We start from the raw sequence: 53,330 nt of genomic DNA, 5'->3' as shown, positions 1-53,330 counted from the left end.
ATCGGCCAACCGCCGCACGGCCTGGCACAAGCGCGTGAGGGACTTGCGGTCAGGACGCCGCGTTGTCGGCGGCGGCCTCGATCCGGCCGCAGCCGACCGCGACCCAGCGCCGGTCCGGCTCGGCGCCCGGAATGCGGAGGAGATAATGGGTCGCCGGCGCGCCACTGCGCGCGATCAGCGCATAGGCCTTGCCGGGCTCGGTGGCGACGGTCCCGGGATTGGACGGATTGGCCAGCGAGGCCAGCGCCGGACAGCGCGCCTCGGCGATGAAGCGGCCGGTCACGGGCGTCTGCGCGGCAACCGGAAAGGCTGCGAGAAGAAGGAGGATGGCGAGAACCGTGCGTGTCATGATCCCGGCGATAGAGCGGAACCGCGGCGGGCGAAAGGCGAAACCCGCATCGTCGCCCGGCATCGCCCGCGCGCAACGGACAGGCCGCCCATTCTGCCCCCATTCCGCGCCCGAGCGCCGTGCGCGACCCGGCGAATCCGGCTATCGTCCGGCATTGAGACGCGGAGACACGACATGTTCGACGGCAGCTACACACTCGACACCAAGACCGGCGCCGCGCTCCATGTCCATCATGCGCAGGCAACGGACCCTGCCCGCGCCATCGTGCTCGTCCATCACGGCCTGTCCGAACACGCCGGACGCTACGGCGAATTCGCCGCGGCGCTCGCCGCGAAGGGCTTCCACGTCTTTGCCCATGATCATCGCGGTCATGGCTCGACCACGGCGGCGGATGCGCCGCTGCGCCGTTTCGCCCGCCGCAACGGCGCCGAGAAGGTGCTGACCGACTGCCGCGCCGTGCATCTGGACGCCATCGCCCGCCATCCGGGCCTGCCGGTGATCGTCTTCGGCCATTCGATGGGCGGCCTCATCGCCCTCAATTACGCCGAGCGCCATGGCCGCGATCTGGGCGGCGTCGCCGTCTGGAACGCCAATTTCACCGCCGGGCTGGAGGAGCGCGTCGGCCGGCTGGCGCTCAAGGTGGAGAAGGCGCTGAAGGGTTCCGACGTGCCCAGCGGCATCCTGCAGCGCGCCACCTTCGAGGCCTGGGGCAAGGCGATCTCGCCCCGCCGCACCATGCAGGACTGGCTGTCCCACGATCCGGCGGCGGTCGACGCCTTCATCGCCGATCCGCTCTGCGGCTTCGCGCCGACCCTGTCGATGATGGAGGACGTCATGGCGCTGATCTTCCAGGGCGGTTCGGACGCGGGCCTGGCGATGCTGCCGGCCGAGCTCCCCGTCCACTGCCTCGGCGGCACAGCCGACCCGGCGACGGACAAGGGCGAAGCAGTCACGGTGCTGGCCGGACGGCTGCGCCTCGCCGGCGTCAGGGACGTCACCCTTCAGATCGTCGAGGGGGCCCGCCACGAGACGCTGAACGAGGTGCCGCTCTATCGCGAGCCGGCCCTGGCGGGGCTTTTCGCCTGGCTCGACCAGATCGTGCCGGCCGGCGACACCGCGGCCCGCCCCGCCTGAACGCACGCCGTCCGCGCGCTGCCCCTTGCCGGCGCGCATGCCCGTCGCATTCTCCTCTGCATGTAGGAATTTGTCACGCGACCTCCTGTCCGGCTTGCGCCGGCCGAGTCGCGACAGCGGGGAGGATGCCATGACCGATCTCTTCAACGAGCCGGCCCTTCGGGAAATCATTCAACAGACCGCGCGGCTCTTCGCGGCGGCACTCCTCGGGGGCATCGTCGGCTACGAGCGCGAGAGCGGCGAACATGCCGCGGGCCTGCGCACCCACATGCTGGTGGCAATCGGCGCCTGCCTCTTCACCCTTTTGATGGTCGTGCTGATCGACCGCTTCGACAGCGACTCGACCCGGGCCGACCCGATCCGCATCGTCGAGGCGGTGACCAGCGGCATCGCCTTCCTGGCGGCCGGGGTCATCATCCAGGCGCGCGGCCGGGTGAAGGGGCTGACCACCGGTGCCTCGCTCTGGCTGGCCGGCGCCGTGGGGCTGGCCTGCGGCCTCGGCGAATATCTGCTCGCGGTGATCGCCGTCGTCCTGACGCTGATCATCCTGCGGGTCGTCAAGCACCTGGAATAGAGGCTCGCAAACGCGCCTCAGGCGACGTGCCGCAGAGCCCCCCTGGCGACCGCTTCCTTGGGCAGCGCCACCACTACCCGGCAGCCGTCCTGATAGGCCGCATCGATGCTGATCCGGCCCTGATGCAGGCCGACGACACGGCGGCAGAGCGCCAGGCCGATGCCGGTGCCGCCCTCGGCGCGCTCGCCCTGCTCGAACTCCTCGAACACGCTCTCCATCTCGCCGGGCGCGATGCCGATGCCGTTGTCCTCCACCGAGATGAGGTGCTCGGCCGCGATCTCCTCGTGCCGCACGATCACCATGGGCGGCCGGTCGCCGTGGTGGGCGAGCGCGTTCTCGATGAGGTTCTGCAGCAATTGCCGGAAGAGGTGCGGCTCGACGTCGAGATTGGGCAGGCGGGCGCTGTGCAGTGTCGCGCCGACGCCCTGCAGCCGCGAGGAGAGGTTGAAATGGATCTCGTTCATCAGGAGGTTCAGGTCGGTCTCGCGGGTCGCCAGCTCCGCCCGGTTCTCCGCCTTGGCCGATTCCAGCAGCGAGGTGACCTGCCGGGCCAGGCCGTGGCCGCTCTTCATCATCAGGTCGACATAACTTTCGGCGCGCGGGCTGAGCGTGGTGTCCCGGTCGTGCCGGATCATGTCCAGCGCGCTGACGATGCTGCTGATCGGCGAGCGCAGGTCATGCGCCGCGAAGGCCGAGAACTTGGCCAGCCGGTCGTTGGCGTCGGCCAGATGCCGCTCGCGCTCGGCCAGTTCGGTGATGTCGGTGGAGATCGCCAGAAGCCGCGGCGCGCCGGACAGGCAGGTAAAGCCGATCTTGCGGGTCAGAAGCACGCGCTTGCGCCCGGTGTAGTCGCTCACGTCCTCGACGATCTCGCTGCGGCCGAGTGCCATGGCGCGGCGGTCCTCGGCGAGGAACAGCGCCGCCTCGTCGGGCTGGAAATCCTCGATGGTAGTGGTGCCGATGATGCCGTCCCGTTTTTCCGGGGGGAAGACTTCGAGAAAGGCGCGGTTCGCGTAGAGAATGACGCTGTTCTCGTCCTTCACGAAGACGAGGTTGGGGTCGTGGTCCATGACCAGCGCAAAGAACTCAGAATCCATGCGTGCTCCAACCGCCGTTTTCGTTTCGCGAATCACTGAATTCGAGAATTAACGGTTTGTTCACCGAATGCGAAGCGCAAACAGCAGCTTCCGCTGCATGTAACGGTTGCAGATTCATCAGGTTAGCTGAGCGAAGACGCCGCAGCGTCAGCCGGAACCGTCCGGTGCGGCCGGGTCCGCCGCGCCGTCACCCGCCGCCGACAGCGTCGGAACCGGCAAGGCCGGCGGCGCCGGCGGGCCGATGAAGCTGGCGTCGTCGGGGAACGGACGCACCATGCGAAAGGCGATCAGCTCGTCCCGCGTCAGCACGTAGAGGCTGTCCGCCGGGGTCTGCATCGCCTTGATCCATACCGCCGGATCGACGCCCATCGCCACCAGCAGTTCCTGGCACCGGGCAATGGTCTCCTGAACCCCGGCGATCGACCGGTCGATGTCGCGCGACACGTCCGAGAGCGGCAGCGCATAGACCTGGTGGACGCCCACCCAGGCACCCTGCCCCGCCTTGCGGGTCAGGCCACCGGCCAGCACCAGCGGACAGGCCGAGGCGCAATAGCCGTCGGCCGGCACCATGGTGGACAGGCGCCGCTCGCGCAGCTCGCGCGCCATGAGGATCGCGTCGTCCACCGCGCCGCCCGGCGAATGCAGGTAGAGGGTGCGGGCTCCGGCCGCCTCGGGGCTCGCCAGGAAATCGCGGAAATCGCCCGCGGTGCCGATCTCGATCCGCCCGATCGCGCTGATCGCACCGTCCGGCCCGGCGACGAATCGCATGCGCTCGGCCATCGCCTCGCCGTCCACCGGACCGTCCCAGCCCGGCAGGCTCGGCACGCCCCGGTCGGGCGCCACAGGGATCGTCTTCGGCAGATAGGGGCGCACCTGGTCGCCCGGCTCGGGACGCGCCAGCGGCATCGGTTCGGTGCGGCTGATGCGCTCGCGGTCGGCCGATGCCTCGGCCAGTTGCCGGTAGTCGAGGAAGGCGATCGAGCCGGCGATGACGAGCAGCGCCACGAAGACGCCGCGCAGGACCGCGCCCTCGGGGATCGCCCGGATCAGCCGTTCGACGCGTCCCGGTGATGCCTCCTCGCCGATCATCGCGGTTCAGCGCACCACGGTCTTGGGAAACGGCGTCGGCCCGCCGGCGGTGTTGGCCTGGACGATGTCGTCGTCCGGGACGTCCCGCGGGTCGTGGGTCGCCATGTCGGCGCGCGCCGCCGCCGGCAGCGTCTCGTCGGTTTCGGCCGTGCGCAGCTTCTTCTGGATGCGGATCGCCCGCATCAGTTCCGCCGCGCTCATGTCGCCGGTCTCCATCTCCTCGCCGTCCTCGCGGCGGATCACGTCCTGGACGATGCACAGGATGAAGATCAGCACCGCCGGCAACAGATCGATGGAGATCGCGCCGGCCCAGGACGGCAGGAAGTCGCGGGCATAGCGGATGACGGCTTCGGGCGAGGACAGCGGCGTGAAGCGCACCGGCACCACCACCGGCCGCGCGAGAATCTCGTCGGCGGCGGCCGCCAGGGCCTGGCTCTGGGCCTGCACGGCGGTCTCGACCCGGCCCACGACCTCGCTCTGGCGGGTGCGCAGATCGTCGTCGGCGCCGTCGGCGATCGGCGCGATGAAGGTGCGGCCGAGATCCTCCGCCGCGCGGCGCACGGTCGGCGCCACGGAGGTCTGCTGCAGGGCGGTGATCAGCCCCGACAGGGCCACCGCCTGCTCGGCATAGGCATTGGCACGGTCGGCGATCGGCCCCTGCGAGGACACGAGCTGGCGCATCGCCGACAGGCGCTCGCCGCCCTCCCCGAACAGCGTCTTGACGTCTTCGCGCGAGGCGGTGATCTCGCCCTGAAGCCCCGTGAGCTGGTTCGACATCTGGCGCAGCAGCTGCACCACCGTGCCCGAGCCCGACGTGCCGGTGAGAACGCCCGAGCGGGCCTCCTGCTCGGAGAGCCGGGCGAAGCGCTGCGAGGCGAGCTGGATGTCGGGCAGAAGGCTCTGGGCCGCCAGCGCGTTCTCATGCGCCTCGTTCAGCTTGCCCTGATATTCCTCGGTGGTGACCGCCAGATGCTGCTCCAGCGCCGCCGCACCCGCCAGCGCCGCGGCATTCAGCCAGGACGACATGGCGATGATCATCGCCGCGCCGAGGCCCATCGCGACATAGAGCATCCGCCGGCTGCCCGGCTGGCGCACATGCGGCATGAACCGCATCAGATAGGACCAGAAGGCGTAGATCGCGACGGAGACCGCCGAGGAATAGACGATGGCACCCAGGAACACCGTCGTCGCCGTGCCGTCGAGCAGCTCGCGCACGCCGAGATAGGTGTAGACGCCGCTGGCCAGCGCCAGCACCGCCAGCGTGATGCGGGTTGTCGTGTCGAGGCGGGTCAACTGCCCGCGCAGCGTATAGGATTGCGATGCGCTCATCGGCCCCTGGCCCTTCAGACATTCGTCGATGCGGGTCGAGCCGCTCACCGTTGTTAACCCGACATTAGGGCTATCGCATGTTGGCGGGTAGCCGGGTGCCGCCGAAAGCTGCGCATGCGGTTAACCGCCGCGCCGGGCTCCATCGGTTTTGCCGATCGGTCGATCGGGTTTTGCTATGACGATCAAGCACAGGCGCCGCGTCTAGTCATGCGTCAAGCGCATGGCTCACATACCGAATTGGGCGTGGTGCCGAATCCGCCGATGGCTATGTTCCACTGCAGTCAGCCGCCGACGGCACCTCCTCCCGCCGTTTGGCACTGGCTGTTTCCTCCCAAGGGTTTTTCGGAATCCTTCCTAATTCAGCCGGGTTCTCGCGAACCCGGCTTTTTTTTCTGTCCGGGCTTTGCCCGCGCCTGCGCGTCCGACCACCGCCCACGAAAAAAGGCGGCCCCGGGGAGCCGCCTTTCGTCACGCAATCATGTCTCGGATTGTCAGGCCTTGAGGCTGGCGCAGAATCGCTGGATCCGCTTGCAGGCTTCCTCAAGCGCCTCTTCCGACGTCGCATAGGAGATGCGGAAGTTCGGCCCGAGGCCGAAGGCCGAGCCATGCACCACCGCCACGCCCTCGGCCTGCAGCAGTTCGGAGACGAAGGTCTCGTCGCTGTCGATCACCGTGCCGGCTTCGGTCTTGCGGCCGATCAGGCCCTGGCAGGACGGATAGACGTAGAAGGCGCCTTCCGGCGTCGGGCAGTCGATGCCGTTGGCCTGGTTCAGCATCGACACGACGAGGTCGCGCCGGCCCTGGAAGATCGCCCGGTTGGTGTCGATGAAGTCCTGCGGACCGTTCAGCGCCTCGACCGCCGCCCATTGCGAGATCGAGCAGGCACCGGAGGTCTGCTGGCCCTGGATCATGTCCATGGCCTTGATCAGCTGCACCGGGCCGCCGGCATAGCCGATGCGCCAGCCGGTCATGGCATAGGCCTTCGACACGCCGTTCATGGTCAGCGTGCGCTCGTAGAGCGCCGGCTCGACCTGGGCGGGCGTGGTGAAGGTGAAGTCGCCATAGACCAGGTGCTCGTACATGTCGTCGGTCAGCACCCAGACATGCTCGTGGCGCAGCAGGACATCGGTCAGCGCCTTCAGCTCGTCGCGCGTATAGGCGGCGCCCGACGGGTTGGACGGCGAGTTGAACAGGAACCACTTGGTCTGCGGCGTGATCGCCGCTTCCAGCGCCTCCGGCGTCAGCTTGAAATTGGTCTCGATGCCGGCCGGCACGAAGACCGGCGTGCCGCCGCAGATCGCCACCATCTCCGGATAGCTGACCCAGTAGGGCGCCGGGATGATCACCTCGTCGCCGGGGTTCATCGTCGCCATGAAGGCGTTGAACAGGATCTGCTTGCCGCCGGTGCCGACGATCACCTGCTCCGGCTTGTAGTCGAGGCCGTTCTCGCGCTTGAACTTGGCGGCGATCGCCTGGCGCAGCTCGGGAATGCCCGAGACCGGCGTGTACTTGGTCTCGCCGCGGTTGATCGCCTCGATGGCCGCCTGCTTGATGTTGTCCGGCGTGTCGAAGTCCGGCTCGCCGGCGCCCAGGCCGATGACGTCACGCCCCTGCGCTTTCAGCTCGCGCGCCTTCTGGGTGACGGCGATGGTCGCTGACGGCTTTACGCGGTCGAGGGCGGCGGCAAGAAATGCCATGGGTGCTGAACTCCGATCGTAGCTGCGGGAAGGCCCCTGCGGGCGCGCGGACCCTAATGCCAGCCGCGGCGGGCTGCAAGCCGGGCCCCGCGCAAGCCCGTCGCTATTCACCGGCCACCACTGCCGCCGCGACGATGGCGGCGAGACCGCCCGCCGCCCGGCCTTCGCCGGCCGCACCGCGCCGATCCGGGACGCCATGGCTGCGGAATATTTTCCGATGCCTCGCTATAAGCGCTTATTTTTAAGGCGTTTTAAATCTCGTCGGCGCAATAATAAGACAGCCCTATAGTTCATGCATTGGCGCTCGATGAAACCCTCCGCCTTTCGGTCCAGATTCCTGCGCGCCAGAGCCGGCAGCATCCCCGTCATGACGGCGCTGATGCTGGTGCCGATGATCGTCATCTCCGGCGGCGCCATCGACCTCATCGCCCATGAGCGGCTGCGCTCGGTGCTGCAGGACGGTCTCGATCGCGGCGTCCTGGCGGCGGCCTCCCTCACACAAACGCGTCCGCCGCGCGAGACCATCGAGAGCTTCCTCAAGGCGGCCGTGACGAAGGGCAGCTACGCCCTCGACGTGAAGGCCGACGAGCTCAGCAACGCCAAGCGGGTCGAGGCCAGTGCCACCGCCGTCACCGACACGGCCTTCCTGCGGCTGATCGGCATCGACCAGCTCACGGTGGTGGCCCATGCGGAGGCCGAGGAGAAGCGCAAGAACATCGAGATCTCGCTGCTGCTCGACATGTCCGGCTCCATGCGCTTCGACAAGTCCGGCAGCTATCCCGGCCCCAGCGGCGCCATGCGCATCAACTATCTGCGCCCGGCGGCCAAATCCTTCATGGACATGGTGCTGGCCGACGGCGCCGAGGACTACACCACGGTCAGCATCGTGCCCTATGCCGGCCAGGTCAGCATCGGCCCGGTGCTGTTCGACGCCCTGACCCGCAACCGCCGCCAGCACGACCGCTCGTCCTGCTTCCAGTTCGGCCGCAACGACTTCACCCTCGGCGTGCCGGATTTCGCCAATCTTCCCCAGACCCAGCACTTCACCCAGTCGAACCACCACGACGCGCTGAAGAAGGCCGGCGAGGCGCAGATCACCGAACCCTGGTGGTGCCCGGACGATCCCCACGATCCGCGGCCGGGCACGACGCACGATTTCGTCGCGGGCGAAGGCAAGGACACCGACCGGACCAGCGTCTCGTTCCTCTCCAACGACCGCGAATATCTCAAGCGGCAGATCGACAATTACAAGCTCTATGACGGCACCGGCACGCCGATCGCGCTGAAATGGGGGCTGCTGCTGCTCGATCCGGCGATCCAGCCGATGCTGCGCGAGGCGGCGCGCTACCGGGCCCTGTCCGACGAACTCGATATCGACGCGCGCTTCAGCAACCGGCCGGCCAGCTTCACCGATCCCGACACGATGAAGTTCCTCGTGCTGATGACCGACGGCGCGATCAGCAGCCAGCGCATTCCCAAGGATGCGAGCAAGCCGGTCCAGTACTACAACAATGGCAGCCTCAACACCGACCTCTATACCGTCGGCGACGCCGAACGCTTCGCCGCGGCCCTGTGCACCGCGGCCAAGCAGAAGAACGTCATCGTCTTCACCATCGGCTTCGACGTGAACGACACAGCGGCCAAGCAGATGTCGAACTGCGCCAGCGGCGCGGAGCGCTTCTACCGGGTCAACGCCCTCGACATCCAGGACGCGTTCAAGTCGATCGCCACGGCGATCCAGAAGATCAAGCTGATCGGATGACACTCCCCCTGCCGATCCTGAAGGCTTCGCTGCGCCTTGCCCGCGACCGGCGCGGCGCGACCGCCGTCGAGTTCGCGCTGGTGGTGCCGCTGTTCCTTGCCATGGTCTTCTCGATCTTCGAGGCCGGCTGGCTGATGACCCAGACGATCATGCAGGACGGCGCGCTGAACCGGATCGTGCGGCAGCTGCGCATCGCCGACAATGCAGCGATCTCGGCCGACGATCTCAAGCAACGGATCTGCGCCCAGGCGATGGTCTTCACCGATTGCGCGGCGAACACCACGGTCGAGCTGATCGCCCTCAGCAATGCCTCCGACACGATCCCGGAGACCGTCGCGCGCTGCGTCCATCGCGGCACGGTGCCGGCCTATCGGCCGGGCGAGCGCTCGGAGCTGATGTTCGTGCGGGTCTGCACCTCGGTGCGGCCGATGACGCCGATGCTCGGCCTCGCCGTGGCGCTGCCCGACGGCGACACCGGCGCCTATGGCATCAATTCCTACGCCGCCTTCGTCAACGAGCCGCAATGATGGCCGCTCCCGCCCCCATGGATGCCGCAACGCCGCCCGCTCGCCATCGCCGCCTCCTCGGCGACCGGTCCGGCGTCGCGGCGGTCGAGTTCGCGCTGATCGCGCCGCTGCTCGTCCTCGTCCTGCTCGGCACCGTCACGCTCTTCGACTTCTACCGGGAGAGCCTGGCGCTCGAACGCGCCACCGCCTCGATGAGCGACTACATGTCCCGCCAGACCGAACTGCCGAAATCGGTGCTCGACAACCGCATCATCGCCACGCTGAAGGCGCTGGTGCCGCAGCCCGACGGCGCGCTCGAGGTCCGGATTTCCAGCCTGACCCGCTCCTCGCGCGGCTTCGACACCGACTGGAGTTACCCGCCCGACGCCTCGCCCGCCTTCGCGGACCGCCCCATCCCCGAAGACCTCCTGCCGTCGGTCGCCATCGGCGACTCGATCCTCGTCACCGAGACGATGATCCCCCAGAACGCCATGTTCGACGTGGTCCGGCTGAAGGGCATGACCCACAGTTCGGTCGCAGCCGTCCGCCCCCGCTTCACCAAGCGCATCGCCGGGCCGAACTGAGCCCACTCGACCCGACGGGTCGATACGCCCGGCCCGCGCTCGACGGTCCGCGCCGCACCTTCATTGCCGGCGGCGGCCGATGCTATGCTGCGCCTTCAGGCAAGCGGCGCGGAAGGCACGCGATGTTGACGATCCACGGCATGGCCGATTCCGGCAATTGCTACAAACCCCGGCTGCTGATGGCGCTGCTCGGCCGTCCGTTTCGCCATGTCGCGGTGAGCACGCTCGACGGCGGCACCAGGCAGCCCGCCTTCCTCGCCGCCAATCCCAACGGCAAGGTGCCGCTGCTCGAACTGGACGACGGCCGCACCCTGCCGGAATCCAACGCCATCCTCTGCTATCTCGGCGACGGTACCCGCTTCGTGCCGGACGACCGCTTCGCGCGCGCCGAAATGCTTGGCTGGATGTTCTTCGAGCAATACAGCCACGAGCCGCACATCGCCGTGCGGCGCTCGCTGCTGGTCGCTCCGCAGCTGCGCCAGGCCGCGACGCCGCAGCGGCTGGCCGACACGCTGGCCGGCGGCCACAAGGCCCTGGCGGTGATGGAGCAGCGCCTCGGTGCGGCGCAATGGCTGGTGGGCGACGCGCCGAGCCTCGCCGACATCGCGCTCTATGCCTATACCCACCGGGCCGGCGAAGGTGGGTTCGAGCTGACGGATTATCCCGGCATCCGGGCATGGCTGGCGCGGATCGAAGCGCTTCCCGACTACCGGCCGATCGGCTGGCTGCCCGGCGCCTGAGCGCCGGACACGGTTTTCATCGGCTGCCGGCCATCGCCGGCAACCTGTTCTGTCAGCGGGCGGCTTACTGGCCCGAATAGACGACGCCGCAGGCAATGCGGTCGCCGGCGTCGCCCGAGGGCTGCGAGGAATAATCGTCGGTGCCGCCATGCACGACGATTGCCGAGCCGTCGGCATCGTTCAGCGGCGCCTCGCCGCCGGTCAGCGTCAGCGCCGGCGCGAAGCTCTCGAAGCTTGCCGAGCCGTCGGTGGTGGTGAAGTTCGGCAGGTCGCCGGCATGATGGCCGCCCTCGACCTTGTAGCCATGCTCCTTGTCGGTCGGGTTGTAATGGCCGCCGGCCGAGGAGAAATCGCCTTCGCAGACGCCGGTCTCGTGGACGTGGAAGGCATGGTCGCCATCGGCGAGATTGGCGAGATCGGCCGACAGCAGGAGGCCGTGCGGGGTCGGGGTCACCGTGACCGTGCCGGCCGAGCCGCCATCGGCGCCCTTCATCTCGACGGTGATCGGCTCCATATCGTTCTGCATGCCGGCATTCATGCCGTCGGACGGCGCGTTGGCCGGCTTGTCGGTCGGGGTCGGCGTCGAATCCTGCGCCATCGCCGGAACGGCGAACAGGGCGGAGGTGGCAAGAGCGAGTGTCGCGATGCGAAGCATGGGACGGTTCCTTCCGGTTGCGCAGGCCCGCGCCAGGTTTGGTCCGCAGGCCTTAGTGTCGTCCCCCCGCAACGACCGCCCGGCGGCGATCGTTCCGCTCTGATCAGCCAGGCGTGACCGCCCCGGCTGCCCGCAGGCATTGGTACGGAAAGGCAAGGCATGGCCCATCTTCTCGAGGCGCTCTGGACACGGCTGGGCGGGCCCGCCGACCAGGGACCGGTCGATCTTGCGAAGCTGACGCGGCGCTCCGTGCCGAACGACAGCGTCGCGGCGTCGCCCGGCGCCACCGCGGCCCGGGTCGATGTCGCCCTCCCCGTCTTCGCAATCCCGCCGCAGGCGCTGCTCGCCCGGCTCGACGCGGCCCTCGCCGAGGACGGCGACGTCATGCGGGTCGATCATGGCCAGACGCCGAACTACCGCCGCTATGTGGCGCGCAGCGCCGTCCTGCGCTTTCCCGACACGATCGACGTGGATGCCTTCGGCGCGCCGGGGGGCACGCTGATGCGGATCTATGGGCGCGCGCTGCTCGGCCGGTCCGATCTCGGCGCCAACGCCAGGCGGCTGAGCCGCTGGGCGGAGCTCCTGGCAAACGCCGCCCGCTGACCCCGCCCGCGCTGACCGCCGCTGCGGGCGCAGCGGGCCTGCCTTGCCTCGCCCCACCGGCTCCGATAGTCAGCAAGGCGATCGGTTCGCGGCGCTCCATCGGCCCTCGCGAACCTCTCTCCCATCCTGTCTCCGGTCGCCATGACACGCCTTCGCGCCAATTGCCTGCTGCTTCTCGCCGGTGCCGTCTGGGGCATGGGCTTCGTCGCCCAGTCGACGGCGATGGCCGCGGTCGGCCCGTGGACCTTCACCGCGGCGAAGTTCGGCATCGCGGCGCTGACCCTCGTGCCCTTCGCCATCGCCGAAGGCCGCCGCGCGGCCGCGCCGGTGCCGCCCGGCACAAGGATCGGCTTCGTCGGCATCGGCGCGCTGCTGTTTCTCGCCGCCATCACCCAGCAGATCGGCATGGTCACCACCACCGTGACCAATGCCGGCTTCCTGACCGGGCTCTATGTGGTGCTGACGCCGATCCTCGGCCTCGCGCTGCTGCGCAGCCGGCCGCACTGGGTGGTCTGGCCGGCGGCGCTCACCGCGCTGACCGGCATCGCCCTTCTGGGCGGCGGCAGCCTGGCGGCACTGAATGTCGGGGATATGTGGATGCTGGTCTGCGCCGTGTTCTGGGCGCTGCAAATCGTCTTCGTCGGGCTGTTCGCCGGCCCGAGCGGCCGGCCCTACACGCTGTCCTTCGTGCAGTTCGCCGTCACCGCGATCCTCGCCGGCCTCGGCACGCTGGCCTTCGAGGCCCCGACCCTTGCCGGCCTGTGGCAGGCCTGGCCGGAAATCGTCTATGGCGGCGTCCTGTCGACAGGGCTCGCCTTCACCCTGCAGATCATCGGCCAGCGGCACACGACGGCGGCGCAGGCGGCGATCTTCCTGTCGTCGGAATCGCTGTTCGCGGCGCTATTCGGCGCGATCATCCTCGGCGAGCGCATCGCGGCCATCGGCCTCGTCGGCTGCGCCCTGATCTTCACCGCCATGCTGGCGGTCGAACTGGTGCCGATGCGGCGCTGGGGCAAAGCGCGGCACGCCGAAGCCTGAGGGCATACAGCTTGGCATCGCGCGGCGTCGTCTCAGCCGCGCTGTTCCGCCCGGCGCCAGTCGGCGCCGGTGTCGATCCTGCCTACTCGATCATGCCGCGATGGTTGCGACGATACTCGTCGCGCATGCGGCGGGCATCCTCGATGACCGCGGCGGCCTCGACGAAGAAGCCGGCAACGCGCTGGTGGAAGCGGCGGGGACGGCTGGGAGAAGTCTGAGGGGCCATGATGGGTCTCCGGTCTGTTTCATGTTGCAATGCAACAGATAGGCCGCTCCGAGGTCGCGTGGCACCGGGCCGCTTGCAAGGCAGCCATGCAGGATTGCCGCGATCGGCGCGCCGCACCGCCTCGGCGCCGCTGCCGCCTCCGCCCGCTTCACGTTTTCGGGATCGGATCGCAGCGTGCCGCGTTGGCGCTGGACGCGTCCTCTTCACCGCTCCCTCACGGCCCCCGATCCGGAACTCTCGCCATGATCCTTCTCTCGCTTCTCGGCGCGGCCCTCGTCGCCTGGACCATCATCGAAATCGGCCTGACCACCCTGACGGCCCGCGGTGCCGGCCCGCTCACCGCCTGGTCCATGCAGGGGGCGTGGCGGCTGGCGCTCCGGGTTTCCGGTGGCGGCGCGCGCGGCCATCGGCTGCTGTCGGCGGCCGGCCCGCTCATTCTCGCCGGCTCGGCGCTGGCCTGGTTCGTCGGCCTGTGGCTCGGCTGGTGGCTGATCTTCCTCGGCGGCGGCGACGGCATCGTCAACGCCCAGACCAAGGCGCCGGCCGACGCGGTGGAAATGCTCTATGTCGCCGGCTACACGCTGACGACCCTCGGCCTCGGCGATTTCCAGCCGTCGGGCGCGCTGTGGCAGCTGCTCACCGCGCTCTGCGCCGCCAACGGCCTTCTCGCCCTCACCCTGTCGGTCACCTATCTCGTGCCGGTGATTTCGGCGGCAGTCGCCAAGCGCCAGCTGGCGATCACCATTCACGGCCTCGGCAGCACGCCGGACGGCATTCTGAGCCAGAGCCGGGACGGCGACGGCTATGGGCGGCTCGCCAGCATCCTCGATACGCTGTCTCCGAACATCATCACCCTCGGCCAGCAGCATCTGGCCTATCCGGCGCTGCATTATTTCCATTCGGGCGAAGCGGCGGCGGCGCTGCCGCTGCGCCTCGCCGCGCTCAGCGAAGCCGTCGACAGCATCGCCGCCACCGTGCCCGCCGACCGCCAGCCCGACCGGCTGTCGATGATCCGCTGCCAGTCGGCGATCACCTCGTTCCTCTGGTCGCTGCGCTCGGGCCACATCAAGCTGGCGGGCGAGGAGCCGCCGCGGCTGCATGGCGACGATGCCGCCCGCCCAGCACCGGCCGGCGGCATGGACGGAGTGCCCGCCGGCCACGCCGGATCGGTCGATCGCCGGCTGCTCCTGTCGCTGGTCCAGAGCGATGGCTGGTCCTGGCAGGCGATCAATCGCTGCGACAGCGACGACGACGCCCTGGAGCGCCAGACCCGTCCAAACACCGACTGACGATCACTGGCCGCGCGGATGGGCCGGCCGCAGATCGGCGAGCTCCGGCCGGAAGAACAGCCCGGCCTTCAGGCTGTCGGCGATCCGCTCGGCCTTCTCGTGAAACACCGCGGCCGTTTCCGCCGGAAACCGCCGGCTGGTGGTCTCGCGCCACAGGCCCAACCAGCGATCGAACATGGCGAGATCGATCTCGCCGCGATGGCGGTGGTGGACGGCGAAGGGATTGCCCTTGTAGCGGCCCGAGGTGAGCATCACCGACGACCAGAAGCCGGTCAGCCGCTCCAGATGCGCCGGCCAGTCCGTCACCGCCCCCTCGAAGACCGGCCCCAGCACCGGGTCGGCCCGAACCCGGTCGTAAAAATCGGCGACCAGCAGGCGCAGCGAATCCTCGTCGACGATCGGCGAAACAATGCGGTCCTCGGACATGGGGCGACCTCGCGGCAGGCCGGCGGACGACGCCGCTGGCTAAATATGTATTTCTGATATATGTTTTATCGGCACAGCGAAAGGGAGCCCGGCGCATGCGCCTTACCCGCTACACCGACTATGCGCTGCGCGTCGTGATCTACCTCGCCGCGCGGCCCGACGGCCTGTCCTCGGTGGCCGACATTTCCGCGGCCTACGGGATTTCGCGCAACCATCTGACCAAGGTGGTCCACGAGCTCGGCAAGGCCGGCTATGTCACGACCCTGCGCGGACGGTCCGGCGGCATCCGCCTCGCCCGGCCCGCGTCGCAGATTTCCGTCGGCGAGCTGGTGCGGGCGACCGAGGACGGGTTCGACCTTGCCGATTGCGGCCGCTGCATCATCCAGCCGGCCTGCGGCATGAGCGGCGTCCTCGCCGAAGCCGTCACCGCCTTCCTCGCCGTCCTCGACCGCTACAGCTTTGCCGACCTGCCGAAGCGCGAGATCGATATCCTGTCGCTGTTCCCGCTGGCCGAGCCCGGCAATGCGTCCCGCGTGGCGGCGCGCGCCTGATGGCCGATCACGCTCCCCAGGACGACAGCGGCGATGTCGAGGTCGACAGCACGGCGGTGGCCGCCGCCTTCGGCCTGCCGGTCGCTTTCTTCCGGACCGAGCTGCGCCGCGGCAATGTCCGCGGCACGGTCGAGCGCGGCGTCGGCGCCGATGCCGGGCGCCACCGGCTGGTCTTCCGCTATCGCGGCCAGCGCCGGGTGCTGATCCGCCAGCCCGACGGACATCTGGTCCCGGAAGAACCGGAGAGCGGCGCCCCGCCGTGCCAGAGCTGATCGCGGCCGAACGCCGCCGAAGGTCAGGCAAGCCGCCCCCGCACTCGTGCCCCCGCGCGATCCGTCCGTCACCGCTGCCAAGTCCTGCCGCGTCTGCTATGCCATTCGGGCCAATGAGGAGACGCGCGATGGACGAGACCGACGAACAGCCCCGGGGCGAGCTGACCATCCGGCTGCCGGCCATGCCGGCCGACGCCAATGCCAATGGCGACATCTTCGGCGGCTGGGTGATGTCGCAGATGGATCTGGCGGCCGGTATCCGCGCGGCCGAGCGGGCCCGCGGCCGGGTCGCGACCATCGCGGTCAACACGCTGATCTTCAAGAAGCCGGTGAAGATCGGCGACACGCTCTGCGTCTATTCCACCATCGACAAGGTCGGCCGCACCTCGATCACCCTGTCCATCGAGGCCTGGGCCAAGGGCCGTGCCCGCCACGAGCGCACCAAGGTCACCGAGGGCACCTTCGTCATGGTGGCGATCGACGACGAGGGCCGCCCCACCGCCGTGCCGGCCGAGACCATCGCCGACTGAGATTCGGCCCACTGATCTCGCATAACGCCAACACCCTAAATCTTAGGATTGACGGCAGGTTGGCGGCATGTCGATTTACTATATGAATATCGCGTTAACCGAACCGGCTCTTTGGAAGTGCGTTCGGAAAATATGTGTGGAGTGAAAATATGATCAGCCCACAGAAAGAATTATACAATGCGGGATTTCGAGAAATTGAAAAAATCGAAAAGGACGCAGGCAACCTAGCCGTATCTTCTCCTGAGAATTTCACCGTTGAACATCGACTAATCGAGCTTCTTCTATCGATTGGAGTGAAGCGCGAAGAGATTGAGCGGATCGTATTCCATGACAGAGGCGAAGGAACAGATCATTTCTCTGGAAAAACACTTAGCCGGACAGAGTCTGATCGGCTAAACAGGATTTCTCATATAGTACAAATAGCCGAAAGGGTCTTCGGCTCCCATGAGAAAGCATTTTTCTGGCTCCGAATGCCGAATATTGATCTGAATAACCAAAACCCGATGAAGGCTATCGAAACTGAAACTGGTGCTAGGATTGTAGATGAAATACTAGCTCGGATCGATTATGGCATCGCCGCATGATATCATAGAAATCATCGATGATAGAAGAGAGATATTTGCATGGAGGCTATCTAACTACGAGACGATTGACGGGGTTGGAGGATTAAGGGCGTCAGGCCGGTGGCATACAAAACCAAAGCCGATCGTGTACTGCGCAGACGCCCTCGAAAATGCTATATTGGAGATGGAGCGGCGGCTTCCCAGATATTTGTTTCCTGCCACGTATAAGGCAATAAAGATCCGAATACCCTCAACTTTCACGCTCGCGACGGTAAGAAGCGATAAGTTGCCGATCAACTGGCATGATGATTGGAAAATTACACAGCCGGTCGGCGATTATTGGCTGAGCTCTCTGCTTTCCCCAGTCCTTCTCGTGCCTTCCGTAGCTCATAGCGGCAAAAACATACTACTGAACCCCGTGGATCGGAAATCGGACTTTTTAGATATCGTTGAGGTCCGCAGCCTATAATCAGGCGCCGCGCGGCGCCCACAGGATGATCGCCGCGCCGACGAGGCAGAGCCCGGCGCCGGCCATGTCCCAGCGGTCCGGCCGGCTGCCCTCCACCAGCCACAGCCAGCCGAGTGAGGCGGCGATATAGACGCCGCCATAGGCCGCATAGGCCCGTCCCGCCGCCTCCACCGGCACCAGCGTCAGGAGGAAGGCGAACAGCGCCAGGCTGGCAAGCCCCGGCACCAGCCAGAGCCCCGAGGCGCCCGAGCGCAGCCACGACCACATGGCGAAGCAGCCGGCGATCTCGGCCAGCGCGGCCGCGACATAGGTGATGGCGGTGAGTGCGGGCGTCATCGGATCTCCCCTGGCGCGGTCCGGTTCGGCGCAGCGCGACCCAGCCGCATTGCACCAGCGGCAAGCCGCCCGCAACCGCGACGGCTGCAACGACGGCAAGGATGTCACCACCGCGTCGGCCGGCGAGCCGCATGCCCTGCACGGCGCAGCATCACCCGGATAAGCCGGTGGCCTATTCCCGGCGGTCGGACGCGGCGCAAGGGTCCACCGCCCGGTTGCCTTGTCCTATCAGGGACCGTTATGCCGTCCCGGCAGGGATCGGCTCGCCGGCCACCGCAGAGAGGGCAAGGCTGCGGGTGTCGCCCCGCCGTCGCCACCGCACAGACGCCACGCATTCCGAAGGTCCAACATGTTGCAAATTCTCGTTCGCGACTTCGGCTACATCCATCTCGGTATCGGCCTCGTCGGCAATCTCCTCTTCGTCATCGGCTCGGTGCTGTTCTTCAAGGCCTTCGAGGAGTGGTACACCCTGGCGGTCTGGATGTTCGTCGCCGGCTCCACCGGCATGTTCCTCGGCTCCCTCGGCGAACTCGCCAAGACGATCTACGAGGGCAGGGAAAAGCGCCGCGACAAGCGCGCAGCGGACGCAGGCTAGCCCGAGGCGCACTCACCGCCAGACCGGCCTGCCGCAGCCGTCCGCCGCCCGATCACCCCTTGCGTGTCTTCCCGTCGATCAGCACCGCCTGCTGCCACGGGCTCGGCGCCTTGTCCGTGCGGTGGATGCAGCCGGCCCAGCAGCAGGGCCGTTTCTTGCCCTCGCGCAATTCGCCGATGGTGCGTTCGATGCGCCGCTGACGCGTCTTCGCCTGCTTGGCATCCTCGACCCAGCAGATGAACTCGTTGCGCCCGAGCGGCGTCAGCTTCCGCCAGAGATCCAGCACTTCCGGCTCCGCCGTCAGCGCCGCCTGCAGGTCCTCGCCGGCCCGATGGACCGTCCCCTGCGCAAAATCGTCGCCCATGATGCCTCCCGGCATGTCTCGTCCGGTTGCAGGTCCATAAAGTCAGGCAACCCTACGATCCGGGGCGACGCCGCAGCAACCCGTCCCGGCGCCTATTTGCAAACGACGCGGCGGCGGTTCTTGGCGTCGAGATGCAGATGGTCGCGGTGGTCGTAATTGTAGCCCGGCCCCAGCACCGTGCCAAAATAGCGGCAGGCCGAATGCCGCACGGCCTTCTGGAAACCCTTCTCGCGGAAGGAGAAGAAACCCTTCTTCTCCACCGCCACCACCGAGCCGTCGGAAAAGGCGAAGCCGCGCACGTCGAGGGCATTGCCCTTGGCATGCTCGGACACGGTGCGCGAGCCGGCAATGCGCGAGCAGCGATAGGACGAGGCGTTGAGCACCGCCGTCGGCCGCTTCCACAATTTCCAGCGCGCGGCGGACTTCACCTCGTCCTCGACCCATTGCGAGATCCGCGCGGCGGCGGCGCAGTTCATCGTCGCGGCCGGCTTCATCGCCACGCCCTTGGCGATCGCGGTGATCTTCACCGGATGGGCGATGCCGCAGGACTTGCCGCTGCTGACCGGATCGATGTCGACGAAGCTCACGCCCATCTTGCGCAGCGCAGTCCGGCACATGGCTTCCGAGCGCGGCATGGTGCGGTAGCCGCTCGGCGTCTGGTTCTCCAGCGCGCCGCGGCCCGGCACCGGGCTCTGGGGTGCCGGCTTGCGCGCCTCCCCCAGAGAGGCGACGACGCTGCGCTGCGGCACGATCTTCGGGGTTGCGGGCGCGTCGCGGCGCGGTGGCGGCGGCGCGGCGGTCACCGCCTTCAGGCCGGTCCAGGGATCGGCGGCCGGCGCGGCAGCGCTCGTCTCGCCGCCGACGCTGCGCGGCGCGTCCAGTGGCGGCAGGGCGCCATTGCCGGCCGGCTGCAGCGGCACGGCGGCGGGCACGCTGGCGCGGCGGCCGAGAAGATCCGGGTCGAGCGAGCTCGTCGTCGCGGCCGACGACGCGGCGGCGGCTGGGGCTGCCGGTGCGGCGGGTGCGGCGCGGACGATCGGCTGGGTCGCGGCAAGCGGTTCGGGGGCCGCCGGCGGCGCGGCGGCGATGCCATCCGGGCGGGCGACGCTCGGCCGGTAGCCCTCGCCGACTGAGGGAACGTGGCCGCCCCAGACCATGCCGCCCGATTGCGGAATGTCGCCGGGCGGGACCGGGGGCGCGAAGCCTGTCTGGGCGGCGGCATGCTGCGAGGAAAGGCTCGCCGTCACGATACAGGCGACGGCGAGCGCAGCGAAGCGCCATTCGCGAATACGCGATACCATGCGATGGCCTTTCGTCTTCCGCGAAACTCGAGCGGACAGCCGAAAGCTAGCCGGGTTTGGTAAGCGAAGAATGAACAGGCGGCGCTTTGTGCCGGGATGGAACAGCGTTCCCCGCCCGCAAGCGACCGACGCGCAGCGTCAGGCGCGGCCGTCGTCGCGCAGCGCGGTGGCCAGCCAGCCGGCTTCGGCCTGGCGCAGCCGCCGGGCAGCGCGGGCCATGGGCGGTTCGACGGAGAGCGGCCCGGGCACGTCGCCGGCCGCCGCGCAGCGCTCGCCGAAGGGCGGCGCGACCGGCCGGCCCGGGCCGGTCCGCGATGGGCGCAGCGACCGGCGGTCTGGAGCCGAAGCGGGGCGATGACGAATGGTGATCATGGCCGCCAGCATGGTGGCCGGCGGCTGAACCTCGGCTGAACGGCGCGTTGCCGGCCGGTCATTTGCAGGTCAATGCGAACCGGCGCCCTATATGAGGGGGAACGCAGCGCCCGACGGGCGCGCGCGGCGTCCAACCAACGGAGCTGACGTATGTCTTCCCTGAATTTCGATCTGCCCGCCGATTTCTTCTGGGCCAAGTCGGCGCGCCGCGTCAGCCCGCGCGGCGGCGTCTCGCACAAGCGCTTCGACACGCTGGCCGAGGCGATCTGCAGCGCGATGGAAGACCAGGACACGCCCCGCTACAGCGTCTCGATCGACACCGACGAGACCTCCCTGACCATGGACGAGGTCGACGCGCTGTATCGCAGCGACGATTTCGCTGCCTATCGCAAGCGCTACAGCGCCGCCTGACGCCCGCATCGCCGGCCGCGGGCGCCGCCGAGCCGGCGTCCACGCGGCGGGGGCGGAGCCGATCCCCCTCCCCGATGCCTGACATTCATCCGGCCGCGCCGCCGCGGCCGGCATGCCTCATGCCCGCTCGCGGTTGCGCATGATCCAGGTCAGGAACAGGGCGGTCGGCAGCGCCACGGCCACGATCTTCGCCGTGCCGCGCCGCCGGTGCAGGAAGTCTTCCAGTTCCTCGCGCCGGGTCGGCAGGTCCGGCTCCTCCAGCGACACCGACGCCCGGCCGACCGTGTCGGCCATGGTGGCGCCGCGCGAGCCCAGCGGCTGCGCCGGCGCGCGGGTCGTGTCGCGGGCGGTCTGGTGCTCCATCTCGGCATTCACCTCGCCGCCGACGATCAGGATCGTGGTGGAGATCCAGATCCAAGTCATGAAGCCGATCAGCGCGCCCAGCGAGCCGTAGGTGGCGTTGTAGGAGCCGAAATTGGCGACGTACCAGGAGAACAGCAGCGAGACGACGACGATCACCACCACCGTCAGCACGGTACCCGGGGTGATCCAGCGCCATTTGGCGCGGGTGCGGCTCGGGCCCCAATGGTACAGCGCCGCGATGCCGAAGGAGACCAGCAGGAAGATGGCGGCATAGCTGGCGATGCTGACCAGCCATTTGGTGTCGGTGCCGATGCCCAGGAGGTCGAGCGCCAGCGGCAGGCCGACGACGAGGCCGATGAACAGGATCGCCGCGACGATCGCCCCCAGCGTGAAGACGAAGGAGGTCAGGGTCAGCGTGACGAAGCTGCGCTTTTCCGCCTCGTCATAGGCGACGTTCATCGCCTCGAACAGCGCCTTCATGCCGGCATTGGCGCTCCACAGGGCGATGGCCAGCGAGATGACGAAGGTGAAGCCCAGCGTGGTGTTGCCCTGCGAGGCCAGCCGCGTCAGCTGTTCGTTGATGATCTCCATGCCACCGCCGGGGATCAGCGCCTGCAGCATCGCGGCGTGCTCCTGCACCGTGGCGGGATCGGCAAACAGGCCGTAGACCGAAACGAGCGCCGACAGCGCCGGAACGAAGGCCAGCAGCAGGTAATAGGTCACGCCGGCCGCCACGAGCATCACCCGGTCGTCGCTGATCTCGGCAAAGACCCGCCAGGCCACGTCCTTCCAGCCCGCGGCCGGGATCTGCGACGGCCGCACGGCCCCGCGTCCCCTGCCCGCCTGGTCGGCCCGCCCCGCCGCGTTCCGGGTATCACTCGTCATCAATTGCGCTCCTTGGTCCGTCCATTCGCAGGACAAACGACCCGAACGCCATTCCGTTGCCACATTGCGGGGTGGTGGGGTGGTGGGGGCGCCGCGTGCCGGGGCGTCCGTTGATCTGTCCGGTGTTGCCGGCGATGTAGGGGCCCTGGCGTTCTGCTGCTATGCTAGCGAATAAGCGCAGAGAGCGTGCATTCGGAAATCCAAGCATTTGCTCGAAAAACCATGCGGAACGGCCGCTTCGCGTCCATTGCGGTCGTTCCTTTGTCCATCCTCGGCTCTGATGAGCGGGCATTCCTAGCGCCAGTGTATTCGGGTCCCGCCGTGAACAACAGAGCCAAGAATCCTACAGCCGGATTCTCCAATACGGGTAACATCCCAGAGATAACGGACCTAGGGCTGCTCGTAGTGAAGTCGGCTCGAGCGTCCGCATCATCCGACGACGGCTCTTTCAGCACTCTAATGCCACCTGCGGCAGTCCCGTCAGACGTGCAGGCTCTGGCTTAGATAGTCCCTCACCTGGAACAGATTGATCGAGAAATTCGACGCGTCGTCGGGCCTGACGACGATGGTCAGTCTGTTTGAGAAGACGGTCTCTTGCGACGCATCTGCGAAGGACTGCGCGATTCTCTCGATCACCTTCTTTCGCGGCAGTTTCACCCGGCCCCGCCCTGTACCCATGATTGGCATGTATATATCGCCGTATTCCGCCTTCTGCGCCATATTCTTCCACAGGTTCTCAAGAGCCTCGTCGAGCATTCTGACGTCCGAATAGGCTGTTCCTTGAGCATTGAGATGAGCCATAGCCACGAGATAAAAGTTTTTTCCATGAGCGTTGATCTTGGCAACTGTGCCCAGCGGGTACTCACTCTTCTTGCCCGGTCGATCATTGTTTGGAGTGAACGGCACGCCTTTGAGCGAGGCGGCAATTTGCCTGTCAATCTCGTCGGTTTGTCCATTGAAGAATCGGGTTGCGAGTTGCCCCTGGAGGCTTTCAGCAGCGATCAGTCCACTTGCCATGTCGGTATCAAAGGTCGTGCTCGTACTGATAATGATCTCGCCGGCCTGGTATAGCAGGTCACCGATTTCGACCGCGAAGGTTAGGTCCTTCCCCGGTGACTTGTACCGGACCCGGCTCACGGGCCGGCGCGTCGTCAGCACGTAAAGGATCGACAGCACCAGCATGACGATCAGACCATACCCGCTGTATTTGTCTTTTGAATAGATTTGGAAGGTGTCGAGCATCTCCACCAGGAGGTAAAGGCCGCCCATGCAGGCCAATATCTTAGCGGCCGCCTCCTTCGAGAAGAGGGCGTAGCGCCAGTACGAGATCGTCGACACCGAGTCCCAAAAATGTTTCAAAGACCAAACTCTGAATACACGCGGTCAAAATAGTATCGACTACCGGAGACGCCGTCGCGTTTATGTTGATTATATGAATCAGGCCAATTAGCCATAGCGTATTCAATGATCTTCGGGTTGAACGTAACGAAAATCGCAAGTTCATTTCGCAGAATCGCAGGGCAGCGTTCGTCGCTTCGACGTGAGCTATTGAGGTTCACTGCGATAATCGGCAATCCGAGGCTGAGCGCGACCTCGATTTCCCATCGGACGAATTTGTGTAGATTCTTTGTGTTTTCCCCGATCAGTATAATGAATAGTTTCGAGTTCGAGAACCGCTCTCTGAGCTGTTTCTTGATGCTTTGTTCAAGACTCGTGTCTCGGGCGCTGTTGAGGTCGTGTGCGTTGTGAAAGTTGAAGGAATTTCCATCGTGTGATTTCCATGCCGTCATGAGCCTGTAGTAGTGCATGTCTTTATCGCCATCAAAGGCGATATAAGTTTTGTTGCGGTAGCTCATAGGAGTCTCTCAATCTCTAAACAATGCTACCGCTATGGCAGTCGAGTCGCCGAGCGGGAGAGGAAGTCCGAACGAAAAATCTTCCGACGCCGAAGTCCCCATGCAAACAAGCGCCGTGCCTGTCGAGGGGCTACAATCTGTAGCTGTCGGGGAACATCCTTGACAAGGGCAAGGCAGAGTGGACGATCGGTAGCTATATCGATGATGCCTGCATGTCCGCAAGCTGAATGGCAGATGTCAGCCTATCGTGTCCGACCTGCAATTGGCTTGGGCCAGCGCAGTGCGAACCTACAGAAGGGTAGCGGTGAACTGTCCGATGAACGGAGATGATTAATGGCGGGTGCGCACTATGACGGCATCGAAGCAATCTTCCGGATCGCGAAGAAGGGTGAAATCCTGGACACCTTTGCGATCGAGGTTCTGACGTTTCATGCCGCAGTCGAGTATGAATTGGAGGTTGTGCTCCGGAAGCTGTTGCCGCACCCTGACAAACTTTTTGGCAAAGGCCCAAAACTCAGCTTCCCTCATAAGGCCCGTCTGCTCTGCGCCATGTGGAAGAAAGATCCGGCAGACGCGGACAAGCTGAACTCAGTATTGAAGGCGCTTGAGGACTTGCGCAACGAAGTCGCCCACCAAGGCGAAAATCCCCTGAAAACCTATAAGGCGAAGCTGACCAAAGCGTTCAGGCAGATTGAGCCGAGTGCTGGTGATGACCCGTCTATATTGGAAATTGCCCAAGGCATCAGCATGTTTATCGCCGATGACGCAGGCACTTTGTCAGACTTTCGTGAAACGCTGGTGGCGTTCGATATCCTAGTGAACGGAAAAATGCCGGCGGCGCTTGGTGCGGCAACAGCAAAAAAGCCTTAGGAATGGTTTTGCTCATGTATGCCCGTAATGGGTCGAGAACCGAAGGTCAGTTTTCGCTGTCAGTTGTCCGGAAGCTCTCTGTCCGCTATCGGCCGGCCAGAAGCGGACAGCGCATATCGTATCGCTGAACGACAATATCGTCCGAAGCCGCCCAAGTTGACGGCTGTTGGTCCCGCTTGCCGCTTCGCACACAAAAACAGGCCCGGCCTTCCGACCGGACCCGTCTGTCTCAATGTCGAAGTGTCGTCTCTTAACGGAAGAGCGACAGCAGCGACTGCGAGGAATTGTTGGCAATGGACAGCGCCTGGACGCCCAGCTGCTGCTGGGTCTGCAGGGCCTTCAGGCGGGTCGATTCCTCGGTCATGTCCGCATCCACCAGCGTTCCGACGCCCTTCTCGATGGAATCGCGCAGATTGGAGACGAACTCCGACTGGATGTCCATGCGGCTCTTGGCGGCGCCGAGGTTGGAGGCGGCGGTGGTCATCTTGCCGAGCGCAGTCTCGACATTGGTGATCATCTTGCTGAGCACGTCGTCGACCGAGAGGTAGTTGGGCTGGCCGGCGACGGCCTCGCCCGTGGCGGCGTTCACCTTCGCCTGGTTCAGCGCCGTGGTCGAGATATCCAGGCCGGAGACGTTGAGGATCAGCTGATCTCCCAACGTCGCTTCATTGCCGTCATTGTCCAGGATCGTCGTGCCCAGGGTGCGGACGTCGAGGATGCCGTTCTTGTAGAGGGTCGCCGGGACGGCACTCGAATTGTCACCGAAGAGCTTGAGGCCTGACGTGTCGATGTCGATGGTGCCGACGCTGACGGCACCGGCCGACGAGCGGTTGAAGGAGGCGACGACGCTCTTCGACGTGCCTTCCACGTCGTTGAAGCTCAGCCAGTTCTCGCCGGAGAAGGAGGCCGAGGTGGCGATCGACGCCAGCTGCTTCTGCAACTCGCCGATCTCCGACTGGATCTTGTTGCGGTCGACGCCGGGCTCCTTGGCCGCGACCAGCTTGACCTTGATCTCGTCGACCACGTCGATGGCGGCGTTCATGCCCGTATAGGCGGTGTCGACCTTCGCCTGGCCGAGGCCGAGGGCATCCTCGACGGCGCCCAGCGCCTTGTTGTCGGACCGCATCGTGGTCGCGATCGACCAGTAGGCCGCATTGTCGGAGGCCGCGCCGACGCGGTAGCCGGTCGAGATCCGGTTCTGGGTCTGGTCGAGGTTGCTGTTGATCATTGACAGGCTCTGCAGCGCCGTCATGGCCGATGTATTGGTATTGATCGAGGTCATCTGTTCGAAGTCCCATACGCATAACAGGTTTGAAGGGACATTCCGGCTCCCCGGAAAGACAGGACGACATCATGTCTGCGAGACGACTTTCTCTCCCGCCCTGTCTTGAACTATAAGTGCGCCTTAGATTATATCCGACGTGCTAATTTTCATGGTTACCAAGACCTTATATAACTTAGCCGTGCACCGATCGCGCATTGCAACCCGGTGCTCGTGAGGCCGCCTCGCGCGCGGCGCCACGCCGGTTGCCGCCCCGGTCGGATTCCGGCGGACAACCCGTCAGACGGACCGCGTGATGCCACCGTCGACGCGCAGATTCTGGCCGGTGATGTAGCCGCCGCCATCCGAGACGAGGAACGCCACCGTCGCGGCAATCTCGGCGCTGGTGCCGTAGCGGCCCATCGGCACGCGCTGGCGGCGCGCGTCGGTCTCCGGCAGGCTGTCGATGAAGCCCGGCAGGACGTTGTTCATGCGCACATTGTCGGCGGCGTAGCGATCGGCGAAGAGCTTGGCGAAACCGGCCAGCCCGGCGCGGAAGACGCCGGAGGTCGGGAACACCGGATCCGGCTCGAAGGCCGCGAAGGTCGAGATGTTGACGATGGCGCCGGCCTTCTGGGCGACCATGATCGGCGTCACCAGCCGGATCGGCCGGACCGCGCCGAGGAAATACACCTCCATGCCCTCGTGCCAGTCGTCGTCGGTGAGATCCAGCACCGGCCCGCGCGGGCCGTGGCCGGCGCTGTTGACCAGCGCGTCGATGCGGCCCCAGCGTTCCATCGTCCCGTCGACCAGCCGCTGCAGATCGTCCGGCGAGCGGTTCGACCCGGTCACGCCGAAGCCGCCGAGTTCCTCGGCCAGCGCCGCGCCCTTGCCGGAGGACGACAGGATCGCGACGCGAAAACCATCCGCCGCCAGGCGTCGCGCCGTCGCCGCACCCATGCCGCTGCCACCGGCCGTGACGATCGCTACCTTCTGGGTCATCTGGATGCCTTTCCGTTCGGCCCGCGCCGGGCGGCGGGGCTTCGATCGGGCAATTCTGGCACCGCCCTCCGATCGGGACTATGCAGAAGTTCGGCTGTCACACCGCAGGAAATCTACTGGATGCACGGACGCTCTCCCCGCCTGCCACCGCTGAACGGCCTGCGCGCCTTCGCGGTCGCCGCGCGTCACGGCAATTTCCGGCTGGCGGCCGAGGAGCTCGGCGTCTCGCAGGGCGCCGTCGCCCAGCAGGTGCGCGGGCTGGAAGCCGAACTCGGCCTGTCACTGTTCGACCGGCTGCCGCGCGGCCTGGCGCTGACCGACCAGGGCCGGGCCTATGCCGCCCAGCTCGGGCGGGCCTTCGAGCTGATGGCCGATGCGACGGCCGCCCTCAAATCGGCGCCGCGCCATCTGACCATCAGCGTCACGCCGACCTTCGCGGCGAAATGGCTGATCCCGCGCCTGCCGGATTTCGCCGTCGCCCATCCCGACATCGAGTTGCGGATTTCCGCCTCGGACCGCCTCGCGAACTTCCAGTCCGACGGCGTCGATCTCGCCGTGCGGCAGGGGCGCCCGCCCTTCGGGCCGGGCCTGCGCGCCGATCCGCTGTTCGCCCAGGAGATCGTCGCGGTCTGTGCGCCGGCGTTGGCGACGGCTCTGGCCGCGTCTTCCGGCGCCGTACCGTTCGACGGGGTCGTGCTGCTCGACGACGCCCATGATCTCTGGCCGCAATTCGCCGAAACGATCCTGCAAACCCGCCTGCCCGACACCACCCGGCACCTGCGCTTCAACCAGACCGCCCTGGCCATCGACGCCGCCATCGCCGGACAGGGCGTCGCCCTCGCCAGCCGCTTCCTGGTGGCGCAGGATCTGACCGCCGGGCGCCTCGTCCTCGCCGTGCCGCAATCGCTGCGCGGCGACAGCGATTTCCACGCCGTCACGCCGCGGGCCCGCCAGCCGGCGGCGGTCGAAGAGGTCCGCGCCTGGCTGCTGCGGCAGCGCGCCGTGTAGGGGCCGGCACGCCGCCGCAATTTGCCCCGTTCGCCCGGCTTCCAACCCCGGGGGCCGGTCCCTATATGTTCCGCCATGGCTTCCAGATCCCGCACCACCCGCTCGCGTCCTGCCTCCGACACCGCCGAGGACGAGGCGCCCTTCGATCCGGGCGCGCCGGCGCGGCGCGGCGGCTTCGCGGAAGCCCCGCAGGCCGATTTCGAGGCGGCGCAGGAATTTGCCGGGCCGGTCTCCGGCTGGGCCGACGAGATCGCCCAGGGGCTGGAGACCACGGCCGAGCATGTCGCCGACGGCGAAGCCCCCGCCGAGCCCGAGCCCGCGAAAGCCAAGGCCAAGCCCGCCGCCAAGTCCGGGAAGGCGGCCGCCAACGCTGGCGCCCGGCCCGGCAAGACGTCGCGCGGCACCTCGATGGGCGGCACCAGCGATCCCAAGCAGCGCGCCGCCGCCGGGCTCAATCCGGTCGCCGGCATGGATCTCAGCCTCGAGGACGCCAAGGGCCTGCCCGAGGGCGGCGTCACCGCCACGGTCGACGCCCTCACCAAGCTGATCTCCGAGGGCAATCCGCTCCTGAAGAACGGCGAGATCTGGGTGCCCCACCGCCCGGCCCGCCCGGACAAGTCCGAGGGCGGCGTGCCGTTCCGCATCGCCTCGGACTACACGCCCCAGGGCGACCAGCCGACGGCCATCGCCGACCTCGTCTCCGGCATTACCGACCAGGACCAGACCCAGGTGCTGCTCGGCGTCACCGGCTCGGGCAAGACCTTCAGCGTCGCCAATGTCATCGAGAAGACCCAGCGCCCGGCGCTGATCCTCGCCCCCAACAAGACCCTGGCGGCGCAGCTCTACGGCGAGTTCAAGGCGTTCTTCCCGGACAATGCCGTCGAGTATTTCGTCTCCTATTACGATTATTACCAGCCGGAAGCCTACGTGCCGCGCTCCGACACCTTCATCGAGAAGGAATCCTCGATCAACGAGCAGATCGACCGGATGCGCCACGCCGCCACCCGGGCGCTGCTGGAGCGCGACGACGTCATCATCGTCGCCTCGGTCTCCTGCATCTACGGCATCGGCTCGGTCGAGACCTACACGGCGATGACCTTCCAGATGTCGATCGGCGACCGGCTCGACCAGCGCCAGCTCCTCGCCGACCTCGTCGCCCAGCAATACAAGCGCCGCGACATGGATTTCCAGCGCGGCTCCTTCCGGGTGCGCGGCGACACGATCGAGATCTTCCCGGCCCATCTGGAAGACCGGGCCTGGCGCATCTCGCTGTTCGGCGACGAGATCGAGTCGATCCAGGAGTTCGACCCGCTGACCGGCCAGAAGACCGACGACCTCAAGTCGGTGAAGATCTACGCCAACTCCCACTATGTCACGCCGCGCCCGACGCTGAACCAGGCCGTGCGCCTCATCAAGGAGGAGCTGCGCCACCGCCTCGTCGAGCTGGAAAAGGCCGGGCGCCTTCTGGAAGCCCAGCGGCTGGAGCAGCGCACCCGCTTCGACATCGAGATGATCGAGGCCACCGGCTCGTGCCCCGGCATCGAGAACTATTCGCGCTACCTCACCGGCCGCCAGCCCGGCCACCCGCCGCCGACGCTGTTCGAATACCTGCCCGACAACGCCCTGGTCTTCATCGACGAGAGCCACGTCACCGTGCCGCAGATCGGCGCCATGTATCGCGGCGACTTTCGCCGCAAGGCGACGCTGGCCGAATACGGTTTCCGCCTGCCCTCCTGCATGGACAACCGCCCCCTGCGCTTCGAGGAGTGGAACGCCATGCGGCCGCAGACCGTCGCGGTCTCGGCCACCCCCGGCTCCTGGGAAATGGAGGAGGCCGGCGGCGTCTTCGCCGAACAGGTCATCCGCCCCACCGGCCTGATCGACCCGCCGGTGGAGATCCGCCCGGCCCGCAGCCAGGTCGACGACCTCGTCGGCGAGATCCGCGATACCGTCGACAAGGGCTACCGCGTCCTCGCCACGGTGCTGACCAAGCGCATGGCCGAGGACCTCACCGAATATCTGCACGAGCAGGGCATCCGCGTCCGCTACATGCATTCGGACATCGACACGCTGGAGCGCATCGAGATCATCCGCGATCTCCGCCTCGGCGCCTTCGACGTCTTGGTCGGCATCAACCTCCTGCGCGAGGGCCTCGACATTCCCGAATGCGGCCTCGTCGCCATTCTCGACGCCGACAAGGAAGGGTTCCTCCGCTCCGAGACCTCGCTGATCCAGACCATCGGCCGCGCCGCCCGCAATGTCGACGGCAAGGTCGTGCTCTATGCCGACCGCACCACCGGCTCGATGGAGCGGGCCATCGCCGAGACCAACCGGCGCCGCGAGAAGCAGGAGGCCTACAATGCCGAGCACGGCATCACGCCGGCCTCGGTGAAGGCGCAGATCGCCGACATTCTCGACAGCTATTACGAGAAGGACCATGTGCGGGTTGATGTCGGGCCCGGCGCCAAGGAAGGCGCCATGGTCGGCAACAATCTCAAGAGCCATCTCGAGCATCTGGAAAAGCAGATGCGCGACGCCGCCGCCGATCTCGACTTCGAGACCGCCGCCCGGCTGCGCGACGAGATCAAGCGGCTGCAGGCCAAGGAGCTGGAATTCGGCGGCCTGCCCGGCGGCGATTCCGGCTCCGGGGGCAAGAAGGCCAAGGGCGGCGGCAATGTCATCGACGCCGCCGATCCCATGGCGATCGCCGCCGAGCTGGAGGAGGAGGCGATCTCCCCGGTCACCGGCCGCTCCAAATACGGCCGCAAGACCAAGCGCGACCGCCAGCCCGCCGGCGGCGAACGCTTCGGCCCGCGCGGCGAACCGCTGAAACCCCGCGGCGAGGGCTCCGACCGCCGCCCCGCGCCGCTGGCCCGCCCGCCCAAGCCCGGCGACGCCGCCGCCTCCCCCGCCGGCAACGACGCCAGCGCGCCGACCGACGGCCCGTCGACCCAGCCGGGCGGCGACACGACTGCCGGCTCCTATTTCCAGAAGCCGTCCCTCGACGACATGGGCCCGGGCACCGACACGGCGCGCCCCGACCGGCCGGGCCTGTTCCGCAAGAACTCGCTGGACGAAATGACCGTCGGCCGCACCGAAAAGCCGGTCGGCAAGCCCGCCCCGAAAAAGCCCGCGACCCGCAAGCCCGCGGACACCGCCTCAACCCCGGCGGGCACGGGCTCCGGCACGGGCACAGGCCCTAGCCCAAGCACCAACGCCCCTCATGGTGAGCCTGTCGAACCACGCACCACCGCGGACGACGCCGCCCCCATCCGCCGCGAACGCATCGGCCGCGGCTCCTACGAGGACCCCGCCGACCAGAAGCGCAAGCGCCGGCCCGGCAAGACCGGCCGCCCGGGGCGGTAGGGGCCGACGGGGCCACTGCCCCTGATCCCTCATCCTGAGCCTGTCGAAGGATCGGGGATCAGGCCAGGCGAAGCGCCAAGCGCCCCTCGCCCTTCGACAGGCTCAGGATGAGGGGCTACGGCAACGCGCTACTCACGCTCCACGGCGACCGCCACGCCGACACCGCCCGGCGTCGCAGAACGCCCCCGCACCCCGCCACCGCGTCATCCTCGGGCTTGCCCCGAGGACCCATGCCGCCGCGCTGCCATAGCCGCTCCGGTGCAGAACCAGCCCGCGCCCCCTGATCCCTCATCCTGAGCTTGTCGAAGGATCGGGGATCACGGCTCCAGCCAGTCGAAATGCCAAGCGCCCTCGCTCTTCGACAGGCTCAGGATGAGGGGCGACGGCAACGCCGCGACTGACGATGCGCGGCCACCGCCACACCAACACGCCCAATGTCGCAGAACGCCCCCGCACCCCGCCACCGCGTCAGCCTCGGGCTCGGGCTCGACCCGAGGACCCATGCCTCCGCGCTGCCACAACCGCTCCGGTACAGAACCAGTACGCGCCACGCCCCCTGAGCCTGTCGAAGGATCAGGGCTCCAACCGGGCAGAATGCCAAGCGCCCCTCGCCCTTCGATAGGATCAGGATGAGGGGCTGTCGCGACACGCTGCCTTCAGTTCGAGACGGCCGGCGTTATCACAGCTTCCCTCATGGTGAGCCTGTCGAACCACGCACGCCCTCAGACGCCGCCCCCATCCGCCGCGAACGCATCGGCCGCAACTCTAAGAGGCCCCCGCCAACCAGAAGCGCCAGCGCCGGCCGGGCAAGAGGGGATGCCCGGGGCGGTAGGGCGCGACGGGGCCGCTTTCCCCTGATCGCTCCGAGCTTGTCGAAGGATCGGGATCAGGGCTCCCGCGGGGCGGAACGCCGTTCGACCTTCACGTTCTGCACAATCGAAAGCAATCCTCAGCTATTACAAATATTATATATCACTTGAAATCACCTATGCAGATAGAACTGCTCGACTCATTCAAGAAGTCTTCGGTACATAGAATGCAGCTTCCCCTCGATTTCATCATCTCTCATCTCTGCCTTGGCTCTCAGCATGTAAATCAGATCATCATCTGTCAGAACGATTATGTACCCCCTTGATCTCGATGATGCATCTTTACACCTCTCGCGCAAAATCTTTTCATCATCGATAGATCTACAGGTGAGTATACCAAATCTACCTCGATTTTCATCGAATCTACCGAGCAACTGATCGATTTCTTGGTTTGCAATATCTTTTGAATAATTTTTACACTCAACGATTATGGAGTTCGCGTTAACTTTGTGGTCCGATCTTCGCTGTGCAAAGAACCCTGTATCAGCCGCATTCGTGAAGACGATATCAATACGCTTTCGCCCGCTATTTATCTTCCACTCTAGATGCGGTTGAATCAACTTTGGGTAGAATAAAGTAGTCAAGACACCCATTACGAGCCGGTGATAGCGATCAGCGTCATTTCGGCCCGGATCAATCTTCAAAAGCGCCGCAGAAAGACTACTGCACACCGAGTGAATACTCGGAATTCCATCCCGTATGGTTAATAATGCCCCCTGCTTGCTTGCAATATCTTTGTAGAGATCCAAGAGGTCAGGATGTGCTCGAACCATGTCGGCGATCATAGATTTCGATTTTGGGTTCTCCTCTCGAACTGCGGTTTTGTATACGACCCTTTTGCCTTTAATAGTTTGCACTAGGGAGCTGTTCGCTTTCATGTTTTCTGCGACTAGAAAATCTGTGATCTGCTTGTTGTAAAACTCTTGACTATTTAACGATAGGTTTTTTCGAACAATATACTTTGGGACCAACATGACCGGAGCCCCCTGTATGTAGGGTAGCTGAACCAGCCTTGATTCCCAGTTCTGCGCTTGGCAATTCCAGAATGCCGGACCGTTGTAATCATCGGTATCGATTCCATACAACTCACACTGTTCTTGCGTGTACTCGACCAGTAGATCTCTTATTATATTCGTCGTGAGATCTGATATTTTATCGCGGTCGATTCCCTCAACATAGAGGGCCATTTCTGAGAGATCTGACAAAAGCCCCGACTGGAAGGCCTTGCTACCGCGCATTGCTGTGATCAGCTGTCGCGCTTGCCCCCTTCCCACCCCCCGACCCTTCGGTTCTCCGCGCGAGACGCCGAGAAATGTTTCTTTAGGCTCCGTCAGGTGCGACATTAGCCCCTCGGCCCGCGCTAGATCGCCATCACGGAGTGAATCAAGAACCTCTTTAAAGAACACGCGGATGCTCTCCGAAGCCGCCTGACTCCAGTTATCATTCTTAATTTCTATGGCGTACGGATCCACATATACGGACGTGTCCTCCTCGTTGCTAATATCTACAAAATCTAGTTCATGCTGTGAAACGCCTAGTTTGAAATATTCGGAAAACCGGGGCATCCTAATCTCCTGCGACTTGTCTGCGCCTCTTGAACATAGCGAATAATTCGATTTCGAAGTCAGCGGAAATATCAACTATCGATTGTAAAGCCGCGTCAAGGACAAGACCGCCTAATTGGTTGCCCCCCCAAACTTATCCCCACCCCTCACCCCTCCCGCATAATCGCCGCATCGCTGCCCACGGCGGGCACGGACGATCGCCGGGATCGGTCGGGGGTGGCGAGCGGTGTCCGCGACGGGGTGTCTTCCGGAGACGCGCCGGCCCGGACGGCCGAGACAGTGCCGGACCGTCCCCCATTACGAGGGGGCCGCGGATCGCTCCGCTTGAGCTCGCAAGGGCGAAGAGCCGGCCGGAAGGGGATGGCCCCGCCCATCTGTGCCCGAACGGGCACGGCGCGGGCCGGCCGCCGCTTCCATCGGGCTGACAAGACACCGCGCGGATCGCCGACGGCGTGCCGCTTCCAGTTCTGTAGAGGCGTGCCGTCGGCGATCCGCCGCCCCGCCGCTGCACCGCCGGCCCGGTCCTCCGGGCGCGGCGCCGCATTCGCACGCCCCTGTCCTTAGACCATCGCCCGCCCCCAGCCGAGGAGCCGCCGACCATGGAGACTGTCGACCCGCCGCTGACACAGGACGAGATCGCCGAAGGCCTTCGCCTGTCCGCCGCCTATCTGGCGCTGGTGCGGGCGGCGCTGTCGGGCTATCCGCCGGCGCCGCGCACCGCCCGGCGCCGGCGCGCGGTGCCACCCGGCCGTGCCGGCACCCAGCGCGGCGACCGGATGCTGCCCAGCGCTGCCTGGCTCTTCGCCGCCATCTGCAAGCGCGGCGCCTGCCGCCGGGTCCGCGCCTGCCGCTATGGCGAGCGCCCCGGCGACGGCACCTGCGACGCCACCGGCCAGCCGCCGGCCCCCTGCTTCGAGGCCCTGCCACGCGCCGTCCATCTCGCTTTGCCCTTCGCGCTGCAGCGCCAGATCACCCCCGCCGCCTTCCGCGACCCCTACCTGCTGCGCCGCGAAGCCGAAGCCATCCGCGCCGCCCGGAGCGACGTGGCGGCCATGCGCGGCGGTGGGGTGGCGGATGCGGGGACACCCGAGGGTGGGCGATCAGCCCCCGGTTCCTCACCCTGAGCCTGTCGAAGGGTCAGGGCTCCCGCCAGACACCGCGCCGAGCGCCCCTCGCCCTTCGACAGGCTCAGGATGAGGGGCTGCTGGATGGCTTGCGCTAAAGGAGGATGGGATGCAGATCGCGGAGCGCCGCCGCCCGAGAGCTCACCAGTGCTGTGGGGGGCACCGGGCGCCGCCGGGGCGCCATCGGGGCGAAGCCCCTGATCCCTCATCCTGAGCCTGTCGAAGGACGAGGGCTCCAGCCAGGCGCCCCCCTAGCCCCAGTCGCGGCGCATGGTGGCCATGCCGTTGCGGCGGCCGAGTTCCTCGTAGCCGGCGGCCTCGTAGACCCGCAGGGCCGGCTCGTTGTCGAGCTCGACCTTCAGCGTCACCGAGATGGCGCCGAGATCGCGGGCGGCCTGTTCGGCCAGCGCCGCCAGCTGCGCCCCGGCGCCGCCGCGGGCCGCTTCCTCGACGAAGACATAGACAAGGTGGCGCACCTCCGGCCCGATGCCGACCCGCAGGGCGAAGAAGCCGACCTCGCGGCCGGTCGCGTCGACCAGGTAGAACGAGGCGTCGTCGGCCTCGTTCAGCCATTTCTCCCGCCATTCCAGCGGGTCGAAGGGATGCTTGGCGTTGGGATTGACCAGGGCGAGGTCGTCGGCCTCGACCAGCAGCCGGGCGAGCGGTGCCAGGTCGAAGGGCGCATTGGCGCGAAGGGCGAGGTCGGACACGGGCGGCTCCATGGCGGTGTCGTCAGGGAAGATGGGCGCGCCCCTCGCACGGACCAGCCGCCGTTTCAACCGCCCGCACGCCCAAAGCCGGCCGCACGAAGCGTCCCTTCCCCTCCGGCGTCATCCCCGGGCCTGACCCGGGGACCCATGCCAAACCGTCACCACCGCCGCTCACGCCGACGACGGCACCGCCGGCGGTCAGCGCGGCACGGCGCCGTCCATCATCGCGGCGTTGTTCTCCCAGCGGGCGCTGCGCACGTCGTCGGACGGCGTCGCGCAGGCGCCCAGCATCAGAAGGGCAAGAAGGGGAAGGAATTTCATCGGGTCGGCTCCTGAAGGAAAACTATCGGCAGAGTTCGGCGGGGCGCCAGCAGCCAGCCAGCGGCCGGACCCGCGACGTCGGAGGGTCCGAAGGAGGGATATCGCGCAATCTTGCCCGGTGCCCCGCCCCTGTCCAGCGGCGGCGGCCGCGGCGTCCCGGTCAGTGCGGGTTCTGTCCCGGCACGATGCCGCGGGCCGGCGTGTCGGCCATCACCGAGGGCGTCACGCCGTTCACCAGCGGTTGGGCCGATGCCTTGCCGTAGACGCTGCCGACGCCGTAGAGCCACGGCAGGCCGGGACTGTAGGGCCGCAGCACAACGCGCCCGTCCGGCAGCACCACCCGGCGCGACTGCTGCTTCTCGCGCTCCGACAGGCGCACGCCCACCGGCTCCTGGGCGGCGGCCGGCAGCACCGGTGTCAACAGCGCGGTTGCAAGGAGAGCGGCAAGCATGCGGCGCATGGTGGGAGTCCTTCCTGTTCCGATACCGGCCACAACGCACAAGCGGCCGTCCGCGTTGCAGCGATCAGTCGGCGATCTGCCCCGGCACGATGCCTCCCGACGGCGTGTCGCGATCGGCGGCGCTGTTGGCCGAGCGCGTGCCCTGGCAGCCGGCCGCGACCAGAAGCGCGCAGGCGGCGGTGATGGTGAGGAATCTTCGCATGACGGTCTCCGGCAGGTTGGGATCTGCACGCAGAACGGCCCGGCCCCGCCGGAGTTGCCGCGATGGGGCGCACGCCTGCGTGAACGCCGCCCTCAGCGCTTGCGGGCCAGCACCAGATGTCCGGGCGCCGGCTCGCCTTCCTGCCGGCGCACGACGATCGACGTCGCCTCCAGCGTCTCGAAGCCATGCGCCGCCAGCCGGTCGCGCACGTAGCTCTCCTTGTGGTGAAAGCGCTGGTGCGGCCCGACCATGAAGTCCCGCGCACCGAAGGTCGCGTCCGGCATGGTCTCGGTCGAGAAGCCGAAGATGCCGCCGCCGCTCATCCGCGCCGAGGTCGCGGCGAACAGCGGATCGAGCCCGCCGAGATAGGGCAGCACGTCGGTCGCCACGATGAGATCGAAGGGCTCGGGCTCGTCAAACTCCTCCAGGAAGCCGACCGCCTCGCCGATATAGAGATGATCATAGACGCCCTTGTCGAAGCAGGTCTCGATCATGCCTTCCGACAGATCGACGCCGATCAGCGTCGCAATGCGGTCCCTCAGCGCCTCGCCGGCCAGTCCCGTTCCGCAGCCGAGGTCCAGCGCCCGCTCATAGGGTCCCGGCGCGACCGCCGCCAAGCGCTCGGCGATGAGGCCCGGCACGCCATAGCCGAGCTGGCGCACCAGGATGTCCTCGAAATCGTCGGCATGCTGGTCGAACAGCGTTGCCACATAGGCGTCGCCCGCCGAGGCCGGCGTCTCGCCCTCGCCCATCGCCGCCATCCGCACGGCGGCGCCGGCATGGTCGTCGGGATCGAGCGCCAGGCAGCGGCGATACGCGTCGGCCGCGGCGGTGCGATCGCCGGCCTTTTCCAGCGCCAGCGCCTCTTCATAGGCTTCGGCCAGGGCCGCCTCGTCGATGGGGGTGTCGCTCATTGCCGGCTCCTATGGGTGTTGCGATGCCTCTTAGGGCAAAGTTGAGGCCGGCGACAGCCGACCCGCATGGCTCCGTGGATCAGACGGCGGCCGTGCCTGTACCCAGTTCGTTCACGAGGGCCAGCGCCGCGGCGGCAATCCGTGCCGCCGGCATGCTGCAGAAGATCTCCGGCATCCCGTCGATCTCGTCGGCCTGCGCCGCCGCCTCGTCGCTCAGCGGCACATGGAAGAAGCCGAAATCGCGCACCCCGAGCGCATCGGCGTTGAAGGCCAAACGGTAGAGCGTGTCATTGCAGAGATAGCCGCCCGCATCCGACGACCATTCGAAGGACACGTCGGCGCCGCGCAGTGCCGCCGTCACGGCCTGCCATGGCATCCGGCAGGCGAGCGCCTCCGGTCCGTCGAGCACCGCCGGCCCCGCCGGAAACGCGCCTGTCGCATCGGCCTGCCCGAGCTTGCGGCGGTTGCGGGCGACCCGTTCGATGCGCAGCCGCTCGGCCCGCTTGTGCAGACCGAACAGGACGACGCTGGTCGGCGCCAGGGTCTCGATGAGGGTTCGCAGGCGCGGCCAGCTCGTCTCCCACTCGACCGGCAGGACGGCGGCGTGAAACGCTTCGCCGTGGCGCGGGTCAGATTCGAGGGTTCGCACCATCGCTTCCGTCGGATTGCGGGGCGCACCAGGGAAGGATGAAAATCCGCAAACGAGTATTTTCATTTGAGATGAATGCCTTGGGAAGAGCCCGCCGATCGCGGCGTCGATCCGTCTTTACAGCGGGTTTTGGATGGTGGAAGCTGTATTGCCTGTCCCGAAATGGCACGCGACACGCGCCCTGAATACGTCGCTCGTCGGGCCGGAAACGGGATAGCAATGAAGGAGGCTTCGGGCAATCTCGCGAACAAGGGTCATGGACGAACTGCGTATCGGAGGCGCATCCTCCGGGTGGTCTGCGGTACAATTTCAGACCACGATGTATCGGTTCCTTTCCTAGTCAAGACTTGCCTGCCACCGCCAAACGGCGACTCGTAATGCCAGGATAAGGGATACCGACGATGGCACAGACCGGTACGGTCAAGTTCTTCAATACCGAAAAGGGCTTCGGCTTCATCAAGCCCGACGATGGCGGCGCGGACATCTTCGTCCATATCTCCGCCGTACAGGCCTCCGGCCTGCCGGGGCTCGAGGAGAACCAGAAGGTCTCCTACGACACCGAGCCGGACAAGCGCGGCAAGGGTCCGAAGGCGGTCAATCTCGCCGCAGACTGATCTCGTCTCACGGTAGTCGCGGTAGGCTTCCCCCTGCCGCCTCATCGTGAGACCCAGATCGGGAAAGCCCGTCACGCGGTTGCGCCGGGCTTTCCTTTCCAGGCACCGATCCTGTCCCAGTTCGATACGGAAACGTCTGGCACGCCACGTGCAAGGCCACACCCGAACGCCAGCAAAAGGCGAAAACGGGAGTGCAATCCATGTCTCAACGCCACCGGCAGGCCCGCGCCAGATCCAGCCATATCGCTGTGATCGCCAGCCTCACCGCCATGTTCCTTGCTACAGCACCCGCCAGCGCCCAGACCTATCTCGATGGCGGCGGCGGCAGCAGTTCGCGACCGCAGTCCAGCGACCCGACAGGTGGCTTCCTCGACGGCGGCGGTCCCCTGCAGCCCCGGCGCGGAATCCGGAACGGCCAGCGTCGCGATGGTTTCCTCGACGATGGCGGGGGGATCGGCAGACGGCCCGACATCGTCGTCAGGTCGGGCGGTGATCGCGAATTCCTGAGGGACGGCGGATCGATCCGCACGCCCGCCGATATCGTCTATTCCGACGAGCGGGAAGAGTTTCTCGAAGACGGTGGTTCGGTCGTCGTCGAACCGGACATCCTGATCGACGACCGGCGCCTGCGTCGCGGTCGCGGCTGGCGGGAGGTAGCGGCTCCGAGGACCGTCCAGCGCTCGTCCGGCTCGTTCACAATCATCACCAGTGATCTCGGCGACCGCAGTTACGGCTCGGGCACCCAGGTGTCTGGAAAGAGCGCGAACAGGATGCGAACGAAAGCGAAGATCATCGACGTCGAGAGTGCGCGGCTCGACCGCCGGCCGATGCCGGCCTCCGGCGTGGAGGTGATCTACAAGATCGGCGGACCGCAGATCATCCGGATCGCCCCCGGATATGGTCAGCGCGTCGCGGCGCTCGCAACGGACAGCGCCGATGTGCCTCGGCCAACTGCGCGTGCCGAACCGGAACAGGTCGATCGCGCCGCCCCGTGGACCCGCGAATGGCTGGACCGCTGCACGAGCGAGCATGAGAGCTTCGACCCCGATTACGGGACCTATGTCGACGCACAGGGACAGTCGCAGTTCTGCGACTGACGGAGACGAGGAGCCAGGCTCCTCAGGTCAGGAACGGATTGCCGCGGCGCTCGTCGCCAAGGCGTCCGCCGGGCCCGTGGCCGCAGATAAAGCCGACATCGTCGCCGAGCGGAAGCACCTTGTCCTTGATCGAGGCGATCAGCGTCGCGTGGTCGCCGCCCGGCAGATCGGTGCGGCCGATCGAACCGGAGAACAGGACGTCGCCGGCGTGCAGGAATTTGGCGGCCCGGTTGTAGAAGACGACATGGCCCGGCGCATGACCCGGCGTGTGCAGCACCTCGAAACGATGGCCGCTAAAGGCGAGGGTCTCGCCCTCCTCCAGCCAGCGGTCCGGCGTGCAATCGCGCACTGCGCCCGGAATTCCGAACATCCGCGCCTGTTCTGACAGTCCGGCCAGGAGGAAGGCATCGGCCTTGTGCGGGCCGACGATGTCGACGCCGAGGCGTTCCTTCAGTTCCATGGCCCCGCCGGCGTGGTCGATATGGCCGTGGGTCAGCCAGATCGCCTCGATGGCAATCCCGGCCTTCTCGATGGCCTCCGCGATCCGGTCGACGTCACCGCCGGGATCGACCACGACGCCGACCTTGTCCTCGGCATCGAAGAGGATGCAGCAATTCTGTTGGAATGGCGTGACGGGAACGATCTGGGCGTTGAGTGTTGTCACGTGAGCCTCGGGCGTCGGTTGCTGTGCCCGGCTGTTAACGCGGGGCAGACGGCGGAGGCAAGCACGCGACCGGCCGCAGCGAGTGCCGCGGCCGGTAAGCTGATGGTGTCAGAAGCGGGTGTTCCGCCTATTCGGCGGCGGCGCGCTGGGGCTGCACCACGGCGGTATAGTCCTCGACCAGCCGGCGCGTCGTCTCGCCCGGCGTGAAGCGCCATTCGGCGATCTCGGACACCGGCGTGACCTCGGCGGCCGTGCCACAGAGGAAGCACTCGTCGAAATCGGCCAGTTCCTCGGGCATGATCGCCCGCTCGCGCACTTCGATGCCGCGGCGCTTGGCCAGTTCGATCACCGTGCGGCGGGTGATGCCGTCGAGGAAGCAGTCCGGCGTCGGCGTGTGGATGATGCCGTCCTTGACGAAGAAGACGTTGGCACCGGTCGCCTCGGCCACTTGGCCGCGCCAGTCCAGCATCAGCGCGTCGGCATAGCCCTTGGCCTCGGCCGCGTGCTTGGAGATGGTGCAGATCATGTAGAGGCCGGTTGCCTTGGCCTTCGACGGCGCGGTGCGCGGATCGGGACGGCGATATTCGGCGAGATCCAGCCGGATGCCCTTCATCCGCTGCTCCGGGTCGAAATAGCTCGGCCACTGCCAGATGGCGATCGCGACGTTGATCCGGTTCTTCTGCGCCGACACGCCCATCATCTCTGACCCGCGGAAGGCGATCGGGCGGACATAGGCATCGGTGAAGCCCTGGCGCACCAGGAGTTCGTTTGTCGCCGCGTCGATCTCGTCGGCGCTGTAGGGAATCTCGAACCCGATCATGCGGCCCGAGGCGATCAGCCGCTCGGTGTGCTCGCGCAGCTTGAAGACTGTGCCACCATAGGCGCGCTCGCCTTCGAACACGGCGCTTGCGTAGTGCAGACCATGGGTCAGAACGTGGATCTTGGCGTCTTTCCACGGCAGGAACTCGCCGTTGTACCAGATTTCGCCGTCAAGCTGGTCGAATGGAACACTGCTCATGGTTGTCGACGCCTGTCCCGGCGTCCTCCCTATCCGTGGTGTAACGGCGATCGGCTTCTGACCGATTCGTGGCTTGTCTGCCGACTGCGTCCGGTCTTCCCTGACGCGGACAGCCCGAAGCCGACAATGGGCCGGGAGGGGAATGGTCGCAAGCGACGGTTTCCACTCTCGCAGGCAAGGTGTAACAATGGAACCAAATTACGTCAACACTGCTGACCTAAATTATGGATGCCGCCCTGACCTCCGATGATCGCGTGCCGGACGCCGAGGACGCGATCGTGCGAGAGCCGCTGCCCACACGGGGCGAGCTCGATTTTCGCATGATCGAGCTGCTTTTCTTCGCCTATCGGGAATTCACGACGGACGCGGACTCGATCCTGATGCGCTATGGTTTCGGCCGGGCCCATCACCGGGTGCTGCATTTCGTCAACCGCGATCCGGGGATGACCATCGCCGAACTCCTCGATCTGCTCCAGATAACCAAGCAGTCCCTGTCGCGGGTGTTGCGCCAGTTGATCGACGGCGGCTTCGTGCGGCAGATGCCCGGCGTCGAGGATCGGCGCCAACGCTGTCTGTTCCCGACCGAACGCGGGCGCGAATTGACGCTGGAACTGTCGCGGGCGCAGGCGCGGCGCATCGAGGCGGCGCTCGGCAACACCTCGCCGGGCGATGCCGGACCGATCGGCGCCTTCCTGATGGAGATGGCCGACGATCGGCCGACGACGCGCGAGTGGTTCAGGAAGAAGGGCATCGACCGAAAGGAGCCGCTATGAGCGAGATGACGGAGACGACGGCGGTGCAACGGCAGGCCCCCTCGCCGCTCGGCGACGACGCGCCCCATATCCTCGTCATCGACGACGATCGCCGGATCCGCTCGCTGCTGCTGCGGTTCCTCAGCGAACAGCAGTTCCGGGTCTCCGTGGCGGCGGATGCCGGCGAGGCGCGGCGGATCCTGGAAGGGCTCGACTTCGACCTCCTGGTCGTCGACGTGATGATGCCTGGCGAAAGCGGCATCGAGCTGGTTCGATCGCTGCGCACCAACCGGCAGGCGCCGGTGCTGATGCTGACGGCCCGCTCGGAAACCGAGCATCGCATCGAGGGCCTGGAAGCCGGCGCCGACGACTATCTGGCCAAGCCTTTCGATCCGCGCGAATTGCTGCTGCGGGTCAACAACATCCTGCGGCGCGGCAGCCAGGCGCCGATCCAGAAGCTCGAGCATATCCGTTTCGGTCCCTTCACCTTCTCGCTTTCCCGCTGCGAACTGAAGCGCGGGGGCGAGATCATCCGGCTGACCGATCGCGAAAAGGCGATGATGTCGCAATTCGCCGGCAATCCGGGCGAGACGATCCCCAGACAGGATCTCCTCGGCGACGAAACCGAGGTCGGCGAGCGCACTGTGGACGTCCAGATCAACCGTCTGCGACGCAAGATCGAGGGCGATCCGGCCAACCCGCTCTGGCTTCAGACCGTGCGCGGCATCGGCTATCGCCTGAACACGGACTGAGCAGGCATCATGTCGGTTCTCGGACGGCTCATGCAGCAACGGCCCCGGTGGAATCCGTTCCGCCGCGATGCGACGACTGCGCAGGAGACCGGCCGGAGCTGGCGCCTCGGTCGGCCCCCGTCCCTCGACATCTGGCGGGGTCCCCTGCGGCCGATCCCGCGGATCATCCAGCGCTATATGCCGAAGGGGCTCTATGCGCGCTCGCTGATCATCATCATGGCGCCGGTCGTCCTTCTGCAGTGCGTCGTGACCGTGGTGTTCATGGAGCGCCACTGGCAGCTCGTCACCCAGCGCCTGTCGGAGGCGGTGGTGCAGGATATCGCCGCGATCACGGCGCTGGTGCAGACGCGGCCGCCGGGCTCGGACTACAGCGACATCATCCGCATCGCGCGCAACAATCTCGACCTCAACGTCTCGGTGCTGCCGGCCGAGCCGCTGCCGCCGCCTGCCCCGAAGCCGTTCTTCAATATCCTCGACGGCATTCTCAGCGAGGAACTGACCCGGCAGATCGGCCGCCCGTTCTGGATCGACACCGTCGGCAATTCCAAGATCGTCGAGATCCGCATCCGGCTGGACGACCGGGTGATGCGGATCTTCGCCACGCGCAACTCCGCCTATGCGTCCAACACGCACATCTTCCTCGTCTGGATGGTCGGCACGTCGCTGGTGCTGATGATCATCGCCGTGCTGTTCCTGCGCAACCAGATCCGGCCGATCCAGACACTGGCGGCTGCGGCGGAAGGCTTCGGCCGCGGCCAGCCGATGCCACCGGACTTCCGACCCCGCGGTGCATCAGAAGTCCGGCGCGCATCGCTCGCCTTCATCCAGATGCGCGACCGGATCGAACGGCAGATGGAACAGCGGACCGCCATGCTGACCGGCGTCAGCCACGATCTGCGGACCATTCTCACCCGCTTCCGGCTGCAGCTGGCGCTGCTCGGTGAAGGCGAGGACCAGGACGAGCTCAACGCCGACGTCGACGAGATGCAGCGCATGCTGGAGGGCTATCTGGCCTTTGCCCGGAACGAGGCGGCCGAGGAGATCGGCGAGCTCGATCTGGCCCCGATGCTGACCAAGTTTCGCAACGAAGCCAAGCTCAAGGGCAAGCATCTGGAACTGGTGATCGACGGTGACCCGCGCATCGCGGTGCGACCGGATTCCTTCACGCGCATGGTGACCAACATCGTCACCAATGCCATGCGTCACGGCGATCGCGTCAAGGTCGCGGCAACCCACGAGGATCGCTGGCTGACCATCACGGTGGAGGACGACGGGCCGGGCATTGCGGCCGAACAGCGCGAGGAGGTGTTCAAGCCCTTCGTGCGCCTCGACACCGCGCGCAACATCGACAGCGGCGGCACCGGGCTGGGCCTGGCCATCGCCCGTGACATCGCCCGCAGTTTCGGCGGCGACATCCTCTTGTCGGATTCCAGGCTCGGCGGGTTGCGGGCGCTGATCCGCGTACCGGCCTGAGCATTTGCCTCAGTAGAGGCGGCCCCCCTCGGGGACTTTTTGGCTCGGGCCGATCAGCACGACCTCGCCATCGGCGTCCGGCACGCCGAGGGTGAGCACCTCTGACATCATCGGGCCAATCTGGCGCGGCGGGAAGTTGACGACCGCCAGCACCTGCCGGCCGACCAGCTCTGCAGGCTCGTAGTGCCGGGTGATCTGTGCCGAGGATTTCTTGCGCCCGAGCGGGGCCCCGAAATCGATCGTGAGCTTGATCGCCGGCTTGCGCGCTTCGGGGAACGGTGCCGCCTCGACGATGGTGCCGACACGGATGTCGACCTTCATGAAGTCGTCGAAGCCAATCTGCGCAGATGGCATGTCGTCTTTCTGGGCGCTCACACGCTACTCCTTCGACAGAGCTTCGGCCCGGTCGCGCGCCGCGCGCACGGCCCGCTCCATCAGCGGGGCCAACCCGTCCTCGGCCATCAGAACGTCGAGAGCCGCCTGGGTGGTGCCGTTCGGCGATGTCACGTTCTGGCGCAGCGTCGCTGGCGTCTGGTCCGAGCGGATCATCAGTTCACCGGCACCGGCGACCGTATGGCGGGCCAGACGCATGGCGAGATCGGCCGGCAGGCCTGCCGCCTCGCCCGCCTTCGCCAGGCACTCGGCCAGATGAAAGACGTAGGCCGGCCCGCTGCCGGAGACCCCGGTCACCGCGTCGATCAGCGTTTCCACCTCGACCCACTCCACCGGCCCGTTGGCCGACAGCAGATCGTCGGCCGTCTCGCGACCAGCCGCATCGACCCGCTCATTGGCAAAGGCACCGGTCACGCCGCGCCCGATGAGCGCCGGCGTGTTCGGCATGGCCCGCACCACCGGATGCTCGCCGAGCAACCCCTCGATGGCGGCGATGGTCGTACCGGCGGCGATCGAAACCACGAGGCTGTCCGATGTCAGCGCGTCGCGCAGGTCTGGCAGCGCCGCGCCCATCATCTGCGGCTTCACAGCCAGCAGGGCGACGTCGAAGGTCTCCTGCGGCACGGACGTCGCGTGACGCACGCCGTAGCGTTCGATCAGCGGCCGCAGCGTGTCGCCGACCTTCGGATCGACCACCAGCACCCGGGCCGGATCGAGCCCCTTGTCCAGCCAGCCCCCGAGGAGGGCCGCCCCCATGTTGCCGCCGCCAAGAAGCAGGATGCGCTGGGCCGTTGCCATATCAGGCCTCGCCCTGGGTCTCGAACAGCGCGCAAGCCAGCGCTTCCTGCGCCGTCTTGTCGGCCCAGATGACGAACTGGAACGCCTGGTAGAACCGCTCGCAACTTTCCAGCGCACTGGTCAGCATGCGCTCGGCCTGCTGGCTCGTCGGCTCCGCACCGCCGGACAGGAGCAGGGCATGGCGGAACATCACCGCATTCTCGTTCTGCCAAAGGTCGAAATGGCCGACCAGGAGCTTCTCGTTGATTGAGGCGAGGAGCTGCAGGACCTCGGCGCGGCGGTGCGCCGGAATGCGAAGATCGAACGCGCACCCCAGATGCAGCGCCTCGATATCCTCGACCCAGGAGAAGGAAACCGAATAGTCGGTCCAGACGCCAGCGACAGCGACCGCAAGCTCGTCGTCGCAGGATCGTTCGAATGCCCATTCCCGCGCAGACGCAACCCATTCGATCATGTCGACCGGGTTGGATTGGCGCAGTGTGGCAAGTTCAGTCAATTGCATGGTGAGTCCCCGTATTCGCATCGGCGGGATCACCATTTGCCGCAACGGCTCCCACCGGGAGTGAGACACCGCTCCGTGTCGAATCACCCTTATGAATCAGCATATAGACGGGGAGTCGCCGGCTTAAGGGGATTAAGGAATTATTCACCACTCGGTGGATTCAAGCGGGATCGCCGGTCGCTCGCGGCGAGTCTTAAGCGACTCTCGGCAAAGGCTTTTCGGGCGCATTGAGCAACGCCCGAAACCTGTTGATAGGCTGTGGAGAACTCGGCTGGACGCTCAGTTGGCGTCGCCGGTTCCGGCCATTCGGGCTTCCAGATCGGCAAGCCGCTTCTTCAGCGCCTCGTTTTCCGTGCGCGCCTTCACGGCCATGTCGCGGACCGCTTCGAACTCTTCGCGCTGCACGAGGTCCATCTGGTTCAGAAGCCGCTCGCCCTGCGCGCGGAAGACGGTCTCCATCTCGCGGCGCACGCCCTGCGCGGCACCTGCCGCATCGGTCATGACGCGGGCGAACTCGTCGAGCATCCGGTTGGGGCCTTGGCGGCCGGGGCCTGTCCTGGACATGAATGGGTCTCCGTTTTGCGCCATCGCGCGTTCTCTTCGGGGTTGAGGTAGAGAGCGCCGGGGACGATGGCAATGGCGACCGGGCCGGCTTGCGGCAGTGGCAGCCTGCCTGAACGGTGACCATCTTCAGATGGCAGTGCACGCGATGGTGAAGGCTTGAGGGCCACACAGGGAGGACGGTAGCGATCGCCGGCGCCGGCCCACGCTTGACCCTGTGAAGGTCGCGGGCCAAGGTCGCGCCGCTTCTGCAAGGGCGCCAAGCGCCCGCTTTCTCCCAATGGCGGACCGATGCTCACCCTCCCCTATCTCGGTGTCCTGACCTATCCGCAGATCGATCCGATCTTCCTGGATCTCGGACTGATCCAGTTGCGCTGGTACGGCCTGTCCTACGTCGCGGGCATTCTCTGCGGATGGCTCTACGGTCGCCATCTGGCGGGCAACACGCGGCTCTGGCCGAATGGCGTCTCGCCGGTCACCAAGCTGCAGATCGACGATTTCATCCTCTACATCACGATCGGCATCGTGGTGGGAGGCCGGCTCGGCTCGGTATTTTTCTACGAATTCGAACGCTACGTCGCCGATCCCCTGGCGGTGTTCCGGGTCTGGGAAGGCGGCATGGCGTTCCATGGCGGCCTGATCGGCGTGGTGGTGGCGATCGCGGTGTTCTGTCGCGTCTACAAGGTGCCGCTGTTCAGCCTGATCGACATCGTCGCCGCCTCGGTGCCCTTCGGCCTGTTCTTCGGGCGCATCGCCAACTTCATCAACGGCGAATTGTGGGGCGCGCCCACCATGGTACCCTGGGCGATGGTCTTTCCCGATGCCGGCCCGATGCCGCGCCACCCCAGCCAGCTCTACGAAGCGCTGCTCGAAGGCATTCTGCTGTTCATCGTGCTGCGGATCGCGACGCACCATTTCAAGATGCTCGGTCGTCCGCGCTTCGTCGGCGGCCTGTTCCTCTTCGGTTATGGCTGCTCGCGCATCTTCGTCGAGTTCTTCCGCATGCCGGATGTGCAACTCGGCTACCTCTATGGCGGCTGGTTCACCATGGGCATGCTGTTGTCGGTTCCGATGCTGATCATCGGCATCTGGGCCATGGCGACGGCCAGTCCCCGCGCCTACGAGCCCCAGCCGGTGGAGGACGATCAAGCGGGCACCGCCCGGCCGTGAACGCGCTTGCCCGCAAGATTGCCGAGCATGTCAGGGTCGAAGGTCCACTCGGCGTCGACCGCTACTGGAACTTCGCACTCTACGATCGCGAGCACGGCTATTATGCGCGTCGCGATCCGTTCGGCCGGGCCGGCGATTTCGTCACCGCCCCCGAGGTGAGCCAGATGTTCGGCGAGCTTCTCGGTGCCTGGGTCGCCTCGGCCTGGACCGGCCTCGGCCGTCCGGCCCCCTTTCTGCTGGTCGAATGCGGCCCCGGCCGCGGGACGATGATGGCCGACATGTTGCGCGCGCTGCGCTCCATCGCCCCGGACTGCATGCGGGCGGCCGATGTGCGGCTGGTCGAAACCAGCGACCGGCTGGCCGACGAGCAGATGCAGACGCTGGGACGCTTCGATCTGCCGATCCGCCGGGTGCGCCGCATCGAGGATCTGGAGCGCCGACCGATGGTCGTCGTCGCCAACGAACTGTTCGATGCGGTGGCGGTCCGCCAATATGTCTTCGACGGCAGCGACTGGCGCGAACGCTGCGTATCGACGACCGACAGCGGACGCTTCGAGTTCGTGCTGTGCGAAGCGCGCCCGCAGGTTTCCGATGCCGTCCGGGCGATGGGGTTGGTGGAGCCCAAGGCCGGCGCGGTGCTGGAAGTCTCGCCAGCACGCGAACGGATTGCCGCGGCCCTGGCCGAGCGGCTGGCCACGGACGGCGGCGCGGGCCTCTTCATCGATTACGGTCATTCCCGCAGCGGTTTCGGGGACACATTGCAGGCGATGCACGGCCATGCCTTCGCCGACCCGCTGGACCGCCCCGGCGAGAACGACATCACCAGCCATGTCGACTTCGACAGGATTGCCGCCCCGTTCCGCGCGAGCGGGCTTTACGTATCGCCGACGGTCACGCAAAGCGACTTCCTTCTAGCCCTCGGCCTTCTGGAACGGGCTGGCGCGCTCGGCGCTGCGCATGACGAGAAGACGCGAACGGAAATCACCGGCGCCGTGCAGCGTCTGGCGGGAACGGGCTCCGGCGATATGGGCCAGATCTTCAAGGTTCTGTGCGCTGCCTCGCGCCCAATGAGCCTGCCACCCTTCGGCCTGAACGAGGCCGGATTGCCGGACACAACCGACGGTCCCGCCGCGGATTGACTTCGCCCTGCCCCTCGACCACGATCCCGCGCCATGTCCGAAATTCGAAGCCGATCCGCGTCGCCGCTGCCTGATTCCGCCGTCGTCCGGTCGGAATGTCTGGCAGGACCAGGCATCGCCCATGCCTTTTTCACCCGCAGCGGCGGGGTCTCGGAAGGGCTCTATGCCGGGCTCAATGTCGGGATCGGCTCGAACGACCGTCCCGAAGACGTTCTGGAAAACCGAGCCCGCGCGCTCGCCACTCTGGGCAGCGCGGATCTCGCGACACCTTGGCAGGTGCATTCGGCGGACGCCGTGGTGGTGGATGCTCCCTTCTCCGGCGACCGCCCACGTGCCGACGGGATCGCCACGCGCCGCAAGGGCCTCGCCATCGGCGTCGTCACCGCCGACTGCGGGCCCGTCCTCTTCGCGGATACCGAGAACGGCGTGATCGGCGCGGCTCATGCCGGCTGGCGTGGTGCGCTGAACGGCGTTCTGGAAGCGACGATCGTCGCCATGGAAGGGCTCGGCGCCGAGCGCAATTCCATCCGTGCCGTGCTTGGGCCGACGATCACGCAGCCCAATTACGAAGTCGGCCTCGAGATGGTCGCCGAGTTCCTTGACGCGGAGCCCGCACGCGAACGGTTCTTCCAGCCCGGGCGCAGCACCGACAAGCGCCAGTTCGACCTGCCGGGCTTCATCGTTGCGCAACTGCGGGCCAGCGGCGTCGAGGGCAGCTTCGTCGACCGTTGCACCTATGGCGACCCGGACCGCTTCTTTTCCTTCCGGCGCACCACGCATCGCGGCGAGCCCGATTACGGCCGCCAGCTTTCTGCCATCGCCCTCGCGGAGTAACCTCGGATGCTGCATTTCTCACGCGACGAGTTCGACGCCCGCCGCGACCGGCTCATGCTGGAGATGGGCGAGCAGAAGCTCGACGCCCTGATGCTGTTCGCCCAGGAATCGATGTACTGGCTGACCGGCTACGACACCTTCGGCTTCTGTCACTTCCAGTGCCTGGTGGTGAAGGCCGACGGCGAGATGCAGCTTCTGACCCGCTCGGCCGATCTGCGGCAGGCGCGCCAAACCTCGACGCTGGAATCGATCAGCATCTGGCGCGACCGGGGCAGCGCCGATCCGGTCATCGAACTGCGCGACATGCTCGACGACATGGGCCTCCTCGGCGCCCGCATCGGCGTCGAGTGGGCGACCCATGGCCTGACCGCGGCCAACGGCCAGATGGTACAGGAGAGGCTCGGCTCCTTCGCCACGCTGAAGGAGGCCTCCAACCTCGTGCCGTTGCTGCGGGCGGTGAAAACCCCTGCCGAGATCGAGACCGTGCGCGAGGCTGCACGGCTCGGCGACGAGGCGTTCGATGCCGCCCTGCCGTTGATCAAGGCGGGCGCCAACGAGGCAGACATCCTGGCAGCGCTCCAGGGAGAGGTGCTGCGCCAGGGCGGCGACTATCCGGCCAACCCGTTCATCGTAGGCTCCGGCCGCGATGCCCTGCTGTGCCGGTACAAGTCGGGCCGCCGCATCCTCGACGACCAGGATCAGCTCACGCTGGAATGGGCCGGCGTCAAATCGCAGTACCACGCCGCCTTGATGAAGACGGTGATCGTCGGCCGCCCGAGCGAGCGCCATGTCGAACTGCACACGGCCGCGCGCGAGGCGCTGGATGCCGTCGAGGCGGCGATGGTTCCGGGCAGCAGCTTCGGCGACGTCTTCGATGCCCATGCGGCGGTGATGGAAGCGCATGAACTCGTCCGCCACCGCCTCAGCGCATGCGGCTATTCGCTGGGCGCGCGCTACGCGCCGTCGTGGATGGACACGCCGATGTTCTACTCCGGCAATCCTCAGCCGATCGTGCCGGACATGACCCTCTTCGCACACATGATCATCATGGATTCCGACAGAGATACGGCGATGACGCTCGGCCGGACCTACCTGACGACGACGGGTGCCCCCGAGCCATTGTCGCGGCTCTCTCTCGACCTGATTTCGGTCTGATTCAGGCGGCCGTCGCCGCCAGATTGAAGGCCCGCGCCTTGTGGCGCAGGGCTTTCGAAGAAAATCGACCGCCTTTTAACGTTATCTTGCGACTCACGGTCCACGATCCCGGTCGAACGCTGGCCGTCAGTCGCAAGGAACGAGCTCCGTGGAATCCAATCCCCGCCGCCGCGTGCCGATGATCGCCCTGACGCTCGGGATGGTCGGTCTCGGCACCAGCCTTTCCGGATGTACCGAGGCATCGATGGATTTCGGGCCCGACGGTCCGGTGCCGAGCGTCGGTATCGGATCCCTGGGCAGCGGGTCGATGAGCGCCTCCGTCCCGTCCCGGCAATTCGCCGCCGCGCCCCCACCTGCCGCCTCCAGCACCATGGGTTATCCGCAGCCGGCCATGTCGCAGCAGCCGCAGCCGATGAACCAGCAGGCCTATCCGCCGGTCCAGCAGCAGACGGTGTCCTCCGCGCCGATCGCGCCCATTCAGCAGCAGGCAGCGCCGGCCCCGCAGTCCTCCCAGCCTGTCTCAGCTGCCCCGACGACGTTGGCGGCAGCGACCGCGCCAGCGGGGCCTGCCCCCGCGTCCGTCAGCGCCAGCCAAAGCGTCGGTGAAGTGCAGTTTTTGCCGCTCGTCGGCGCGCCCGAGGAAAAGGCCGTGCTTCTGGCCCGCGCCCTGTCGGAAAGCGCTGCAGCCAAGGGCGTCACGATCCGCCCCGCCGCCGAAGCACCGTCGAGCGTGCGCCTGAAGGGCTATTTCTCGGCGTTCAACGACGGGTCCTCTACCACCCTCGTCTATGTCTGGGATGTGCTCGATGCGAGCGACCGCCGTGTCCGGCGCATTCAGGGACAGGAAAGCGTACCCGGCGCCGCCGCGGACCCTTGGGCCGCCATCGACCTGTCGACGCTCGCTGCTGTCGCCGACCGCACGCTGCAGGAAGCCGCGCAGGTCGCAACCGGCACCGGCTGAGCCTCCTCGGTGACCCGAACTTATCCCGCATTGCGAAAGGCTGCGGGTTGAAGTTTCGCGCGATGTTGCTATGAGCCCCTGCATCGAACCGGAGGCGACGGGATGGCCCACCGAAGCGGCATAGCCAAGCCGTCCCGACCGGTACCCGCTATCGGAAAGAACGCGATGAAACTCTTCAGCGGCAACTCCAACCGCGTCCTCGCTCAATCCATCGGACGCTATCTGGAATTGCCACTCGGGGAGGCCATGGTCCGGCGCTTCGCCGACCAGGAAGTCTTCGTGGAGATCAAGGAAAACGTCCGCGGCGAGGACGTCTTCATCGTCCAGTCGACGTCCTATCCGGCCAATGATCATCTGATGGAACTGCTCATCATGATCGACGCCATGCGCCGCGCCTCGGCCCGCCGCATCACCGCAGTGCTTCCCTATTTCGGCTATGCCCGGCAGGACCGCAAGGCCGGTGGGCGCACCCCGATCTCGGCCAAGTTGGTCGCCAATCTGATCACCGAGGCCGGCGCCGACCGCGTCATGACCCTCGACCTGCATGCCGGTCAGATCCAGGGCTTCTTCGACATCCCGACCGACAACCTCTTCGCCGTGCCGCTGATCGCGCGCGACGTGAAGGAGCATCAGGATCTGTCGAACCTGATGGTCATCTCGCCCGACGTCGGCGGCGTGGTCCGCGCCCGCGCGCTCGCCAAGCGTCTCGATGCGCCGCTGGCCATCGTCGACAAGCGCCGCGACCGGCCTGGCGAGTCGGAAGTCATGAACATCATCGGCGCCGTCACCGGCCGCAACGGCATCCTGATTGACGACATCATCGATTCCGGCGGCACGCTGTGCAACGCGGCCGACGCGCTGGTGCAGGCCGGCGCCAACAGCGCTTCGGCCTACATCACCCATGGCGTCCTGTCGGGCGGCGCGGTCTCGCGCATCACCGCGTCCAGCCTCAAGGAGCTGGTGATCACCGACTCGATCCAGCCGACCAAGGCGATCAACGAGGCGGCGAACATCCGCGTCGTCACCACCGCCAATCTTCTCGGTGAGGCGATCGCGCGCACGGCGTCCGAGGAATCGGTCTCGAGCCTGTTCGACTGAGCCGATCCGCGGCGGCCCGGTTGGCGCCGCTTCACGGCTGACCTTGCTGGAACGCTGGTGAC

At 66.5% G+C, this 53,330-nt stretch carries 61 protein-coding genes; 31 read left to right on the top strand and 30 right to left on the bottom strand.

The features are described 5' to 3' along the window. Positions 1–49: 49 nt before the first annotated feature. Positions 50–349 (bottom strand): hypothetical protein, encoded by a 300-nt coding sequence (locus ACEQX1_RS11865; RefSeq protein WP_370194561.1) that lies wholly within the window; start codon positions 347–349, stop codon positions 50–52. A 174-nt stretch (positions 350–523) separates the two neighbouring features. Here ACEQX1_RS11865 and ACEQX1_RS11860 point away from each other — a divergent pair, with 174 nt between their 5' ends. Beyond that, positions 524–1,483, top strand: coding sequence for an alpha/beta fold hydrolase (locus ACEQX1_RS11860; protein ID WP_370194560.1), 960 nt, complete (start codon positions 524–526; stop codon positions 1,481–1,483). A gap of 130 nt (positions 1,484–1,613) precedes the next feature. After that, complete coding sequence (locus ACEQX1_RS11855; RefSeq protein ID WP_370194559.1) at positions 1,614–2,057, top strand: MgtC/SapB family protein; 444 nt, start codon at positions 1,614–1,616, stop codon at positions 2,055–2,057. Positions 2,058–2,074: 17 nt separating this feature from the next. Here ACEQX1_RS11855 and ACEQX1_RS11850 read toward each other — a convergent pair whose 3' ends face one another. The 4 genes from ACEQX1_RS11850 to ACEQX1_RS11835 form a co-directional block, all read right to left on the bottom strand. Beyond that, complete coding sequence (locus tag ACEQX1_RS11850) at positions 2,075–3,154, bottom strand: ATP-binding protein (RefSeq protein WP_370194558.1); 1,080 nt, start codon at positions 3,152–3,154, stop codon at positions 2,075–2,077. 147 nt (positions 3,155–3,301) lie between these two features. Beyond that, positions 3,302–4,243: a hypothetical protein gene (locus tag ACEQX1_RS11845; RefSeq protein WP_370196856.1), complete on the bottom strand. Its 942-nt coding sequence runs from the start codon at positions 4,241–4,243 to the stop codon at positions 3,302–3,304. Between the two features lie 6 nt (positions 4,244–4,249). Next, a complete protein-coding gene (locus ACEQX1_RS11840; RefSeq protein ID WP_370196862.1) occupies positions 4,250–5,572 on the bottom strand; it encodes a hypothetical protein in 1,323 nt (440 codons plus the stop codon). Positions 5,573–6,063: 491 nt separating this feature from the next. After that, on the bottom strand, positions 6,064–7,269 hold the full coding sequence (locus ACEQX1_RS11835) for a pyridoxal phosphate-dependent aminotransferase (RefSeq protein WP_370196855.1): 1,206 nt from the start codon (positions 7,267–7,269) through the stop codon (positions 6,064–6,066). Between the two features lie 292 nt (positions 7,270–7,561). Between ACEQX1_RS11835 and ACEQX1_RS11830 the strand changes: the two genes are divergently transcribed. The 4 genes from ACEQX1_RS11830 to ACEQX1_RS11815 all read left to right on the top strand — a co-directional run bounded on the left by ACEQX1_RS11830 (position 7,562) and on the right by ACEQX1_RS11815 (position 10,861). Then, complete coding sequence (locus tag ACEQX1_RS11830; protein WP_370196854.1) at positions 7,562–9,031, top strand: pilus assembly protein TadG-related protein; 1,470 nt, start codon at positions 7,562–7,564, stop codon at positions 9,029–9,031. Continuing rightward, positions 9,028–9,558, top strand: a complete 531-nt coding sequence (locus ACEQX1_RS11825; protein WP_370194303.1) for a TadE/TadG family type IV pilus assembly protein — start codon at positions 9,028–9,030, stop codon at positions 9,556–9,558. The genes ACEQX1_RS11830 and ACEQX1_RS11825 overlap by 4 nt, the downstream gene beginning before the upstream one ends. Continuing rightward, complete coding sequence (locus ACEQX1_RS11820; RefSeq protein ID WP_370194302.1) at positions 9,555–10,121, top strand: TadE/TadG family type IV pilus assembly protein; 567 nt, start codon at positions 9,555–9,557, stop codon at positions 10,119–10,121. The genes ACEQX1_RS11825 and ACEQX1_RS11820 overlap by 4 nt, the downstream gene beginning before the upstream one ends. Positions 10,122–10,243: 122 nt before the next feature. After that, entirely contained in the window at positions 10,244–10,861 is a 618-nt protein-coding gene (locus ACEQX1_RS11815; RefSeq protein WP_370196853.1) for a glutathione S-transferase family protein, read from the top strand. Positions 10,862–10,925: 64 nt separating this feature from the next. On the opposite strand, the gene ACEQX1_RS11810 is transcribed toward ACEQX1_RS11815, so the two are convergent. Then, positions 10,926–11,516: a superoxide dismutase family protein gene (locus tag ACEQX1_RS11810; protein WP_228239819.1), complete on the bottom strand. Its 591-nt coding sequence runs from the start codon at positions 11,514–11,516 to the stop codon at positions 10,926–10,928. Between the two features lie 159 nt (positions 11,517–11,675). On the opposite strand from ACEQX1_RS11810, the gene ACEQX1_RS11805 reads away from it, so the two are divergent. After that, the gene (locus ACEQX1_RS11805) at positions 11,676–12,119 is read left to right on the top strand and encodes a DUF1499 domain-containing protein (protein WP_370194300.1); all 444 of its coding nucleotides are present in this window, start codon (positions 11,676–11,678) and stop codon (positions 12,117–12,119) included. A gap of 141 nt (positions 12,120–12,260) precedes the next feature. Further along, positions 12,261–13,157 carry a DMT family transporter gene (locus tag ACEQX1_RS11800; RefSeq protein ID WP_370194299.1) on the top strand — a complete coding sequence of 299 codons (897 nt, stop codon included), beginning with the start codon at positions 12,261–12,263 and terminating at the stop codon, positions 13,155–13,157. 82 nt (positions 13,158–13,239) lie between these two features. On the opposite strand, the gene ACEQX1_RS11795 is transcribed toward ACEQX1_RS11800, so the two are convergent. After that, the gene (locus ACEQX1_RS11795; protein WP_154653370.1) at positions 13,240–13,383 is read right to left on the bottom strand and encodes a hypothetical protein; all 144 of its coding nucleotides are present in this window, start codon (positions 13,381–13,383) and stop codon (positions 13,240–13,242) included. A 242-nt stretch (positions 13,384–13,625) separates the two neighbouring features. Here ACEQX1_RS11795 and ACEQX1_RS11790 point away from each other — a divergent pair, with 242 nt between their 5' ends. Beyond that, complete coding sequence (locus ACEQX1_RS11790; protein WP_370194298.1) at positions 13,626–14,672, top strand: ion channel; 1,047 nt, start codon at positions 13,626–13,628, stop codon at positions 14,670–14,672. Positions 14,673–14,675: 3 nt separating this feature from the next. Here ACEQX1_RS11790 and ACEQX1_RS11785 read toward each other — a convergent pair whose 3' ends face one another. Further along, entirely contained in the window at positions 14,676–15,098 is a 423-nt protein-coding gene (locus ACEQX1_RS11785) for a group III truncated hemoglobin (protein ID WP_370196852.1), read from the bottom strand. 95 nt (positions 15,099–15,193) lie between these two features. Here ACEQX1_RS11785 and ACEQX1_RS11780 point away from each other — a divergent pair, with 95 nt between their 5' ends. The 5 genes from ACEQX1_RS11780 to ACEQX1_RS11760 all read left to right on the top strand — a co-directional run bounded on the left by ACEQX1_RS11780 (position 15,194) and on the right by ACEQX1_RS11760 (position 17,483). Next, positions 15,194–15,649 carry an Rrf2 family transcriptional regulator gene (locus tag ACEQX1_RS11780; protein WP_370194296.1) on the top strand — a complete coding sequence of 152 codons (456 nt, stop codon included), beginning with the start codon at positions 15,194–15,196 and terminating at the stop codon, positions 15,647–15,649. Continuing rightward, complete coding sequence (locus ACEQX1_RS11775) at positions 15,649–15,921, top strand: DUF6522 family protein (protein ID WP_024352070.1); 273 nt, start codon at positions 15,649–15,651, stop codon at positions 15,919–15,921. The genes ACEQX1_RS11780 and ACEQX1_RS11775 overlap by 1 nt, the downstream gene beginning before the upstream one ends. A 128-nt stretch (positions 15,922–16,049) precedes the next feature. Then, complete coding sequence (locus ACEQX1_RS11770; protein ID WP_009210213.1) at positions 16,050–16,451, top strand: acyl-CoA thioesterase; 402 nt, start codon at positions 16,050–16,052, stop codon at positions 16,449–16,451. A gap of 149 nt (positions 16,452–16,600) precedes the next feature. Beyond that, positions 16,601–17,035, top strand: coding sequence for an antitoxin Xre/MbcA/ParS toxin-binding domain-containing protein (locus ACEQX1_RS11765; protein WP_370194295.1), 435 nt, complete (start codon positions 16,601–16,603; stop codon positions 17,033–17,035). Then, on the top strand, positions 17,019–17,483 hold the full coding sequence (locus ACEQX1_RS11760) for an RES family NAD+ phosphorylase (RefSeq protein ID WP_370194294.1): 465 nt from the start codon (positions 17,019–17,021) through the stop codon (positions 17,481–17,483). Before ACEQX1_RS11765 ends, ACEQX1_RS11760 begins: the two co-directional genes overlap by 17 nt. Here the strand turns inward: ACEQX1_RS11760 and ACEQX1_RS11755 are convergent, their stop codons facing one another. Further along, complete coding sequence (locus ACEQX1_RS11755) at positions 17,484–17,819, bottom strand: YnfA family protein (protein WP_370194293.1); 336 nt, start codon at positions 17,817–17,819, stop codon at positions 17,484–17,486. It abuts the gene before it with no gap. 349 nt (positions 17,820–18,168) lie between these two features. Here ACEQX1_RS11755 and ACEQX1_RS11750 point away from each other — a divergent pair, with 349 nt between their 5' ends. Further along, positions 18,169–18,414, top strand: a complete 246-nt coding sequence (locus ACEQX1_RS11750) for a YrhK family protein (protein WP_370194292.1) — start codon at positions 18,169–18,171, stop codon at positions 18,412–18,414. 52 nt (positions 18,415–18,466) lie between these two features. On the opposite strand, the gene ACEQX1_RS11745 is transcribed toward ACEQX1_RS11750, so the two are convergent. The 3 genes from ACEQX1_RS11745 to ACEQX1_RS11735 form a co-directional block, all read right to left on the bottom strand. Further along, on the bottom strand, positions 18,467–18,778 hold the full coding sequence (locus tag ACEQX1_RS11745) for a YdeI/OmpD-associated family protein (RefSeq protein ID WP_370194291.1): 312 nt from the start codon (positions 18,776–18,778) through the stop codon (positions 18,467–18,469). A 92-nt stretch (positions 18,779–18,870) separates the two neighbouring features. Continuing rightward, entirely contained in the window at positions 18,871–20,079 is a 1,209-nt protein-coding gene (locus ACEQX1_RS11740; protein ID WP_370196851.1) for an extensin family protein, read from the bottom strand. A 138-nt stretch (positions 20,080–20,217) separates the two neighbouring features. Continuing rightward, positions 20,218–20,451 (bottom strand): hypothetical protein, encoded by a 234-nt coding sequence (locus tag ACEQX1_RS11735; protein ID WP_370194289.1) that lies wholly within the window; start codon positions 20,449–20,451, stop codon positions 20,218–20,220. Positions 20,452–20,601: 150 nt separating this feature from the next. Between ACEQX1_RS11735 and ACEQX1_RS11730 the strand changes: the two genes are divergently transcribed. After that, positions 20,602–20,862 (top strand): hypothetical protein, encoded by a 261-nt coding sequence (locus ACEQX1_RS11730; RefSeq protein WP_024352075.1) that lies wholly within the window; start codon positions 20,602–20,604, stop codon positions 20,860–20,862. A 117-nt stretch (positions 20,863–20,979) separates the two neighbouring features. Here ACEQX1_RS11730 and ACEQX1_RS11725 read toward each other — a convergent pair whose 3' ends face one another. The 3 genes from ACEQX1_RS11725 to ACEQX1_RS11715 all read right to left on the bottom strand — a co-directional run bounded on the left by ACEQX1_RS11725 (position 20,980) and on the right by ACEQX1_RS11715 (position 23,966). After that, positions 20,980–22,110 carry a YihY/virulence factor BrkB family protein gene (locus tag ACEQX1_RS11725; protein ID WP_024352076.1) on the bottom strand — a complete coding sequence of 377 codons (1,131 nt, stop codon included), beginning with the start codon at positions 22,108–22,110 and terminating at the stop codon, positions 20,980–20,982. Between the two features lie 480 nt (positions 22,111–22,590). After that, complete coding sequence (locus ACEQX1_RS11720; RefSeq protein WP_370194287.1) at positions 22,591–23,448, bottom strand: macro domain-containing protein; 858 nt, start codon at positions 23,446–23,448, stop codon at positions 22,591–22,593. A 17-nt stretch (positions 23,449–23,465) separates the two neighbouring features. After that, positions 23,466–23,966, bottom strand: a complete 501-nt coding sequence (locus ACEQX1_RS11715) for a TIR domain-containing protein (RefSeq protein ID WP_370194286.1) — start codon at positions 23,964–23,966, stop codon at positions 23,466–23,468. A gap of 333 nt (positions 23,967–24,299) precedes the next feature. On the opposite strand from ACEQX1_RS11715, the gene ACEQX1_RS11710 reads away from it, so the two are divergent. After that, the gene (locus ACEQX1_RS11710) at positions 24,300–24,836 is read left to right on the top strand and encodes a hypothetical protein (protein ID WP_370194285.1); all 537 of its coding nucleotides are present in this window, start codon (positions 24,300–24,302) and stop codon (positions 24,834–24,836) included. A gap of 250 nt (positions 24,837–25,086) precedes the next feature. Here the strand turns inward: ACEQX1_RS11710 and ACEQX1_RS11705 are convergent, their stop codons facing one another. Both ACEQX1_RS11705 and ACEQX1_RS11700 read right to left on the bottom strand, forming a co-directional pair. Further along, positions 25,087–26,118 (bottom strand): flagellin, encoded by a 1,032-nt coding sequence (locus ACEQX1_RS11705; protein ID WP_024352077.1) that lies wholly within the window; start codon positions 26,116–26,118, stop codon positions 25,087–25,089. A gap of 279 nt (positions 26,119–26,397) precedes the next feature. Next, entirely contained in the window at positions 26,398–27,099 is a 702-nt protein-coding gene (locus tag ACEQX1_RS11700) for an SDR family oxidoreductase (RefSeq protein WP_370194284.1), read from the bottom strand. Positions 27,100–27,219: 120 nt separating this feature from the next. On the opposite strand from ACEQX1_RS11700, the gene ACEQX1_RS11695 reads away from it, so the two are divergent. Both ACEQX1_RS11695 and uvrB read left to right on the top strand, forming a co-directional pair. After that, the gene (locus ACEQX1_RS11695; RefSeq protein ID WP_370196850.1) at positions 27,220–28,107 is read left to right on the top strand and encodes a LysR substrate-binding domain-containing protein; all 888 of its coding nucleotides are present in this window, start codon (positions 27,220–27,222) and stop codon (positions 28,105–28,107) included. 75 nt (positions 28,108–28,182) lie between these two features. Beyond that, positions 28,183–31,473: an excinuclease ABC subunit UvrB gene (gene uvrB / locus ACEQX1_RS11690; protein ID WP_370194584.1), complete on the top strand. Its 3,291-nt coding sequence runs from the start codon at positions 28,183–28,185 to the stop codon at positions 31,471–31,473. 1,009 nt (positions 31,474–32,482) lie between these two features. Here uvrB and ACEQX1_RS11685 read toward each other — a convergent pair. After that, positions 32,483–33,907 (bottom strand): hypothetical protein, encoded by a 1,425-nt coding sequence (locus ACEQX1_RS11685; protein WP_370194583.1) that lies wholly within the window; start codon positions 33,905–33,907, stop codon positions 32,483–32,485. A 599-nt stretch (positions 33,908–34,506) separates the two neighbouring features. On the opposite strand from ACEQX1_RS11685, the gene ACEQX1_RS11680 reads away from it, so the two are divergent. Continuing rightward, entirely contained in the window at positions 34,507–35,031 is a 525-nt protein-coding gene (locus ACEQX1_RS11680) for a hypothetical protein (protein ID WP_370196849.1), read from the top strand. A 251-nt stretch (positions 35,032–35,282) separates the two neighbouring features. On the opposite strand, the gene ACEQX1_RS11675 is transcribed toward ACEQX1_RS11680, so the two are convergent. From ACEQX1_RS11675 to ACEQX1_RS11650, 6 genes are all read right to left on the bottom strand, one after another. After that, a complete protein-coding gene (locus ACEQX1_RS11675; protein WP_024352081.1) occupies positions 35,283–35,741 on the bottom strand; it encodes a GNAT family N-acetyltransferase in 459 nt (152 codons plus the stop codon). A 198-nt stretch (positions 35,742–35,939) separates the two neighbouring features. Then, positions 35,940–36,062 carry a hypothetical protein gene (locus ACEQX1_RS11670; RefSeq protein ID WP_370194581.1) on the bottom strand — a complete coding sequence of 41 codons (123 nt, stop codon included), beginning with the start codon at positions 36,060–36,062 and terminating at the stop codon, positions 35,940–35,942. A 160-nt stretch (positions 36,063–36,222) separates the two neighbouring features. After that, entirely contained in the window at positions 36,223–36,522 is a 300-nt protein-coding gene (locus tag ACEQX1_RS11665; protein WP_370194580.1) for a hypothetical protein, read from the bottom strand. A gap of 64 nt (positions 36,523–36,586) precedes the next feature. Then, positions 36,587–36,724, bottom strand: coding sequence for a hypothetical protein (locus tag ACEQX1_RS11660; protein ID WP_370194579.1), 138 nt, complete (start codon positions 36,722–36,724; stop codon positions 36,587–36,589). Positions 36,725–36,816: 92 nt separating this feature from the next. Continuing rightward, on the bottom strand, positions 36,817–37,638 hold the full coding sequence (locus ACEQX1_RS11655) for a class I SAM-dependent methyltransferase (RefSeq protein WP_370194578.1): 822 nt from the start codon (positions 37,636–37,638) through the stop codon (positions 36,817–36,819). A 79-nt stretch (positions 37,639–37,717) separates the two neighbouring features. Continuing rightward, positions 37,718–38,353, bottom strand: coding sequence for a hypothetical protein (locus ACEQX1_RS11650; RefSeq protein ID WP_370194577.1), 636 nt, complete (start codon positions 38,351–38,353; stop codon positions 37,718–37,720). Between the two features lie 335 nt (positions 38,354–38,688). Between ACEQX1_RS11650 and ACEQX1_RS11645 the strand changes: the two genes are divergently transcribed. After that, positions 38,689–38,901 (top strand): cold-shock protein, encoded by a 213-nt coding sequence (locus tag ACEQX1_RS11645; protein ID WP_040325802.1) that lies wholly within the window; start codon positions 38,689–38,691, stop codon positions 38,899–38,901. Positions 38,902–39,149: 248 nt separating this feature from the next. Then, positions 39,150–39,998 carry a hypothetical protein gene (locus ACEQX1_RS11640; protein ID WP_370196848.1) on the top strand — a complete coding sequence of 283 codons (849 nt, stop codon included), beginning with the start codon at positions 39,150–39,152 and terminating at the stop codon, positions 39,996–39,998. A 22-nt stretch (positions 39,999–40,020) separates the two neighbouring features. On the opposite strand, the gene ACEQX1_RS11635 is transcribed toward ACEQX1_RS11640, so the two are convergent. Beyond that, entirely contained in the window at positions 40,021–40,662 is a 642-nt protein-coding gene (locus ACEQX1_RS11635) for an MBL fold metallo-hydrolase (protein WP_370194575.1), read from the bottom strand. A gap of 127 nt (positions 40,663–40,789) precedes the next feature. Beyond that, entirely contained in the window at positions 40,790–41,680 is an 891-nt protein-coding gene (locus ACEQX1_RS11630; protein ID WP_187390505.1) for a branched-chain amino acid aminotransferase, read from the bottom strand. Positions 41,681–41,904: 224 nt separating this feature from the next. Between ACEQX1_RS11630 and ACEQX1_RS11625 the strand changes: the two genes are divergently transcribed. The 3 genes from ACEQX1_RS11625 to ACEQX1_RS11615 all read left to right on the top strand — a co-directional run bounded on the left by ACEQX1_RS11625 (position 41,905) and on the right by ACEQX1_RS11615 (position 44,657). Next, entirely contained in the window at positions 41,905–42,453 is a 549-nt protein-coding gene (locus tag ACEQX1_RS11625; RefSeq protein ID WP_024350440.1) for a MarR family winged helix-turn-helix transcriptional regulator, read from the top strand. Then, entirely contained in the window at positions 42,450–43,184 is a 735-nt protein-coding gene (locus tag ACEQX1_RS11620; protein ID WP_370194574.1) for a response regulator, read from the top strand. The genes ACEQX1_RS11625 and ACEQX1_RS11620 overlap by 4 nt, the downstream gene beginning before the upstream one ends. A 177-nt stretch (positions 43,185–43,361) precedes the next feature. Next, complete coding sequence (locus tag ACEQX1_RS11615) at positions 43,362–44,657, top strand: ATP-binding protein (protein ID WP_188075852.1); 1,296 nt, start codon at positions 43,362–43,364, stop codon at positions 44,655–44,657. Between the two features lie 9 nt (positions 44,658–44,666). Here ACEQX1_RS11615 and ACEQX1_RS11610 read toward each other — a convergent pair whose 3' ends face one another. The 4 genes from ACEQX1_RS11610 to ACEQX1_RS11595 all read right to left on the bottom strand — a co-directional run bounded on the left by ACEQX1_RS11610 (position 44,667) and on the right by ACEQX1_RS11595 (position 46,914). After that, positions 44,667–45,011, bottom strand: coding sequence for a tRNA-binding protein (locus ACEQX1_RS11610; RefSeq protein ID WP_370194586.1), 345 nt, complete (start codon positions 45,009–45,011; stop codon positions 44,667–44,669). A 24-nt stretch (positions 45,012–45,035) separates the two neighbouring features. Then, the gene (gene proC, locus ACEQX1_RS11605; RefSeq protein ID WP_370194573.1) at positions 45,036–45,848 is read right to left on the bottom strand and encodes a pyrroline-5-carboxylate reductase; all 813 of its coding nucleotides are present in this window, start codon (positions 45,846–45,848) and stop codon (positions 45,036–45,038) included. 1 nt (position 45,849) lies between these two features. Beyond that, entirely contained in the window at positions 45,850–46,350 is a 501-nt protein-coding gene (locus ACEQX1_RS11600; protein WP_009210236.1) for a YbjN domain-containing protein, read from the bottom strand. Positions 46,351–46,629: 279 nt separating this feature from the next. Next, entirely contained in the window at positions 46,630–46,914 is a 285-nt protein-coding gene (locus ACEQX1_RS11595) for an accessory factor UbiK family protein (protein ID WP_035694822.1), read from the bottom strand. 288 nt (positions 46,915–47,202) lie between these two features. Here ACEQX1_RS11595 and lgt point away from each other — a divergent pair, with 288 nt between their 5' ends. The 6 genes from lgt (at position 47,203) to ACEQX1_RS11565 (ending at position 53,268) form a co-directional block, all read left to right on the top strand. Beyond that, entirely contained in the window at positions 47,203–48,081 is an 879-nt protein-coding gene (lgt, locus tag ACEQX1_RS11590; RefSeq protein WP_370196847.1) for a prolipoprotein diacylglyceryl transferase, read from the top strand. After that, a complete protein-coding gene (locus ACEQX1_RS11585) occupies positions 48,078–49,220 on the top strand; it encodes a class I SAM-dependent methyltransferase (protein ID WP_370194571.1) in 1,143 nt (380 codons plus the stop codon). The genes lgt and ACEQX1_RS11585 overlap by 4 nt, the downstream gene beginning before the upstream one ends. A 33-nt stretch (positions 49,221–49,253) precedes the next feature. Next, positions 49,254–50,054, top strand: a complete 801-nt coding sequence (pgeF, locus tag ACEQX1_RS11580) for a peptidoglycan editing factor PgeF (RefSeq protein ID WP_370194570.1) — start codon at positions 49,254–49,256, stop codon at positions 50,052–50,054. A gap of 6 nt (positions 50,055–50,060) precedes the next feature. Continuing rightward, positions 50,061–51,209: a M24 family metallopeptidase gene (locus ACEQX1_RS11575; protein ID WP_370196846.1), complete on the top strand. Its 1,149-nt coding sequence runs from the start codon at positions 50,061–50,063 to the stop codon at positions 51,207–51,209. A 148-nt stretch (positions 51,210–51,357) separates the two neighbouring features. Beyond that, a complete protein-coding gene (locus tag ACEQX1_RS11570) occupies positions 51,358–52,170 on the top strand; it encodes a hypothetical protein (RefSeq protein ID WP_370194568.1) in 813 nt (270 codons plus the stop codon). Positions 52,171–52,335: 165 nt separating this feature from the next. Next, positions 52,336–53,268, top strand: a complete 933-nt coding sequence (locus ACEQX1_RS11565) for a ribose-phosphate pyrophosphokinase (RefSeq protein ID WP_370196845.1) — start codon at positions 52,336–52,338, stop codon at positions 53,266–53,268. Positions 53,269–53,330: the final 62 nt, after the last annotated feature.

The sequence above is a fragment of the Aurantimonas sp. genome, from assembly GCF_964217435.1.
Classification (GTDB): domain Bacteria; phylum Pseudomonadota; class Alphaproteobacteria; order Rhizobiales; family Rhizobiaceae; genus Aurantimonas; species Aurantimonas coralicida.
This window is presented reverse-complemented; position numbering and strand designations above follow the sequence as displayed.

Bases quoted from the DNA above. Each gene is read 5' to 3' on its own strand.
- ACEQX1_RS11845 (WP_370196856.1), bottom strand. From the start codon at position 4,243: ATGATCGGCGAGGAGGCATCACCGGGACGCGTCGAACGGCTGATCCGG.
- ACEQX1_RS11705 (WP_024352077.1), bottom strand. From the start codon at position 26,118: ATGACCTCGATCAATACCAATACATCGGCCATGACGGCGCTGCAGAGC.
- ACEQX1_RS11780 (WP_370194296.1), top strand. From the start codon at position 15,194: ATGCGCCTTACCCGCTACACCGACTATGCGCTGCGCGTCGTGATCTAC.
- uvrB (WP_370194584.1), top strand. From the start codon at position 28,183: ATGGCTTCCAGATCCCGCACCACCCGCTCGCGTCCTGCCTCCGACACC.
- ACEQX1_RS11710 (WP_370194285.1), top strand. From the start codon at position 24,300: ATGGCGGGTGCGCACTATGACGGCATCGAAGCAATCTTCCGGATCGCG.
- ACEQX1_RS11770 (WP_009210213.1), top strand. From the start codon at position 16,050: ATGGACGAGACCGACGAACAGCCCCGGGGCGAGCTGACCATCCGGCTG.
- ACEQX1_RS11660 (WP_370194579.1), bottom strand. From the start codon at position 36,724: ATGCGAAGATTCCTCACCATCACCGCCGCCTGCGCGCTTCTGGTCGCG.
- ACEQX1_RS11860 (WP_370194560.1), top strand. From the start codon at position 524: ATGTTCGACGGCAGCTACACACTCGACACCAAGACCGGCGCCGCGCTC.
- ACEQX1_RS11645 (WP_040325802.1), top strand. From the start codon at position 38,689: ATGGCACAGACCGGTACGGTCAAGTTCTTCAATACCGAAAAGGGCTTC.
- ACEQX1_RS11835 (WP_370196855.1), bottom strand. From the start codon at position 7,269: ATGGCATTTCTTGCCGCCGCCCTCGACCGCGTAAAGCCGTCAGCGACC.
- ACEQX1_RS11595 (WP_035694822.1), bottom strand. From the start codon at position 46,914: ATGTCCAGGACAGGCCCCGGCCGCCAAGGCCCCAACCGGATGCTCGAC.
- ACEQX1_RS11725 (WP_024352076.1), bottom strand. From the start codon at position 22,110: ATGACGAGTGATACCCGGAACGCGGCGGGGCGGGCCGACCAGGCGGGC.
- ACEQX1_RS11795 (WP_154653370.1), bottom strand. From the start codon at position 13,383: ATGGCCCCTCAGACTTCTCCCAGCCGTCCCCGCCGCTTCCACCAGCGC.
- ACEQX1_RS11850 (WP_370194558.1), bottom strand. From the start codon at position 3,154: ATGGATTCTGAGTTCTTTGCGCTGGTCATGGACCACGACCCCAACCTC.
- ACEQX1_RS11810 (WP_228239819.1), bottom strand. From the start codon at position 11,516: ATGCTTCGCATCGCGACACTCGCTCTTGCCACCTCCGCCCTGTTCGCC.
- ACEQX1_RS11650 (WP_370194577.1), bottom strand. From the start codon at position 38,353: ATGAAAATACTCGTTTGCGGATTTTCATCCTTCCCTGGTGCGCCCCGC.
- ACEQX1_RS11700 (WP_370194284.1), bottom strand. From the start codon at position 27,099: ATGACCCAGAAGGTAGCGATCGTCACGGCCGGTGGCAGCGGCATGGGT.
- ACEQX1_RS11565 (WP_370196845.1), top strand. From the start codon at position 52,336: ATGAAACTCTTCAGCGGCAACTCCAACCGCGTCCTCGCTCAATCCATC.
- ACEQX1_RS11740 (WP_370196851.1), bottom strand. From the start codon at position 20,079: ATGGTATCGCGTATTCGCGAATGGCGCTTCGCTGCGCTCGCCGTCGCC.
- ACEQX1_RS11615 (WP_188075852.1), top strand. From the start codon at position 43,362: ATGCCGAAGGGGCTCTATGCGCGCTCGCTGATCATCATCATGGCGCCG.
- ACEQX1_RS11655 (WP_370194578.1), bottom strand. From the start codon at position 37,638: ATGAGCGACACCCCCATCGACGAGGCGGCCCTGGCCGAAGCCTATGAA.
- proC (WP_370194573.1), bottom strand. From the start codon at position 45,848: ATGGCAACGGCCCAGCGCATCCTGCTTCTTGGCGGCGGCAACATGGGG.
- ACEQX1_RS11805 (WP_370194300.1), top strand. From the start codon at position 11,676: ATGGCCCATCTTCTCGAGGCGCTCTGGACACGGCTGGGCGGGCCCGCC.
- ACEQX1_RS11755 (WP_370194293.1), bottom strand. From the start codon at position 17,819: ATGACGCCCGCACTCACCGCCATCACCTATGTCGCGGCCGCGCTGGCC.
- ACEQX1_RS11625 (WP_024350440.1), top strand. From the start codon at position 41,905: ATGGATGCCGCCCTGACCTCCGATGATCGCGTGCCGGACGCCGAGGAC.
- ACEQX1_RS11785 (WP_370196852.1), bottom strand. From the start codon at position 15,098: ATGTCCGAGGACCGCATTGTTTCGCCGATCGTCGACGAGGATTCGCTG.
- ACEQX1_RS11695 (WP_370196850.1), top strand. From the start codon at position 27,220: ATGCACGGACGCTCTCCCCGCCTGCCACCGCTGAACGGCCTGCGCGCC.
- ACEQX1_RS11840 (WP_370196862.1), bottom strand. From the start codon at position 5,572: ATGAGCGCATCGCAATCCTATACGCTGCGCGGGCAGTTGACCCGCCTC.
- pgeF (WP_370194570.1), top strand. From the start codon at position 49,254: ATGTCCGAAATTCGAAGCCGATCCGCGTCGCCGCTGCCTGATTCCGCC.
- ACEQX1_RS11790 (WP_370194298.1), top strand. From the start codon at position 13,626: ATGATCCTTCTCTCGCTTCTCGGCGCGGCCCTCGTCGCCTGGACCATC.
- ACEQX1_RS11730 (WP_024352075.1), top strand. From the start codon at position 20,602: ATGTCTTCCCTGAATTTCGATCTGCCCGCCGATTTCTTCTGGGCCAAG.
- ACEQX1_RS11715 (WP_370194286.1), bottom strand. From the start codon at position 23,966: ATGAGCTACCGCAACAAAACTTATATCGCCTTTGATGGCGATAAAGAC.
- ACEQX1_RS11855 (WP_370194559.1), top strand. From the start codon at position 1,614: ATGACCGATCTCTTCAACGAGCCGGCCCTTCGGGAAATCATTCAACAG.
- ACEQX1_RS11600 (WP_009210236.1), bottom strand. From the start codon at position 46,350: ATGCAATTGACTGAACTTGCCACACTGCGCCAATCCAACCCGGTCGAC.
- ACEQX1_RS11825 (WP_370194303.1), top strand. From the start codon at position 9,028: ATGACACTCCCCCTGCCGATCCTGAAGGCTTCGCTGCGCCTTGCCCGC.
- ACEQX1_RS11680 (WP_370196849.1), top strand. From the start codon at position 34,507: ATGGAGACTGTCGACCCGCCGCTGACACAGGACGAGATCGCCGAAGGC.
- ACEQX1_RS11775 (WP_024352070.1), top strand. From the start codon at position 15,649: ATGGCCGATCACGCTCCCCAGGACGACAGCGGCGATGTCGAGGTCGAC.
- ACEQX1_RS11745 (WP_370194291.1), bottom strand. From the start codon at position 18,778: ATGGGCGACGATTTTGCGCAGGGGACGGTCCATCGGGCCGGCGAGGAC.
- ACEQX1_RS11610 (WP_370194586.1), bottom strand. From the start codon at position 45,011: ATGCCATCTGCGCAGATTGGCTTCGACGACTTCATGAAGGTCGACATC.
- ACEQX1_RS11685 (WP_370194583.1), bottom strand. From the start codon at position 33,907: ATGCCCCGGTTTTCCGAATATTTCAAACTAGGCGTTTCACAGCATGAA.
- ACEQX1_RS11750 (WP_370194292.1), top strand. From the start codon at position 18,169: ATGTTGCAAATTCTCGTTCGCGACTTCGGCTACATCCATCTCGGTATC.
- ACEQX1_RS11800 (WP_370194299.1), top strand. From the start codon at position 12,261: ATGACACGCCTTCGCGCCAATTGCCTGCTGCTTCTCGCCGGTGCCGTC.
- ACEQX1_RS11735 (WP_370194289.1), bottom strand. From the start codon at position 20,451: ATGATCACCATTCGTCATCGCCCCGCTTCGGCTCCAGACCGCCGGTCG.
- ACEQX1_RS11815 (WP_370196853.1), top strand. From the start codon at position 10,244: ATGTTGACGATCCACGGCATGGCCGATTCCGGCAATTGCTACAAACCC.
- ACEQX1_RS11760 (WP_370194294.1), top strand. From the start codon at position 17,019: ATGGCATCGCCGCATGATATCATAGAAATCATCGATGATAGAAGAGAG.
- ACEQX1_RS11670 (WP_370194581.1), bottom strand. From the start codon at position 36,062: ATGAAATTCCTTCCCCTTCTTGCCCTTCTGATGCTGGGCGCCTGCGCG.
- ACEQX1_RS11865 (WP_370194561.1), bottom strand. From the start codon at position 349: ATGACACGCACGGTTCTCGCCATCCTCCTTCTTCTCGCAGCCTTTCCG.
- ACEQX1_RS11665 (WP_370194580.1), bottom strand. From the start codon at position 36,522: ATGCGCCGCATGCTTGCCGCTCTCCTTGCAACCGCGCTGTTGACACCG.
- ACEQX1_RS11630 (WP_187390505.1), bottom strand. From the start codon at position 41,680: ATGAGCAGTGTTCCATTCGACCAGCTTGACGGCGAAATCTGGTACAAC.
- ACEQX1_RS11620 (WP_370194574.1), top strand. From the start codon at position 42,450: ATGAGCGAGATGACGGAGACGACGGCGGTGCAACGGCAGGCCCCCTCG.
- lgt (WP_370196847.1), top strand. From the start codon at position 47,203: ATGCTCACCCTCCCCTATCTCGGTGTCCTGACCTATCCGCAGATCGAT.
- ACEQX1_RS11575 (WP_370196846.1), top strand. From the start codon at position 50,061: ATGCTGCATTTCTCACGCGACGAGTTCGACGCCCGCCGCGACCGGCTC.
- ACEQX1_RS11765 (WP_370194295.1), top strand. From the start codon at position 16,601: ATGATCAGCCCACAGAAAGAATTATACAATGCGGGATTTCGAGAAATT.
- ACEQX1_RS11820 (WP_370194302.1), top strand. From the start codon at position 9,555: ATGATGGCCGCTCCCGCCCCCATGGATGCCGCAACGCCGCCCGCTCGC.
- ACEQX1_RS11830 (WP_370196854.1), top strand. From the start codon at position 7,562: ATGCATTGGCGCTCGATGAAACCCTCCGCCTTTCGGTCCAGATTCCTG.